The organism is Acidimicrobiales bacterium (assembly GCA_036378675.1).
In the GTDB taxonomy this organism is placed as follows: domain Bacteria; phylum Actinomycetota; class Acidimicrobiia; order Acidimicrobiales; family Palsa-688; genus DASUWA01.
On record DASUWA010000062.1, the window covers coordinates 1 to 56,395 of the forward strand.

The 56,395-nt window shown below is 66.0% G+C and carries 44 protein-coding genes; 12 read left to right on the top strand and 32 right to left on the bottom strand.

Going from position 1 to position 56,395, the window contains the following annotated elements; all coding sequences use genetic code 11:
* A partial coding sequence (gene serA / locus VFZ97_19050; GenBank protein ID HEX6395537.1) for a phosphoglycerate dehydrogenase occupies window positions 1–1,279 on the bottom strand: 1,279 nt, incomplete at its 3' end.
* Between the two features lie 3 nt (window positions 1,280–1,282).
* A complete protein-coding gene (locus tag VFZ97_19055) occupies window positions 1,283–2,476 on the bottom strand; it encodes a pyridoxal phosphate-dependent aminotransferase (protein ID HEX6395538.1) in 1,194 nt (397 codons plus the stop codon).
* 19 nt (window positions 2,477–2,495) lie between these two features.
* Between VFZ97_19055 and serC the strand changes: the two genes are divergently transcribed.
* Both serC and VFZ97_19065 read left to right on the top strand, forming a co-directional pair.
* Window positions 2,496–3,626, top strand: a complete 1,131-nt coding sequence (gene serC, locus VFZ97_19060) for a phosphoserine transaminase (protein HEX6395539.1) — start codon at window positions 2,496–2,498, stop codon at window positions 3,624–3,626.
* Window positions 3,627–3,678: 52 nt separating this feature from the next.
* Window positions 3,679–4,770 carry a hypothetical protein gene (locus VFZ97_19065; GenBank protein ID HEX6395540.1) on the top strand — a complete coding sequence of 364 codons (1,092 nt, stop codon included), beginning with the start codon at window positions 3,679–3,681 and terminating at the stop codon, window positions 4,768–4,770.
* Window positions 4,771–4,791: 21 nt separating this feature from the next.
* Here VFZ97_19065 and ilvC read toward each other — a convergent pair whose 3' ends face one another.
* The 4 genes from ilvC to VFZ97_19085 all read right to left on the bottom strand — a co-directional run bounded on the left by ilvC (window position 4,792) and on the right by VFZ97_19085 (window position 9,664).
* Entirely contained in the window at window positions 4,792–5,820 is a 1,029-nt protein-coding gene (gene ilvC, locus VFZ97_19070) for a ketol-acid reductoisomerase (protein HEX6395541.1), read from the bottom strand.
* A 7-nt stretch (window positions 5,821–5,827) separates the two neighbouring features.
* The gene (gene ilvN / locus VFZ97_19075; protein ID HEX6395542.1) at window positions 5,828–6,358 is read right to left on the bottom strand and encodes an acetolactate synthase small subunit; all 531 of its coding nucleotides are present in this window, start codon (window positions 6,356–6,358) and stop codon (window positions 5,828–5,830) included.
* Complete coding sequence (locus VFZ97_19080) at window positions 6,355–8,178, bottom strand: acetolactate synthase large subunit (GenBank protein ID HEX6395543.1); 1,824 nt, start codon at window positions 8,176–8,178, stop codon at window positions 6,355–6,357. The genes ilvN and VFZ97_19080 overlap by 4 nt, the downstream gene beginning before the upstream one ends.
* A gap of 133 nt (window positions 8,179–8,311) precedes the next feature.
* Entirely contained in the window at window positions 8,312–9,664 is a 1,353-nt protein-coding gene (locus tag VFZ97_19085; GenBank protein ID HEX6395544.1) for a DUF47 family protein, read from the bottom strand.
* Between the two features lie 38 nt (window positions 9,665–9,702).
* On the opposite strand from VFZ97_19085, the gene VFZ97_19090 reads away from it, so the two are divergent.
* A complete protein-coding gene (locus VFZ97_19090) occupies window positions 9,703–11,043 on the top strand; it encodes an alpha/beta hydrolase (protein ID HEX6395545.1) in 1,341 nt (446 codons plus the stop codon).
* 9 nt (window positions 11,044–11,052) lie between these two features.
* Here VFZ97_19090 and ilvD read toward each other — a convergent pair whose 3' ends face one another.
* On the bottom strand, window positions 11,053–12,735 hold the full coding sequence (gene ilvD, locus VFZ97_19095) for a dihydroxy-acid dehydratase (GenBank protein ID HEX6395546.1): 1,683 nt from the start codon (window positions 12,733–12,735) through the stop codon (window positions 11,053–11,055).
* 35 nt (window positions 12,736–12,770) lie between these two features.
* Between ilvD and VFZ97_19100 the strand changes: the two genes are divergently transcribed.
* Window positions 12,771–13,295, top strand: a complete 525-nt coding sequence (locus tag VFZ97_19100) for a DUF4333 domain-containing protein (GenBank protein ID HEX6395547.1) — start codon at window positions 12,771–12,773, stop codon at window positions 13,293–13,295.
* Between the two features lie 32 nt (window positions 13,296–13,327).
* Here VFZ97_19100 and gatB read toward each other — a convergent pair whose 3' ends face one another.
* From gatB to gatC, 3 genes are read right to left on the bottom strand one after another with little or no spacing between them, the layout of a single operon-like run.
* On the bottom strand, window positions 13,328–14,776 hold the full coding sequence (gene gatB / locus VFZ97_19105; protein HEX6395548.1) for an Asp-tRNA(Asn)/Glu-tRNA(Gln) amidotransferase subunit GatB: 1,449 nt from the start codon (window positions 14,774–14,776) through the stop codon (window positions 13,328–13,330).
* Window positions 14,773–16,263 (bottom strand): Asp-tRNA(Asn)/Glu-tRNA(Gln) amidotransferase subunit GatA, encoded by a 1,491-nt coding sequence (gatA, locus tag VFZ97_19110; GenBank protein HEX6395549.1) that lies wholly within the window; start codon window positions 16,261–16,263, stop codon window positions 14,773–14,775. Before gatA ends, gatB begins: the two co-directional genes overlap by 4 nt.
* Complete coding sequence (gatC, locus tag VFZ97_19115; GenBank protein ID HEX6395550.1) at window positions 16,260–16,562, bottom strand: Asp-tRNA(Asn)/Glu-tRNA(Gln) amidotransferase subunit GatC; 303 nt, start codon at window positions 16,560–16,562, stop codon at window positions 16,260–16,262. Before gatC ends, gatA begins: the two co-directional genes overlap by 4 nt.
* Window positions 16,563–16,796: 234 nt before the next feature.
* On the opposite strand from gatC, the gene VFZ97_19120 reads away from it, so the two are divergent.
* Window positions 16,797–17,216 carry an SCP2 sterol-binding domain-containing protein gene (locus VFZ97_19120; protein HEX6395551.1) on the top strand — a complete coding sequence of 140 codons (420 nt, stop codon included), beginning with the start codon at window positions 16,797–16,799 and terminating at the stop codon, window positions 17,214–17,216.
* Here VFZ97_19120 and VFZ97_19125 read toward each other — a convergent pair.
* The gene (locus VFZ97_19125) at window positions 17,206–18,078 is read right to left on the bottom strand and encodes a DUF916 domain-containing protein (protein HEX6395552.1); all 873 of its coding nucleotides are present in this window, start codon (window positions 18,076–18,078) and stop codon (window positions 17,206–17,208) included. The two genes, VFZ97_19120 and VFZ97_19125, sit on opposite strands and share 11 nt — an antisense overlap.
* Before the next feature lie 529 nt (window positions 18,079–18,607).
* Here VFZ97_19125 and VFZ97_19130 point away from each other — a divergent pair.
* The gene (locus VFZ97_19130) at window positions 18,608–19,189 is read left to right on the top strand and encodes a LuxR C-terminal-related transcriptional regulator (protein ID HEX6395553.1); all 582 of its coding nucleotides are present in this window, start codon (window positions 18,608–18,610) and stop codon (window positions 19,187–19,189) included.
* 46 nt (window positions 19,190–19,235) lie between these two features.
* Here the strand turns inward: VFZ97_19130 and VFZ97_19135 are convergent, their stop codons facing one another.
* The 6 genes from VFZ97_19135 to VFZ97_19160 form a co-directional block, all read right to left on the bottom strand.
* A complete protein-coding gene (locus VFZ97_19135) occupies window positions 19,236–20,282 on the bottom strand; it encodes a hypothetical protein (GenBank protein ID HEX6395554.1) in 1,047 nt (348 codons plus the stop codon).
* 12 nt (window positions 20,283–20,294) lie between these two features.
* Window positions 20,295–20,837: a hypothetical protein gene (locus VFZ97_19140; protein ID HEX6395555.1), complete on the bottom strand. Its 543-nt coding sequence runs from the start codon at window positions 20,835–20,837 to the stop codon at window positions 20,295–20,297.
* Between the two features lie 487 nt (window positions 20,838–21,324).
* A complete protein-coding gene (locus tag VFZ97_19145) occupies window positions 21,325–23,280 on the bottom strand; it encodes a PASTA domain-containing protein (GenBank protein HEX6395556.1) in 1,956 nt (651 codons plus the stop codon).
* A 148-nt stretch (window positions 23,281–23,428) separates the two neighbouring features.
* A complete protein-coding gene (ligA, locus tag VFZ97_19150) occupies window positions 23,429–25,468 on the bottom strand; it encodes an NAD-dependent DNA ligase LigA (GenBank protein HEX6395557.1) in 2,040 nt (679 codons plus the stop codon).
* A gap of 36 nt (window positions 25,469–25,504) precedes the next feature.
* Complete coding sequence (mnmA, locus tag VFZ97_19155; protein ID HEX6395558.1) at window positions 25,505–26,560, bottom strand: tRNA 2-thiouridine(34) synthase MnmA; 1,056 nt, start codon at window positions 26,558–26,560, stop codon at window positions 25,505–25,507.
* Window positions 26,561–26,564: 4 nt separating this feature from the next.
* The gene (locus VFZ97_19160) at window positions 26,565–27,692 is read right to left on the bottom strand and encodes a cysteine desulfurase family protein (protein ID HEX6395559.1); all 1,128 of its coding nucleotides are present in this window, start codon (window positions 27,690–27,692) and stop codon (window positions 26,565–26,567) included.
* A gap of 186 nt (window positions 27,693–27,878) precedes the next feature.
* On the opposite strand from VFZ97_19160, the gene VFZ97_19165 reads away from it, so the two are divergent.
* Entirely contained in the window at window positions 27,879–28,865 is a 987-nt protein-coding gene (locus VFZ97_19165; protein HEX6395560.1) for an HIT domain-containing protein, read from the top strand.
* Between the two features lie 43 nt (window positions 28,866–28,908).
* Here VFZ97_19165 and VFZ97_19170 read toward each other — a convergent pair whose 3' ends face one another.
* From VFZ97_19170 to VFZ97_19190, 5 genes are all read right to left on the bottom strand, one after another.
* Window positions 28,909–30,339, bottom strand: a complete 1,431-nt coding sequence (locus tag VFZ97_19170; GenBank protein HEX6395561.1) for an Ig-like domain-containing protein — start codon at window positions 30,337–30,339, stop codon at window positions 28,909–28,911.
* A gap of 71 nt (window positions 30,340–30,410) precedes the next feature.
* Window positions 30,411–32,447, bottom strand: coding sequence for a 1,4-alpha-glucan branching protein GlgB (glgB, locus tag VFZ97_19175; GenBank protein ID HEX6395562.1), 2,037 nt, complete (start codon window positions 32,445–32,447; stop codon window positions 30,411–30,413).
* A 166-nt stretch (window positions 32,448–32,613) separates the two neighbouring features.
* A complete protein-coding gene (locus VFZ97_19180) occupies window positions 32,614–34,002 on the bottom strand; it encodes a phosphotransferase (protein HEX6395563.1) in 1,389 nt (462 codons plus the stop codon).
* Complete coding sequence (gene treS / locus VFZ97_19185) at window positions 34,002–35,717, bottom strand: maltose alpha-D-glucosyltransferase (GenBank protein HEX6395564.1); 1,716 nt, start codon at window positions 35,715–35,717, stop codon at window positions 34,002–34,004. The genes VFZ97_19180 and treS overlap by 1 nt, the downstream gene beginning before the upstream one ends.
* A gap of 43 nt (window positions 35,718–35,760) precedes the next feature.
* The gene (locus tag VFZ97_19190; protein ID HEX6395565.1) at window positions 35,761–37,536 is read right to left on the bottom strand and encodes a maltotransferase domain-containing protein; all 1,776 of its coding nucleotides are present in this window, start codon (window positions 37,534–37,536) and stop codon (window positions 35,761–35,763) included.
* A gap of 77 nt (window positions 37,537–37,613) precedes the next feature.
* Between VFZ97_19190 and glgP the strand changes: the two genes are divergently transcribed.
* Window positions 37,614–40,157 (top strand): alpha-glucan family phosphorylase, encoded by a 2,544-nt coding sequence (gene glgP, locus VFZ97_19195; protein HEX6395566.1) that lies wholly within the window; start codon window positions 37,614–37,616, stop codon window positions 40,155–40,157.
* A 9-nt stretch (window positions 40,158–40,166) separates the two neighbouring features.
* Here the strand turns inward: glgP and meaB are convergent, their stop codons facing one another.
* Window positions 40,167–41,180: a methylmalonyl Co-A mutase-associated GTPase MeaB gene (meaB, locus tag VFZ97_19200; protein ID HEX6395567.1), complete on the bottom strand. Its 1,014-nt coding sequence runs from the start codon at window positions 41,178–41,180 to the stop codon at window positions 40,167–40,169.
* Between the two features lie 107 nt (window positions 41,181–41,287).
* On the opposite strand from meaB, the gene VFZ97_19205 reads away from it, so the two are divergent.
* Window positions 41,288–42,451 carry a M20 family metallopeptidase gene (locus tag VFZ97_19205; protein HEX6395568.1) on the top strand — a complete coding sequence of 388 codons (1,164 nt, stop codon included), beginning with the start codon at window positions 41,288–41,290 and terminating at the stop codon, window positions 42,449–42,451.
* Between the two features lie 170 nt (window positions 42,452–42,621).
* On the opposite strand, the gene VFZ97_19210 is transcribed toward VFZ97_19205, so the two are convergent.
* From VFZ97_19210 to VFZ97_19225, 4 genes are all read right to left on the bottom strand, one after another.
* The gene (locus VFZ97_19210; GenBank protein ID HEX6395569.1) at window positions 42,622–43,209 is read right to left on the bottom strand and encodes an alpha/beta family hydrolase; all 588 of its coding nucleotides are present in this window, start codon (window positions 43,207–43,209) and stop codon (window positions 42,622–42,624) included.
* Complete coding sequence (locus VFZ97_19215; GenBank protein HEX6395570.1) at window positions 43,206–44,537, bottom strand: hypothetical protein; 1,332 nt, start codon at window positions 44,535–44,537, stop codon at window positions 43,206–43,208. The genes VFZ97_19210 and VFZ97_19215 overlap by 4 nt, the downstream gene beginning before the upstream one ends.
* Window positions 44,538–44,549: 12 nt before the next feature.
* Window positions 44,550–46,076, bottom strand: coding sequence for an NAD(P)/FAD-dependent oxidoreductase (locus VFZ97_19220; protein ID HEX6395571.1), 1,527 nt, complete (start codon window positions 46,074–46,076; stop codon window positions 44,550–44,552).
* A gap of 183 nt (window positions 46,077–46,259) precedes the next feature.
* Window positions 46,260–47,882, bottom strand: a complete 1,623-nt coding sequence (locus VFZ97_19225) for a glycosyltransferase family 39 protein (protein HEX6395572.1) — start codon at window positions 47,880–47,882, stop codon at window positions 46,260–46,262.
* 61 nt (window positions 47,883–47,943) lie between these two features.
* Here VFZ97_19225 and glpX point away from each other — a divergent pair, with 61 nt between their 5' ends.
* The gene (gene glpX / locus VFZ97_19230) at window positions 47,944–48,951 is read left to right on the top strand and encodes a class II fructose-bisphosphatase (GenBank protein HEX6395573.1); all 1,008 of its coding nucleotides are present in this window, start codon (window positions 47,944–47,946) and stop codon (window positions 48,949–48,951) included.
* Here glpX and VFZ97_19235 read toward each other — a convergent pair.
* A complete protein-coding gene (locus VFZ97_19235) occupies window positions 48,911–49,864 on the bottom strand; it encodes a 2'-5' RNA ligase family protein (GenBank protein ID HEX6395574.1) in 954 nt (317 codons plus the stop codon). The genes glpX and VFZ97_19235 overlap by 41 nt on opposite strands.
* 70 nt (window positions 49,865–49,934) lie before the next feature.
* Here VFZ97_19235 and glyA point away from each other — a divergent pair, with 70 nt between their 5' ends.
* A complete protein-coding gene (gene glyA, locus VFZ97_19240) occupies window positions 49,935–51,164 on the top strand; it encodes a serine hydroxymethyltransferase (protein HEX6395575.1) in 1,230 nt (409 codons plus the stop codon).
* Between the two features lie 90 nt (window positions 51,165–51,254).
* Window positions 51,255–52,325 carry an MraY family glycosyltransferase gene (locus VFZ97_19245; GenBank protein ID HEX6395576.1) on the top strand — a complete coding sequence of 357 codons (1,071 nt, stop codon included), beginning with the start codon at window positions 51,255–51,257 and terminating at the stop codon, window positions 52,323–52,325.
* A 9-nt stretch (window positions 52,326–52,334) separates the two neighbouring features.
* On the opposite strand, the gene atpC is transcribed toward VFZ97_19245, so the two are convergent.
* The 4 genes from atpC to atpA form a co-directional block, all read right to left on the bottom strand.
* Window positions 52,335–52,772 carry an ATP synthase F1 subunit epsilon gene (gene atpC, locus VFZ97_19250; GenBank protein ID HEX6395577.1) on the bottom strand — a complete coding sequence of 146 codons (438 nt, stop codon included), beginning with the start codon at window positions 52,770–52,772 and terminating at the stop codon, window positions 52,335–52,337.
* 7 nt (window positions 52,773–52,779) lie between these two features.
* Entirely contained in the window at window positions 52,780–54,222 is a 1,443-nt protein-coding gene (gene atpD / locus VFZ97_19255) for a F0F1 ATP synthase subunit beta (GenBank protein ID HEX6395578.1), read from the bottom strand.
* A 17-nt stretch (window positions 54,223–54,239) separates the two neighbouring features.
* Window positions 54,240–55,205, bottom strand: a complete 966-nt coding sequence (locus VFZ97_19260; GenBank protein ID HEX6395579.1) for a F0F1 ATP synthase subunit gamma — start codon at window positions 55,203–55,205, stop codon at window positions 54,240–54,242.
* 19 nt (window positions 55,206–55,224) lie between these two features.
* Window positions 55,225–56,395: F0F1 ATP synthase subunit alpha (gene atpA, locus VFZ97_19265; GenBank protein ID HEX6395580.1), on the bottom strand; the 1,171-nt coding region annotated here is incomplete at its 5' end.

Here is a 56,395-nt window from a genome sequence, read left to right on the forward strand (position 1 = left end):
CCGAAAACATCGTCCCCCCGACCGAATGCTGTCCCCCTCTGACCACGACGACGTTGGAGTAGCCGCCGCTGGCATGGCCCGACGTGACCCGGACCGCCATGCCCCTCTCCTCTGCAATGTGCGGCGCATTGACATACGAGACCGGCTCGTCCGTGGCCGCACCGAAGAGTCCCTTCTGGACGGCGAGTCCGAGCACGCGCGTGTCCTCGTCGGCGAGTGCGCCCTGAAACTCGATCTCCAGCACGCCCGGCAGCTCACGGGACAGGCCGCCGAACAACCGGCCGAGCCTCTCTGCGAGGGGAAGCCAGGGCCTCACCGTCTCGGGAACCTCGGTCGCCGCGATGTTCACGGCGAACGGGACGAACTGTCCGGCGAGAGCGAGCTGCACCTGCTCTGCGATCGTGATCCCCGCCTTGTCCTGAGCCTCACGTGTCGACGCCCCGAGGTGGGGTGTCACCACCACCGGGTCAAGGTCGAACAGCGGGGATGAGGTCACCGGCTCCTGCTCGAACACATCGAGCGCCGCGCCGCCGACAAGCCCGTCGGCTATCGCGGCCGCCAAAGCTTTCTCGTCGATGATCCCGCCGCGGGCGGTGTTCACGATCCGCACTCCCGGCTTGGCAGCCGACAGCAAACTTTCGCCGATCAGCCCGATCGTCTCCGCGGTCTTCGGCAGGTGGACGGTAAGGAAGTCCGCGTCCGCGATCACTTCCTCGAGCCCCATCAGCTCGACCCCCATCTGGCGGGCGCGATCGGCGCTCACGTAGGGGTCGTACGCGATCAGGCGCATCCCGAACGCGGCAGCCCGCGCCGCGACGAGCGCGCCAACCCGGCCGAGGCCGATGACACCGAGAACCTTTCCGTGAAGCTCGACCCCCTCCCACTTCGAACGCTCCCAACGGCCTGCCTTCAACGCTGAGTCGGCTTGCGGCACGTTCCGGGCTTGGGCCAGTAGGAGGGCCATGGTGTGCTCTGCCGCCGACAGCACATTCGACTGCGGAGCGTTGACGACCATCACACCGCGCCGGGTCGCGGCTTCCACGTCGACGTTGTCCACTCCAATACCAGCACGGCCGACGACCACCAGATCCCGTGCGGCTTCCAGCACCCCGGCGGTTACCCGCGTCGCCGATCTGATGATGAGCGCCGACGCGCCGGCGACGGTCGCCTGGAGCTCCTCGGGCGACAGCCCGAGTTGCACGTCGACGTCGTGCCCGGCCGAGCGCAGTAGCGCAAGGCCCGGTTCGGCGATTTCTTCGGTTACGAGGACCCGGGCCACGGATCAGCCGCCGACGAGCTTGGCGATCCGGGTGATCCCTTCCTCGAGCGCCGAGTCGGCCAGCGCGTACGAGAACCTGGCGTAACCCGGCGCCCCGAACGCCTCCCCGGGGACGAACGCAACCTTGGCCTCGTCCAGGACCAGCGCGGCGAGATCGAGCGACGACGAAGCGGTCCTCCCCGCGATCGGACGGTTCAGCAGCCCCTCCACGCTCGGGAACGCGTAGAACGCTCCTTCCGGCTCCGGGCATATGACGCCGGGGATCTCGGACAGCATGCTGACGATGGTGCGCCGGCGCCGGTCATAGGTCTGCCGCATCTCGTTCACGCAGGAAAGATCGCCGTTCAACGCCGCAACCGCCGCTCTTTGTGCAACGTTGCAAACGTTCGACGTGGCATGCGACTGAAGATTGGCGGCGGCGGAGACAACGTCGGAAGGGCCGATCATCCAGCCGACCCTCCAACCCGTCATCGCGTAGGTCTTGGCTACGCCGTTGATCACCACGCAGGTATCGGCGAACTCCGGAACCGCGACCGGCATCGACGTGAACCGCGCGGAGCCGTAGACCAGATGCTCGTATATCTCGTCGGTGACGACCCAAACCCCGTGATCGACCGCCCACCGACCGATCTCCGCCACCTGCTCGGGCGAGTAAACCGCGCCCGTCGGGTTCGACGGAGAAACGAAGAGCAAGACCTTGGTCCGACCGGTGCGTGCCTTCTCCAGCTGCTCGACGGTCACCTTGAAGCCCGCCTCGCCGGTCGTCGGGATCTCGACGGGCACCCCGCCGGCCAGGCGGATGGTCTCCGGGTAGGTCGTCCAGTAGGGCGCAGGCAGGAGCACTTCGTCGCCGGGGTCGAGCAGCGTGGCGAAGGTCTCTTCCACCGCCTGCTTGCCGCCGTTGGTCACCAGAACCTGGGATGGCGCGACCTCGAACCGGGAGTCCCGGGCGGTCTTTGCGGCGATAGCCTCGCGCAGCTCGGGCAGCCCCGAGGCAGGGGTGTACTTGTGGTTCTTCGGGTCCCAGCAGGCAGCTGCCGCAGCCTCGACGATGTGCTCGGGAGTGGGATAGTCGGGCTCCCCAGCACCGAACCCGATGACGTCCTCGCCCGCGGCCTTCAGGGCCTTGGCCTTGGCGTCGATCGCCAGGGTGGCCGACTCGGCGACCGCGGATATGCGCTGTGAGATGCGAGCCATCGCCTGCAATAGTTTCACAGTGGCCAACACGAGTCCGTCCGATATCCGAATTCCCACCGACCTGTTGCCCCGCGACGGACGCTTCGGCTCGGGGCCATCGAAGGTGCGCCCCGAGGCGGTCGCGGCGCTCCAGGAGGGCGGGCGTACGCTGCTCGGCACCAGCCACCGCCAGCCCGCCGTGCGTTCGCTCATTGGGCGGGTCAGAGCGGGCCTGCGGAACCTCTGGGATCTTCCCGACGGCTACGAAGTCGTGCTCGGCAACGGCGGGACGACGACTTTCTGGGATGTCGCCACCTTCGGCCTCATCGACTCGCGGAGCCAGCACCTGAGCTTCGGGGAGTTCAGCTCCAAGTTCGCCCAAGCGGTCAAGGCAGCTCCTCATCTGGGCGAACCCCAGGTGATCTCGAGCCCTCCCGGAACTCATCCCGAGGCGCGAGCCGAAGCCGGCGTCGACCTGTACGCCCTCACCCAGAACGAAACCTCCACCGGCGTGATGATGGAACTGCGGCGCCCTGAGGGAGCCGGCCAGGCCCTCGTGGCCGTCGACGCCACGTCCGGGGCGGCGGGTCTGCGTTTCGACCCCCGGCAGGTGGACGTCTACTACTTCGCCCCGCAGAAGGGCTTCGCTTCCGACGGTGGCCTCTGGATCGCAGTGCTGTCGCCCAACGCCCTCGATCGAGCCGCCCGGATCAAGGAGACCGGCCGCTGGTCGCCAGCGTCGCTCGACATCAACATCGCGATCGAGCAGAGCCGACTCGACCAGACATACAACACCCCGGCGGTCGCCACCCTGATCATGTTCGCCCACCAACTCGAATGGATCCTCGCCGGAGGCGGGATGGACTTCTCCGCCGGGCGGAGCGAAACCTCCGCCCGGAGGCTGTATGGGTGGGCCGAGCAGACCGGGTACACGACCCCCTTCGTCGCCAAGCCCGACGAGCGCAGCAACGTCGTGGCCACGATCGACTTCGACGAGCGCGTGGACGCCGCCACGGTGGCGACGATCCTGCGGGCCAACGGGATCCTCGACACCGAGCCGTACCGCAAACTCGGTCGGAACCAGCTTCGGATAGCCATGTTCCCGGCCATCGACCCCGAGGACGTCGAGGCGCTCACCCGGTGCATCGACTACATCGTCGAGCACCTCTAACTAGTCTCGATAGATCGCCCCGAGCCGGTTCCTTCTAGCGGTCTCGGCCGCCATGACGGCCCTCGGAGGGTGGTGGGTCCCAGCCATCGCGGGCCAGCCGCCGTCCCCGCCCACGACCGCGCCCGCGGGCCCACCGCCGGCCAAAGCCGAGCTTCTCGCCGACCTCGACACCGGGCACGTCCTCGTCACCCAGAACGTGCACGCACTGCTCCCACCGGCCAGCCTCACCAAGATCCTCACCGCGCTGGTAGCGGCCGACTGGCTAACGCCGGAAACACAGATCCCGGTAACCGACCGGGCGGCGAACGTCTCGCCGGACAAGCTCGGCATGAAATCAGGGCAGCAATGGTCCTACGACATCGCGATGCACGCGCTCCTGATCTCATCCTCCAACGACGCGGCGTACGCGCTGGCGGAGAAGGTTTCGGGATCCATCGAAGCGTTCGCCGACACCATGCACCAGGCCGCCTCCCAGATTCGGATGCCGGACGAGCCGGTCCTGCGCGACCCGGCCGGCCTCGACGGCTCCGAGGGAGTCGGCGGCGGAAACCTCATGAGCGCGTGGGACGTCGCCGTCGCTTCTCGCGACTTGGTAGCCAACCCGTATCTCGCGTCGATCGTTGCGTCCAAGACCTACCGGTTCACCGGACCGGACGGCATCGTTTACCAGCTGGCTAGCCACAATCTCGGGTTCCTCAACAGCTACCCAGGCGGCGCCGGGGTGAAGACCGGTTACACCGTCCCCGCCGGGGTCTGCGTTTCGGCGCTGGCCATTCGCGGCGACCGCCACATTCTGGCGGTCGTGATGAACGGGGTATCCCCCGACCGGACCGCCGGGATGCTTCTCGATCAGGGGTTCGCGACCGCTCCGGAGTCGGAACCTGCGACCGACCCGACCCTGCCGCCGGTCATAGAGCCCGAACCGCCGGCAGCTGCCCCCCAAGCCGACGACCCGCCGGACCCCCTGACCCGGGGCGGGACTGCCGCCGACATTCGCTTGGAGCCGAAGTCGTCTGGCATCTCGATCCTCCCGACCGCCGAGGCCGCTGCGGGCGTGATCACGATCTTCGCGGTTGCCGCGACCCTGCTCGCTCGAGGAAGACGGCGCGTGGCAGCGGGCGCACACAGCCAGCGGCGCCAATAACTGTCAATCAGTCCAGCAGGCCTATCCGCCCGAAACGTCCTGAGGTCGCTGTGAACCGGCGGAGATGAACGGCATCATCGCCCGCAAGTCAGCACCGACCTTCTCGATCGGGTGCTGCCGCCCTTCCTCCTGAAGCTGGCGGAAGCGGGGACGTCCGGCCTTGTTCTCGGCGATCCATTCCTCCGCGAACTTCCCGGAACGGATCTCGTCGAGGATCTTCTTCATCTCGTCGCGGACCGCGGAGTTGATCACGCGCGGGCCACGAGTGAGATCGCCGTACTCGGCAGTGTCGGAGATCGAGTAGCGCATGCCGGCGATGCCGTGCTCGTACATCAGGTCGACGATCAGCTTCACCTCGTGCAGGCACTCGAAGTAGGCCGACTCCGGCTGGTAGCCCGCCTCGATCAGCGTCTCGAAACCGGCTTGGACGAGCGAGGTGAGCCCGCCGCAGAGGACGACCTGCTCGCCGAAGAGGTCGGTCTCGGTCTCCTCGGCGAAGGTGGTCTCGAGCACTCCGGCACGGGTCGAACCGATTGCGTGTGCGTACGACAACGCCAGGTCCCTCGCCTTCCCGGTCGCGTCCTGGTCGACGGCGATGAGCGCAGGGATACCGCCCCCGCCCTCGTAGGTCCGGCGGAGCAAGTGGCCCGGGCCCTTCGGTGCAACCATCGCCACATCGACGCCGGCCGGTGCCGGGATCAGCCCGAAGCGCACGTTGAATCCGTGAGCGAAGAGAAGCGCGTCGCCGGCCTTCAAACCGGGCTCGATGTCTGCCTTGTAGATCGCCTGCTGTTCGGTGTCCGGCGCCAACAGCATGATCACATCGGCCTCGCGCGCTGCGTCGGCCACCGAAGTGACGCGCAGCCCGGCGGCCTCGGCCTTCGCCTTGGAAGAGGACCCCTCACGAAGGGCGACCCGGACGTCGACGCCGGAGTCGCGCAAGTTCAACGCGTGGGCGTGACCCTGCGATCCGTAGCCGATTATCGCTACCTTGCGGCCGGCGATGATGCCGGGATCCGCATCCTTCTCGTAGTAAACGGTTGCTGCCATTGGTGGTTCAGCTTGCCTTTCCGGTGAGACGCAGGCGGGGCGACGCCTGACGTTCGAGCTTCGGCAGCGCGACGCGTCCGGTGCGCTGCAGTTCGGTGATTCCGTACGGTCGCATGAGTTCCTCGAGGTCGTCGAGTTTGTCAGGTTCGCCCGCGAGCATCACAGTAAGGGCGTCGGCGCCGACGTCGACGATCTTTCCTTCGAACACTCCGACCAGCTCGATGACGGCACCGCGCTGGTCCGGGCCCGCCGCAACGGTCGCCATAAGCAGCTCACGCTCGACCGAGTCGGAGGGGAGCAGTTCGGTGATCTTGACCACGTTGACGAGCTTGAAGAGCTGCTTGGTGATCTGCTCGACGGACGTTTCCTCGACGTCGATCACGATGTTGATCCTGCTGAAGCGCGCGTCGTCGGACGGCGCCACCGCGAGGGAGATGATGTTGAAACCGCGCCGCGCGAACAGGCCGCTGATCCGGGCGAGCACGCCCGACCTGTTCTCGACCAGCACCGAAAGCGTTTGATGGTTTAGGACGCTCATTGCACCAACTTCTCCCCACCAGGCTTCTGCGACGGATGGACAACCACATCATCGTTCGATGCTCCCGCAGGCACCATCGGGAACACCTTCTCGCGTGAATCGGTCCGGAAGTCGATGACGACCGGGCGGTCGTCGATCGCATTCGCCTTCGCGATGACCGGCTCGACCTCCTCCGCTGCCTCCACCCGGAACGCAGCACAACCCATCGCTTCGGCCCACTTCACATAGTCGGGGAGGTCCGGCGACAGGTAGACCTCGCTGTAGCGCTCCTCGTAGAACATCTCCTGCCACTGGCGGACCATCCCGAGATAAGCGTTGTTGAGTATGGCCACCTTGACGGGGATCCGCTCGCTCGAAGCGGTGACCAGCTCCTGCGCGGTCATCTGGAAGCAGCCGTCGCCGTCAACCGCCCAAACGGTCCGGTCGGGCCTGCCGACCTTCGCGCCGATCGCGGCGGGAACACAGAAACCCATGGTTCCGAGGCCCCCGGAGTTGACCCACGTGTAGGGCTCGTTGAACTGCCAGTACTGGCTCGCCCACATCTGGTGCTGGCCGACCCCGGAGGCGAGGATGGTCCCTTCGGGAGCGAGGTCCCGAAGCACCTCCATCACCTGTTGCGGCTTGAGCGCGTCCCCGTCCACGTGGGGGTCGTAGTGCAGCGGGTACAGCTCCTGCCACCCGGAGATCCGGCTGCGCCACTCGTTGCGGTCCGCCTGCGTGTGGCTCTCCAGCGCCTTCACGATCTCGCCGATGACCTGGCGGCAGTCTCCGACGATCGGCACGTCGGGCCGGCGGATTTTTCCGAGCTCGGCGGGGTCTATGTCGACATGGATGATCTTCGCCTCGGGTGCGAACGTCGCGACCTTTCCGGTCACCCGGTCGTCGAAACGTGTCCCCAACGCGATCAGCAGGTCGGACTTCTGCATTGCGGTTATCGCGGTGTAGTTGCCGTGCATGCCCGGCATGCCGAGGCAGAGCGGGTGATCGTCGGGGAACGCGCCGCGCGCCATCAGAGTGGTCACAACGGGTGTCCCGGTTCGTTCGGCCAGCTCGCGCAGGGCGTCGGCAGCGCGGGACTTCAGGATCCCGCCGCCCGCGTAGATGACCGGTTTGCGAGCCTCGCTGATCAGCCGCGCCGCCTCCTTGATCATCTTGGGGTGCCCCTTCAGGTTCGGCTTGTAACCAGGCAGCGACGAGGAGACCTCGTCGTCGGTCGGCCAGTTCCAAGTCACCTCTGCCTGGAGCACGTCCTTGGGCACGTCGAGAAGAACCGGGCCGGGACGTCCGGTCGTCGCCAGATGGAAGGCCTGGCGGACCATCAACGGGATCTCGTTCGGATCCATGATCAGCTCGTTGTGCTTGGTGACCGACCGGGTGATGCCTACGGTGTCGCACTCCTGGAAACCGTCGGTCCCGATGACCGGCCTGCTCACCTGACCGGTGATCGCGACCATCGGCACGGAGTCCATGTACGCGTCGCAGAGCGGGGTGACCAGGTTGGTTGCGGCCGGACCGCTGGTGACCAAGGCGACGCCCGGCCGCCCGGTCACGTGCGCGTAACCCTCCGCCATGTGGCCGGCGCCCTGCTCGTGGCGGACGAGGATGTGGCGGATCGGGCTGTCGAGGATCGGGTCGTAGGCCGGGAGGATGCACCCGCCAGGCAGCCCGAAGACCACCTCGACGTTCTCCATTTCCAGGCTTTTGATGAGAGCTTGGGCTCCGGTCATCTTCATGGGCGGTCTCTGGCTTTCCCTTCGGACTGCTGGCGGGGGTGCGTGTTGGACGTGTAAGTGTGCGGAAATTGAAACGACCTCCCGGATGGGAGGTCGTCAACGCACGCGCAGGTTGGCGCGTGCGTCAGGTGATGAGTACGAGAACGAGCGCGGTGCTCACGCCGGTCAGTGTGTCACACGCCCGTTCGGTACGCAAACAGGCGGTCTCGGCCTGAGCGTGTCAGGTGTTCTTGACGAGGATCGACTCGACAACGTCGGAAACGTCCTCGATCCGGTTGGCGGCGTTCTCGAGCGATTGGAGAATGTCCTTCCACTTGAGAACTTCGAGTGCCTCGTACTCACCGCTGAACAGCCGGGCCATACCTCGCCGGTAGATGGCGTCGCCTTCGCGCTCGAGGTTCTCGATCCTCTCCAGCCGCCGCCGGGCACCTTCCCGAGACTTGAGGCAACCGATGAGCAAGTCGAGCTCGGTAGCCATGCCCGTCAGCACTTCTGTCATCTCCAGCGCTTCAGGAAGCTGCTGCTTGACCGGGACGAGGTGGACGAGTTCGGCGGCGGAGAACATATCGTCGACGACGTCGTCGATCTCTTCGGTCAGGGCGTGGATATCGGCGCGGTCGTAAGGCGTGACGAAGCTGGCATCAAGCCGGCGGAGAAGGTCGGCGGTGATCTGATCGCCTCGGCGCTCGAAGCTTCGGATCTCCTGGTGGTGCTCGTCTACTTCGTCGAACCCCACGAGCATCTTGCCCAACGTTTCGGAGCAATCGACCACGTTGTTGGTAGCCAATTTGAACAGGTTGAAAAAGCCTGAGTCGGCGGGCGTCAGGCGCATCCGCACCAACCTGGCGAGCGCGCTCCTCGCCCGGCGGAGCCTTCTCGACTGCCGCCCGGTCAAGGTGCTCCGGGTTCGGAGGAACAGGGACTGGCCAGGCAAGAGCCGCTTCGGACCGTTCAGCGCCGAGATGCGCCTGCCGAGGTTGACCGCGTGATCACCGAGACGCTCGTAGAAACGAGCCACCAGGGCAAGCTCGGCGGCGACCGCCGGCTCCGACCCGCCCGCGGACCCTTCCCCCAGAAGGCTGCTGGCCAGCATGTCAAGCTCGTCGTCGGCTTCCTGAATCTGGAAGGTGATGTCGCGGGAGCACTCGGAGTAGGCGCGGCTCGCCAGCTGCCACATCCGCACGCACGCGTCGCACATGAGTTGGATCAGGCCGCGGCTGCGGGGGCTGATGTTGCCTCCTAGCCCCTGCCGGGTGCGCTGGGCTATGTGTTCGGCGAGATCCGCGCTGCGCTCGAGCTCCGGCGCCATCTGAAGGATGGTGATCAGATCCTCGAGTTCCTCGGGACCGATGGTGCTGTCGGCGAGCCGGTCCTTGATCAGCCCGGTGAGCTCCTCCACCCGGTCGTCGATCCGCCGGTCGTCGGCGATGATCCGATCGGCGCGCTCGAGGTCCTGGTCGAGGAGGGCAGTCGTCGCCCAGCTGGTGGTCTCGATCACCGTGGCGAAAAGCACAAGGACGGCCCGGTCTACCCTCTTCCGGAACTCGTCCCGGTCCACGGACTCCCTACCCACATAGGTACGGTACCCCTTTGCAGCGATAAGTTTCCCCGATGCCGCATGACGACGCGCGATCCCGTAATTCGCTCATCCCCTACTCCGCGACGTTTCGTTCGCTTCTCCCGCTTGCGTTCACCGGCAACGCGCTGAAGCCGATCTCGCGCACCGGACGCCTGTCGGCCTGGGCGTTCCCGCCGGGATGGCACGTCTCCGAGTTGCCGCTGGCGACGCTCGCCCTCCAGCTCGCCGGGACGGCTCGGACCCTTCGCGGAGGACGTTGGCGGACCCGCGACGGAGCGCTGAGAATCGTGGCCCAGGCGGCATCGGCCGCCGGGCTCGTTGAGCTCCAGCGCGCGGCCGCCGACTCTGGACGGATCCTCGAGAAGGCCCTGCGGGACGGACTCGGTGCCGACTACCGGGCGCGGGCCGCAACAGCGGGGGTGGCGGCTCCGGAGGGACCGCCCGTGCCGAGGCTCGGTCCCGTTCCGTCATGGATCACCCGGCGGTCGCGGCTCCGCGCGTCAGGTATCTCTTACGGTCCTGCCGGCAAGCGCAACCTGCTCGACGTCTGGGCGCGTCCGGGAGTCCCACCGGACGGTAAGGCGCCGGTGCTCATCCAGGTGCCAGGCGGCGGCTGGGTCAGCGGCGAGACCAAATGGCAGGCCTACCCGCTCATGGACCGGCTCATCGAAGCGGGCTGGGTCTGCGTCCCGATCAACTACCGCCTCAGCCCGAGGGCGACCTTTCCGGACCACATCGTCGACGTGAAGCGGGCGATCGCGTGGGTGAAGGCAAACATCGCCCAGTACGGCGGTGACCCAGACTTCGTCGTGATCACCGGTGGATCCGCCGGGGGGCACCTCTCGTCGTTGGCCGCGATGTCCGCCAACGCGCCGGAGTTCCAGCCTGGTTTCGAGGACGCAGACACTTCGGTGCGGGCCGCGGTGCCCTTCTACGGCGTCTACGACCTCAGCGACTGGGACGGTCGCGGAGGCCCTCCGCAGACGATCAAGTTCATCGAGAGGGTCGTGATGAAGCGCGCGCTCGCCGCCCATCGCGACGAGTGGCTGAAAGCCTCCCCCATCCACTGGGTCAGCGCCGACGCCCCTCCAACCATGATCATCCACGGCACCAACGATTCGCTGGTTCCGGTGGAGGGCGCGCGCCGTATGTCGGAGACCTTGCGGGCCGTGTCGAATCAGCCGGTCGTCTACGCGGAACTTCCGTACGCGCAGCACGCGTTCGAAATTTATGCGTCCCTTCGTACCCGCCACACCGTTCGCGCAGTCGAGCGGTTCCTCGCATACGTTCGCGCGAGCTACGTCAGCAGTTCCTCGGCATCCGTGCGGTCGAACGACAACGGCCCGGTGGTACACCAGGTGGCCGCGAGCTGACCCAAATGATCACGGCTCGGTGATGGCGCCCCTGTCGGCTCCTGTCACCAAGCGGGCGTACTTCGCCAGCACCCCCGACTTGTAGCGGGGCTCGGGCATCTTCACCCCGGCGCGGCGACGACCGAGTTCGGCCTCGTCGACTAGCAGATCGATCGCTCGGGTCGGGACATCGACGACGATGCGGTCGCCGTCGGCGACCAACGCGATCGGGCCTCCGTCCACCGCCTCTGGGGCGACGTGACCGACGCAGAACCCGTGCGTGCCACCGCTGAACCTTCCATCCGTTACCAACGCACAGTCAGCCCCTCTGCCGGCGCCCTTCATCGCTCCGGTGACCGCGAGCATCTCCCGCATTCCCGGCCCGCCCTTGGGGCCTTCGTAGCGGATGACCAGCACCGTGCCCGGCTGGATCTCGCCGGCGAGGATCGCCTCCATCGCCTTGTCCTCGCCGTCGAAGACCCGAGCGGTCCCCTCGAAACGCTCTTGATCTATGCCCGCGACCTTCACGACCGCGCCATTTGGAGCGAGGCTCCCGTTGAGGACTGCTATGCCGCCGTCGGCGTGGATCGGCTCGGATATCGGACGGACCACGATCCCGTCCGGGGCAGGCGGGTCGAGCGCGGCGAGATTCTCGGCGACCGTGCGGCCCGTGACAGTGAGACAGTCCCCGTTGATCAGGCCGGCGTCGAGGAGTTCACGCATGACCATCGGCACTCCTCCGACCCGATCGACATCGACCATGTGGAACCGGCCGTGCGGCTTGGTGTCGGCTATGTGAGGAACTTTTCGGCCGACGCGGTTGAAGTCGTCGAGGGTCAGTTGCACTCTCGCCTCGTTGGCTATGGCGAGCAGGTGAAGGACGGCGTTGGTGGAGCCGCCCAGCGCCATCGTGACCGCGATCGCGTTCTCGAACGCCCCTATGGTCATGATGTCCCGTGGGCGGATGCCCTTCTCGAGAAGGTTGATAACCGCCTTTCCCGTCTCGCGGGCGAAGTCGTCCCTGCGCGGGTCGACCGCCACCGGCGACGCCGAGCCGGGCAGCGCCATCCCGAGCGCCTCGGAGACAGAAGCCATGGTGTTGGCGGTGAACATCCCGGCGCAGCTCCCGATCGTCGGGCAGGCGTTTCGTTCGATCAATGCCAGTTCCTCGTCGCCCAGCTTGCCTGCAGCTCGGGAACCCACCGCCTCGAACACGCTGACGATGTCGAGAGCCTCGCCGTGGGCCCCGCGCCCCGGCATGATCGAGCCGCCGTAGAGGAACACGCTCGGAAGGTTGATCCGGGCGGCGGCCATGAGCATGCCCGGCAGGGACTTGTCGCAACCGGCGAACGTGACCATCCCGTCGAACCTCTCGGCGTGCATCACCGTCTCGACCGAGTCGGCGATCACCTCTCTGCTGACCAGGGAGGCGCGCATCCCTTCGTGGCCCATGGAGATGCCGTCCGAGACCGCGATGGTGACGAACTCGATCGGGTAACCGCCGGCCTCCCGGATGCCCTCTTTCGCCTGCTTGGCCAGGCGGTCGAGCGGCATGTTGCAGGGGGTTACCTCGTTCCACGAGGAAGCCACGCCGACCTGGGGCTTGGACCAGTCCCCGTCGGTCATGCCGATCGCCCTGAGCATGGCCCGGGCCGGTGCCCGCTCGTAGCCCTCGGTGACCTCGCGGCTGCGGGGCTTCATGTCGCTCGCCATTAATCCACCATAGGCCGTGTGTACTATCCGCCGCCGTGGGTTATCGGCGCCGTGTTGCTGTCACGAGCGCCCCTGTCGTTATCGCTGTGGCTTTGGCCTGCGCCGGGTGCGGGCTCGGTCCCGACCACACCTTGAACACCAGGAGCCTGGACTCGCAGATCGCCGCGCAGCTGAAGGCCCGCTACCCGTTTGGCCGGGTCCAGGTCAGCTGTCCCAGCGGGGTGAGAGAGAAGGTCGGGACCGGGTTTTCGTGCTCGGCAGTCGTCGACGCTCAGAACCTCACGCTCGACGGTTCGGTCACCTCGCCGGGCGGTCGCTACAGCATCCAGCCTGCTCAGGCCATCGTGGTCAGCAGCCAGGCCGCGTCAACCTTGCAACAGCAGATCTCCGCACAGCTTCACGAGCCGGCTTCGGTAACCTGCAGCCCGCCGGCCGTCCGGGTCGTGCCCGCCGAAGGCCAGTTCGCCTGCAACGCGACGCTCGGCGGATCGGTGTCCCGGCAGGTGACCGTCACCGTCCTGGACGCCGCCGGCCACACCAGGTTCAGTCTGAACCCGTGAGGGCGTTCAGGCCCTAACCAACGCCCTAGTCCTCAAGTCCCGCGCTTCGAGCGGAGAAGGGCGGATGCCTCTTTCAGATCCGCGTTCCCGCCGGTCGCCGCTTTGATCTTGCCGACGAAGAAGCCGGTGAGCTTGTCGTCGCCACCGACATAGCGCTCCCACTCGTTCGGGTGTTCCGACACGATCCGGTTCACGACCTCTTCGAGGGCGCCGGCGCTCATCGCCTCGAAGCCAAGTCGCTTGGCGATTTCCTCCGGGTCCCCTCCGGACGCGAGCATCTCCTTCAGGACCGCCCGGGACTGCATGGGGTTCAGTGATCCGTCCGATTCCATCGTCACCAGCGATGTGAACGCCTTCGGATCGAGGTTGCCGATCGAATCGATCTCTGCAGCAACTTCGTTCGCCAGCCGGCGAACGGCAATTGCCGCCGTTTCGGCAGACGCGCCGGAGGCGACAACGTTGTCGAGGTACCTGTCGAGGTCCAGGCGAACAACGGTGACGACTGCATCCTGATCCGCCGCGATGCCGGACGCGGATCCAGCCTTCATCCGTCGCTCAGCCGGTAGCTCGGGAAGTGACTCTTCGACCTCGGCCACCCATTCGGCCGAAGGCTCGAGCGGAACGAGGTCCGGTTCCGGGAAGTACCGGTAGTCGTAGGCCTCTTCCTTCGAGCGCATCGACCCGGTGCGGCCCGTGCTCTCGTCCCAATGTCGGGTCTCCTGGATCACAGTGCCGCCGTCGCGTATGACCCCGATCTGGCGCTCGGCTTCGTACTCGATCGCCCTGCCCAACGATCGAAGGGAGTTCATGTTCTTGATCTCGCACCGCGTGCCGAACTGCTCGCTGCCCGCCGGCCGGACCGAAACGTTGGCATCGACTCGCAACGACCCCTCCTCCATTTTTCCGTCGGAGGCTCCTATGGCAACAAGGATCGATCTCAGTTCGTCGACGTAGGTACGCGCGTCTTCGGAGCTGCGAATATCCGGCGCACTCACGATCTCGACCAGTGGGACCCCGGCCCGGTTGTAGTCGACGAGAGAGTGCGCTGCGCCGTGAATCCGGCCTCCTCCTCCTACGTGGGTCGTCTTGCCGGTGTCCTCCTCCATGTGAGCCCGAACGATCCCGATCCTCGTTCCGCCGGGCAGCTCGAGCCAGCCGTCCGTGTTGATCGGAAGGTCGTACTGGCTGATCTGGTAGTCCTTCGGCATGTCGGGATAGAAGTAGTTCTTGCGGTGGAAGATCGAAGGCTGAACGTGGCAGTTCAACGCCCTGCCTACTCGCATCGCGAACTCCACGGCGGTGCGGTTCAGAACCGGTAGAGATCCAGGAAGACCGAGGCACACCGGGCAGATGTTGGTGTTCGGTTCCTGACCGAAGCTGTTGGCGCACCCGCAGAAGAGCTTCGTCCTGGTACGCAGCTCGGCGTGAACTTCGAGGCCGACGACGATCTCCCAGCTGATCTCGGCGGTCGTGCTGGTCATCGGACCGCCTCCTCGGTTATCCCCGGCTCGGCCAGCGGAGGCGCGGCGCCTTCCAGAGCAGCGGCGACCTGGAACATGGTGGTCTCGCCGAGCGCGGGAGCCAGAACCTGCACCCCGATCGGGAGACCGTCGTCGCCGGTGCCGAACGGGACGCTCATCGCGGGATGGCCGGCGAGGTTCGAGGGGATCGTGCAGACGTCATTGAGGTACATGGCAAGCGGGTCGGACGTCTTCGCCCCAAGCGGGAACGCGGTCCCCGGTGCTGTGGGACCGAGCAGGATGTCGAAGTCACGGTACGCGGTCTCGAAGTCCCGGATGATCAGCGTCCGGACCTGCTGCGCCTTTCCGTAGTACGCGTCGTAGTAGCCGGCGGAGAGCGCGTAGGTACCGAGCATGATCCGTCGTTTTACCTCTGCCCCGAAACCGGCCGAGCGTGTTCGCAGGTACATCTCGGTCACGTCGGCGCCGGGACCGCCCTCGACTCTGAGCCCGTAGCGAACGCCGTCGTAGCGGGCAAGGTTGGACGACGCCTCCGCCGGCGCGATCAGGTAGTAAGCGGATAGGCCGTACATGGCGGCTGGGACGCTCACCTCCTCCACCTTCGCGCCCGCGGCCGACAGGGCCTCCGCGGCTTCCCTGGTCCGGGCGACCACGTCGGGCGAGATGCCTTCTGCGCCGGCTAGCTCGCTGACCACCCCGATTCGAAGCCCGTCCACGCCCGTCTTCAGCCGCTCCGATGCCAGCGGCGGGGGTTCACGCAGCGACGTGGAGTCCCTCCGGTCCGGGCCGGAGATGGCGTCGAGGACGGCCGCCGCGTCCTCCACGGTACGTGCGAAAGGTCCGATCTGATCGAGGGAGCTGGCGAACGCGATGAGCCCGTAGCGCGAGACCAACCCGTAGGTGGGCTTGACTCCGACAACACCACAAAGAGCGGCGGGCTGGCGCACAGACCCGCCCGTGTCGGATCCGAGCGCCACCGGAGCGAACCCGGCGGCGACTGCCGCAGCGCTCCCGCCGGAGGATCCTCCTGGCACCCTTTCCAGGTCATGCGGATTGCGCGTCGGTCCGAACGCTGAGTTCTCAGTGGATGAGCCCATGGCGAACTCGTCGAGGTTGGTCTTCCCTATCGCGACGGCGCCTGCGGCAGCGAGGCGTTCGACGACCGTCGCGTCGTAAGGGGGCTTCCAACCCTCGAGGATCCGGGAGGAGCACGTCGTGGGGATGCCGCGGGTGCAGAGGTTGTCCTTGAGGGCGATCGGCACGCCGGCGAGCGGTCCAGGGTCCTTCCCGGCGGCGACCGCCGCGTCTATGGCCGCCGCCTGCCGGCGGGCCTCGTCGGTGAGGACGAGGTTGAACGCGTGCACACCGGACTCGCCCGCGCCGACGCGGGCGAGATGGCGCTCGAGGACTTCGGCGGCGGAGATCTCCCCCTTGCGCACCGCGGCAGCGATATCGACGGCGCTACGGAGGTGTCCGGGACCCGTCACGGTGCCTCGCCGAGGATGCGAGGTACCCGGAACTTGTGGTCCTCCACCGAAGGCGCCTGGGCGAGAACCTCGTCCCGGTCGAGGGCGGGCTCCAGCTCGTCCTCCCTGTACACGTTGCGAATGGGAAGGGGGTGGGCGGTCGGGGGCACCCCTGCGGTGTCGAGCGCTTCCACGTCTCGAGCGTGATCGAGGACGGCCCCAAGCTGGCCGGTGAACTGGTCGAGCTCCTCGTCGGTGAGCGAAAGCCGGGCGAGGCGAGCCACGTGGGCGACGTCCTGCTTCGAGATCGGGGCGGTCATGATGGTCATGCTAGGAGGCCGGACGCGAACCGGATCCCAGATATATGTTCACCTATCCGCTCGCGGCGCTGTCACCACGGCGCACCCGGTTGTCGTCACATCCGTCCGGCGAGGCCCCAACTCCGCTCCGCCGGAGCGCGGGGACCCCACCCCGCGCCCGGCTGTCCGCGCTAGCTTTCCCGAGAACAAATCGGGCGCGACGGTTGGCGCCGGGCGCGTACACGGGGAGAGCAATTGGCGCAGTACGAGTTCCTGAGCGACGAGTGGTTGGCCGAGGCGCGCAAGATTCGGGAGGAGTACCACGGGCGAACCCCTCAGATCCCGGTCGCGGTCCGCATGAACCAGATAATCCAGGACGTCCCATTCGGTGAGGGCGTCATTCACGCTCACGTCGACACCTCCAGCGGCGAACTTCAAATGGAGACCGGGCACGTCGAGTCTCCGGACCTGACCATCACCCTTCCCTACGCGACCGCCCGGGCGATTCTCGTCGACGGGGACGCCCAGGCGGCTATGCAGGCGTTCATGTCCGGCCGGATCAAGGTCGACGGTGACATAACCAAGATGCTGGCGCTTCAGACCGCGGGTATGGCGAGCAACACCGATCCCGCCGCTCTCGAACTTGCCAAGAGGCTGCAGGACATCACCGCTTGACCGTTCGCCGGCGCCAACCCAGCCGAGCCAGGGAAAGCGCTATGCCAGCGGATCCGACAGCGAGTAGCAGCAAAGAGTCGAGAGCGACGATCCAGGCGGGTGGACCGCCCTTTCCGACATGGCCGCCAGACAGCACCGACCCATGTGCGCGGGCGGCCGGAGTGACGGTCGAGGTCGCGATCACCCGCGAGACAACGGACGTCCCGACGGAGATCGTTGCTGCGAGCTGGTAGCAGCCGCTGGCAATCCGGTGTCCGATCGCCCACTGGTAGGCGATCGAAGTGTGCGGGACGAACGTGTCGAGCTGGCGGCGGAGCTCCGATACGGGGGCTGCGGAACCGCAGCGATGCAACGTGGCGGTTACGTAGGGCTTGCTGAGCAGTGACCCGGCGTCGTTGATCGGGATGCGAACGACTTGGCCGGCTTTGCCAAGGGTGACGATTGTGGGCGTGCCCAGATCGAACGAGACGGATCCGGGCCCCGGAACGTGTGCCAGCACCGCCAAGACGACTCGGGTCGCGGCGGGCGTCGAGGGGCTCTGCGCGGCCACCCCTGCGAGGTAGTCGCCAGGCGCTGTTCCAGTCGGGATCATGACCGTGAATCCGATCGGGTGGGACTGTCGCGCGTCGAGGGTGACCGTTCCTGCGTCAAGCTGAACCCATCTGCCGGTGTCGTGCAGGGAGCCGCCGAGCGCGCTGTAGATCACCCCGCCGCCGCTCGCCGTCGCAGCGTCGGCGGGATAGATATCGAACGTGGCGGGGGTGGACGACGGGTTCGTGATGGTCACGGTGCCTCGGACCGCCTGGCCCGCCGAGGTGGTCCACTCGAAGTAGCCATGCGGACCGGGGTCCTGCGGCGACATCTCGGGTGTGGGCGTCTGTTCCGGCTGTGAATCGGCGGCCAGCGCTCTGCCCGACCACAGAGGGCCCGACCACAGAGGGTCCGACCACAGAGGGCCCTGCCACAGGGGGCCCGACCACAGAGGGCCCTGCCACAGGGGGCCCGACCACAGGGGGCCCGACCACAGAGTCGCAGGCGCCAGGGCGAACATCACCGCACAAAACCGGAGGATCCGGGCGAACAGTGGCGTGGCGCGGCACGCAGCCATCCGAGAACGGGGGCGCGTCAGGCACGCCGGCCGTGGATTACGCCGCAGGCTCGATCGAGAAATTGCCCGGGATCCGATCAGGGATCGGAGACTATTTGCTCATCGAGGCAGAGTCCGCCCCGCTGGCACGACTCGGGAACATCTCCGTATACAGGGGGATCAGTGCCAATACCACCCGAAGGGGTCATTTCTCGAAATAGTCCCTCATGCCCCAATGACGTCAAGCCGAAATATCCGATTAGCGGAACGTTGCCGGCGGATCCGGCAGGAAGGGAGCTGGGGGGTGACCCGACCAGTCCAGACAACGAACAATGACCCGGAGACGAGCGGAGGTCTGCCGGACGCAGAAGGGAGCCTCGAGGCCCCATTCGGGCTGTACCGCCTGTCGCCGCGCGAGACCCAGGTCGCAATCCTCACCGCGGAGGGCCATTCGGCGGACGATCTGGCGTCGAGCCTGGGCATCCGGGTTGGGACCGTGCGGAACATTCGGCAGGCGTTGCGGCGAAAGCTCGACGTACCGGCGAGTACTCCTTTGAACGATGCGCTGAGCGGCATGTTCGGGACCATTCCCAAGGACGACAATCCAGCCGCTGCCCTCATGAGCGCGGCCCGGCCGGCGGTCAGTGATAAGGATCGACGTGTACACCTTTCGGTGCGGGAGGCCATCTCGTCAGTGGGCGAGCTGGCCGAGCGCCTGAACGCCAGATCCGTGGCCGTTGCCGCAGCAGCGCAGCACAGCCGCAGGTCGGGCGATCGGCTTCTCTGGGAGTCCGAACAACTCCGGGCGATTGCCGCTGACCTTCACGGTCTCGAGGAGCAAGCAATCGCCCGAGTCCGGGCTCATCTCGCCGCGGTTGCCGGCTGACGGGCTTGGCCAGTAGCGGGCTGCCACCCTTAGCGGGCTGCCACCCTTAGCGGGCTGCCACCGTTAGCCGCCTGCCACTCTGCTCGTCATCCTCGTCATCCTTACGCCGGCGCCAAAGCAGGAACAGCAGCAACAAGACTGCGACGAGGATTATCGCTGAGATCACCGTGAGGATGATGAAGCTCGGCCCTCGGTGGTGACGAACGGGAACGGCTGCGACCGGAGCCGACGAGGCGTCAGCAGCGGTCGGGAAGCTGATCGTCGCCACCGCTTCCCGGGTGACCTGGTCCGAGGTCAGCGTGACCGTGGCGGTCCATGGACCGCTCGGAATGTTCCGGTCGAGTGGGATCGTCACGGGTTCGGTTTGGCCTATCCCGAGGGTGGTCCCGAGCTTGGCGGGGAAGGGTCCCGCGCGCACGCCTCCCGGCCCGTTGGTCAGGTTGAGAGACCCGGAAAGGTCCAGCGCACGACCGCCGATGTTGCGCACGAAGGCCTTGACGTAAGGGGTCCCCGAAGTGTCTCTGGACGCGGTCAGAGAGTTGATGGTGAAGTCGATCGCCGGCGCGGAACCTTCCCCGACTGATAGGTACACACGGATCCCGACCCGGTTTACTTCCGAGATTCCGGCATTCGTCGTCGCCGCGGGTGGTTGCGCCCACACAACGGCATATCTCTCGCCTGCGGAGGCATCGGTCGGCACTCGAATCGTCACGGTTGCCGTCGCCTCTCCGTGGGCAGGCACGACGAGCGTGTTGGGACTGACGTTGATCCAAGTGCTCAGGTCATTGTTCTGTCCCTGTGGCTCGGCGATGAAGTCACCGCCGTTGATGACAGCAGGGCCACCGTAAAGCTCGACGCGCACCGGGGCGTCAGCAGTGTTGGACACCGCCATTCGGCGAGAGATCGTCGCCCCCGGCCCAACGTGGTCGATGATGTAGATCCGAGCCCGCGGGTCGTTGGCAAGAGCGACGGGAGCTTGGGTCAGGCGGACGCCGATGTTTGGTTGCGTACTCCCATTCGTCTGCGCGAACGCGCCAGTGGCCGGCGCAATAGCACCGGCCACTGCCAGAACGTACGCAGCGAGTCTTCGCAAGATTCGGGAAGGCTACGCGACCGAGTGGGTGATGGTGCCGGTATATGTGCCTGCCGACTGAGATGGTGAAAGAGTGAATGTGACCGTCGGATCCCACGACACGGTGTTGCTGCTCGTACCAGCCCATGCGCCGGCCGTGCCCGACGCGGCCATGGTCGCGAGCACCCCGGGCGTGAAGGTACCGATGCCGCTAGTCGAAGTAGCCGTTCCGGAGCTGTAGGCGATGCTCGCGTTGGTGACGGTCTCGTAGGTGGACGCACCGCCGGTCGTGAAGTTGGTGGAGATGACCGAGGCGGTCCATACGTCGGTGAGGTTGCCGCGGCTGTCGCTCACGGTAACGGTGCCGAGTTGATGAGCAAGAGTGAGCGTTCCCGGCGCGACCGTGCCCATGCTTGCTGTGGCCGGCTGAGAGATGCTCAGCGAACCCCCGCCCAGGACGAACGTCGTGGTGGTCCCAGTTGCCGAAGCTCCCGGCGCCAATGCAACCAGTGCGCCGGCGCCGATAGCGAGTGCCGGGATGACCCGGATGAGCCGTGTGCCTCGTTTCGGTCCCATGCTGCCCTTACCCCCTTGGTAACGACTGGGCGTTTCCCCCGTCGAGAGCGATCTGCCCGATTCCGGCAGGATTATCGGGGCGACCCGGAGATCTTCTGAATGGCCCGAAGGGGCGGTTCACTCCGACCGGTCGGACTAGTCATGAGGCCGAAATGGGCTGCGACCTGCGGATACGCGGTGAGCGGTCGCTCAACTGCGGTGTGCGTCAAGGGCGCGCCAAAACCCGTCCAAGCGCGAAAAAAGGTTCGAGGGGGGCGGCGGCACCGGCAACGGCTGGGGATCGCTGCCTCAGCACGCCGCCCTCCTCGAACCTCAACTCACAGTGTAAGGGAACGCTGCCCGAGTGCAACCGTAAGCAGGCCGATTCTCACAAGGAATTTCGGATCGCAACGTCGCACCGCCTGCGCCGAAATCGGCCTAATCCGACATACGCCTCAGGATTTAGCGGCGTGTGGGCCATCTCTACTGGCTTGACTGGCGACGCGTCTCAACCGGTGATGATCGTGACGTTCGAACCGCGTGGTGCGAGCGACCCGCCCTGCGGGTTGGTGCCCTTGACCGTCGCATTCGAACCGGCGTTGTTAACCGTGACGGCGAAACCGGCCGCGTAGAGCGCTTGCGTCGCCTGCGGAACCGTGTCCCCCTGCACGATCGGAACCGCCACGAGATCGGGGCCCTTCGAGACGAGCACGGTCACCTGGCTGCCGACGGGCACGGTTGTCCCGCCGGGAGGCTGGCTTGCGATGACCTGGCCCTTGGGGACGGTGTCGCTGAACTGGTCGCTTTCCACCGCGGCGAGGCCTACCGCTTGGAGCGCCGACTGGGCCGCAGCAAACGACGCGGCCGACGGTCCGGAAAGGGCGGGAACCGCGACGGTGGGTTTCCCGCTGGAGACGACCAGGTCGACCGACTGGCCCGGAAGCAGGGTTCCGCTGTTGGGGTTGCTCGAAATCACGGCACCAGCAGGGATGTTCATGTGGGTCGCGTGGGTAACGGTCCCGACCTTCAACCCGAGCGTCTGCAGGACCGCCGTCGCGTCGGCAAGTGGGAGGCCGCTCAAGTTGGTCGGTACTGCCACCGGCTGGGGTCCCAGAGACAACTGAACCGAGACTGTGGATCCTTCCTTCAGCCGGCCGCGGTCGGGACGCTGCGCCAGCACGGTCCCCGCTGGCGAGCCGGAGTATGACCGCGCCGACACGGCGATCTTGAAATGCAACCGCGTCAGGGTGGCCCTCGCGTCCTGCTCTGTGTGGTTGACGACGTTTGGGACCAGGTGGGTTGGAGTCGCCAGCGTTCCTGTTGCCACCACGGCCCCGGCTGCGGCTCCGCCCATCACGAGCAACAGGAGCAGGAGTAGCGCAGCGATTCGAAGGCGGCGCCCAGTGCCGCGCCGGCGGCCCCCAACGGTCGACTCCTCCGCGTCGAACGGCTTCGGCGGCTCGAATGTGTTGGAGGCAAGCCGAGCGCCCTGCGCGCCTCCCCGGGGTTCGGGTTCGCCCTCCAGGGCAGCAACGTCGAAGAGCTTCGCCCGGCCCGGGTACTCAGTGGGGTCGTCGTCGGTTTCGGTGGCGCCAGTCACGAGCGGGGCCGCGAGCGGCAGTGCCGAGGGCGGGGGAAGGTGAGCCGCCGCCGAGTCGAGTTGGTGAGCCAGGCCAGGAGCGTTGAGGCGCCTCTCGGGGTCTGCGGTGCCAGCTGCCGCGAGGGCTGGGCCGAGCGGCCCGAGCTCTTCGACAACTGGAACGTCCCTTCCCAGTCGGGCCATCAGCGTTCCGATCGTGGTGTCCGTTACGAAGGGAACCTGCCCGGTGGTCGCTTCGATCAACACGAGCGCCAGCGAATAGACGTCCGCGCGGCTGTCGAGCTTCTCTCCTCTAGCCTGTTCCGGCGCTGCGTAACGGGCGGTACCGACCACGGCGCCCGCGGGCTCCGTCCAAGTGGCTTCTGCAAGCGCTCGAGCGAGACCGAAGTCCGCGACGGTGAGCCTGCCCTCGTCATCGAATATGAGGTTGGCGGGCTTTATGTCGCGGTGAACCAGTCCCCGGCGGTGCGCGTAATCGAGAGCCCGCGCGGCATCGGCGCCGACGGCCGCCGCCTGGGCGGGAGTGAGCAAGTGACCCCGGTCGAGCAGCGAGCGGAGGTTGCCGCCTTCGAGGAGCTCCATCACCAGGTACGGGGCTCCGCCGTCCTCGCCCCAGTCGTACACGCGGAGGATGTTGGGGTGGCGAAGCGCGGCGACGACCTGCGCCTCGGCGCGGAATCTCCGCAGGAAGGCCTCGTCGCCGGCGAGAGCCGGATGGAGGATCTTGATGGCGACCCTCCTCCGGAGGCTCACGTCCTCGGCCACATATACGTGCGCGGACGCGCCCGTACCCAGCGGGCGAAGCAGGCGGTAGCGGTCGCCAAGGACGCGCCCCACCGAATCGGCGATGCGAGGCGTCGCCATCGAAAGGAGAGTACTTGTGCGAGTCACCCGGCACGCGGACCGTGACACTGTCCCGTCTGGGGCCCCAGCCCCAGACTCCTCCGAAGCGTGGGGACCCCAACCCCACGCTTGGCCGTAATGACCCCGGCCTCAGCGGAAGACGGTCCGATCAGCCCGGCGGAAGCTCTCCCGTTTCCAGCAGGCGGGCGAAGGCCGCCTCGTCGATGACCGGCACGCCTAGTTCGGTCGCCTTGCTGAGTTTGGCGGCGCCCGGCTCCGACCCGACAACGACGGCCGTCGTCTTCTTCGAGACGCTCCCGGGGCTCTTGCCGCCGCGTGACTTGATCGCTTCCTCGGCCCCCTCCCTCGACCAACCTTCCAAGGTGCCGGTGACGACGATCGACATCCCGGCGAGCACCTGGGGCACAGCCGGGGCCGAGGGACCCTCGAAGTTGAGACCCGCTTCCCGGAGACGCTCGACGACGACCCGGTTCGGCTCCATAGCGAAGAACCGCTGGACGCTGGCACCGATTATGGGGCCGACCCCCTCCACAGCCGCCAGCTCCTCGGCGCTCGCCTCGATGATCCGGTCCATGTTCCGGAAGTGCCTCGCGAGGATCTGGCTACCCGTGGAACCGAGGTGCCTGATGGACAGACCGACGAGAAGGTTGGCCAGCGGGCGTTGCTTGGATGCTTCGATAGCGGCGCGCAGGTTGGCCGTCGAAGTCTCACCCCATCCTTCGAACGATCCGATCCTGTCGAAGTCCAGGCTGTAGATGTCGGCCACGTCGTGCAGCAAGCCCTCGCGAGTGAAGTGCGCGACGGTCCGCTCCCCGAGGTGCTCTATGTCCATCGCACCCCGGGACGCGAAATGCGCTATCCGCTGAACCCGTTGCCCCGGGCAGTCGGTGTTGACGCAGAAGGTATCGCTCTCCCCCTCGAGCCTCAGCAGCTTCTGACCACACACCGGACAGTCGGCGGGGAACCTCCACGCTTTCGCCCCTGCCGGCCTCAGCGGAAGGACCGGGCCCCTCACCTCGGGGATGACGTCGCCGGCCCTGCGCACGACGACCGTGTCGCCTGGGCGAACGTCTTTGATCCGGACCTGGTCCTCATTGTGCAGAGTCGCGAGAGAAACCTTTGCGCCCCCAACGACGACCGGCTCGAGCATCGCGAAGGGAGTGGCCTTCCCCGTGCGGCCGATGGAGACCATGATGTCCTTCAGCTTCGTCGTCTTCTCCTCAGGCGGGAACTTGTAGGCGATCGCCCACCTCGGCGCCTTCGAAGTCGAGCCGAGCTCGCGCCGTTGGCCCAGCCCGTTGACCTTCACGACCGCTCCGTCGATCTCGTAGCTCAGCGTGTGTCGGCGTTCCAGCCAAGCGCTGCAGTAGCGATCGACTCCCTCCAGGCTGTGCTCGAGCTCGATGTGCGGGTTGACAGGAAAACCGACCGACCGCATCCATTCGAGCGTCTGAACGTGCTCGCTGAACTCAGGTCCGCGTTCGACGGTCCCCAGCTGATAGGCCCAGAAACGCAGGTCCCGTGACGCGGTGATCGACGGGTCCTTCTGCCGAAGGGATCCTGCCGCTGCGTTGCGCGGGTTGATGAACGGGCGCGCGCCTGCCTGGGTCTGGCGCGCGTTCAGCTCGTCGAACGCCGGGATCGGCATATAGATCTCGCCGCGCACCTCGACGACATCCGGGTGGCCCGTGCCGATGGTGCGGGGTATTTCGTCGATGGTCATGACGTTCGCCGTCACGTCCTCACCGACTTCGCCGTCACCGCGGGTGGCTGCTCTTACAAGCCTGCCCTGCTCGTACAACAGGCTCATCGCCAGCCCGTCGATCTTCAGCTCGCAGGTGTAGTCCACGTGGCCGGAAATGAAGCGGTCCATCCGCTTTCCCCAGGCGATCAGCTCTTCGTAGCTGGTGGTCTTGTCGAGCGACATCATCGGTGTCAGGTGCCGGACCTCCGAGAACAGCGGTGAGGCTATCCCGCCGACCTTGGCGGTCGGAGAGTCGGGGACGGCAAGTTCGGGGTAGTCCGTCTCGATCTGCGCCAGCTCGGCGACCAGCTCGTCGAACTCGGCGTCGGTGATCTCAGGGTCGTCGTCGACAAAGTACTTGCGGGTGTGGTAGTCGATCTGCTTTCGCAGCTCCTCAGCCTGTGCGGCGATCCCGTCAGGCAAGGATTCGTCGTGCGAGGTCATTGCCCCCGACGATACCGAGCGGTTGTGACCAATAGCTCAGGCGGCGATGCCGCCTCCGACGACTGCATCGCCTCGATACAGGACGATGCTTTGTCCCGGGGCCACCCTGCGTACCGTTTGCTCCAGGTCGATCGTGCCCGCAAGCTCCGGGAGACCTGGCCGCCACACCCCGGCGACCGGGCGGCCGTGCGCGCTCATCTGGACGGCCAGCGGCTCCGATTCGTCCGGCGGGTGGGCCACCCAGCTGATGCCGGACACCGCGAGCGAGTCGACCATGAGATCGTCCAGGTCGCCGACAGTGACCGTCGCAGTGCGCGAGTCCACAGCCACGACATAACGCCGGTTCCCGCCTACCGTGCCCAGATCGCCCAGTCCGCGGCGCTGGCCGACGGTGACCAGTTCCACCGCGGGAAGTTCGCCGACGAGGTTGCCTTCCGTGTCACGAACCGATGCGGGGCGCAGTGTTATCCGGTCACCTAGGAACACCTCACGACCGGCGGTCCTCGATATGAAGCAGACGTCCTGACTGTCGGGCTTCGCCGCCGTCCGCAACCCGAGCGACCGTGCCATCTCCCGGACCTCGGCCTTGGTCATCTCCCCGACAGGGAGCAGAGTCTTCGAGAGCTCCGCCTGACCGAGCATGTGCAGAACGTAGGACTGGTCCTTCGCACTGTCGACGCCACGCCGCAGCTCCCAGGTTCCGTCGGGCCCCGAAGTCACCCGCGCGTGGTGACCCGTCGCGACCGCATCAAAGCCGAGTCGGACGGCCCGCTCGAGAAAACGATCGAACTTCAAGTGCCGGTTGCACTCGATGCAAGGATTCGGGGTTCGTCCGGCGGCGTGATCGGCCACGTACGGCTCGACGACATGGCGATCGAACTCCTCTGAAAAATTGAAGACGTGGTGCGCCAGCCCCAGCTGCTGCGCGACACGTCTCGCGTCGTCGACATCCGCTACCGAGCAGCAGCCAGTGTCGGAATGCCCGCCCCACAGCTTCATCGTCGCCCCGACAACCTCGTAGCCCTGCGCCTTCAAGATCGCGGCTGCGACCGACGAATCGACGCCTCCCGACATTGCAGCGAGGATCCTCACCGTCTCAACTCCCGCTAAGCCGGCGTACCGAATCGATGACCGCGGCGGCGGCCGTTTCGGTGTCATCTGCGGTGGTGGTGAACCCGAGAGTCAATCGGAGGCTGCAGAGAGCCTCGTCTTTGTCCACACCCATCGCCAGGAGCACAGGACTCGGATCAAGCGCCCCGCTCGCGCACGCGGCCCCCGCCGACGCACACACGCCCCTCTCGTCGAGCAGGACGAGCAGCGCCTCGCTCTCGACTCCGGGAAAACGAACGTGAACGTGGCCTGGCACGCGCGCCGCGCCGGCAGCGGTCTCTCGCGCACTCGGAATCGCCCGCAGGATGTTGGTGGAAAGATCGTTTCGAAGATCGGTCACCCTCGCGCAGGTCTCCGACCGCGTCTTCAATGCAGCAACAGCCGCCGCGGCGAAACCGACGATCGCGGCAACGTTCTGCGTACCGCTCCTCATCTCGCGTTCCTGTCCGCCACCGTGGAGGAGAGGGCTGACCACCGCGCCGCGCCGTACTCCAAGCGCGCCTGCACCCTGTGGGCCACCCAGCTTGTGGGAGGACACGGACACGAGATCCGCCTCTGCGGTCACGTCCGGCAGGTCGAGCCACGCTGCCGCCTGCACTGCGTCGGTGTGGAACAGGGCCCTTGGAGCGCGGCGGTGCACCAGCCGGGCGATATCGCCAACCGGCTGGATGACACCGGTCTCGTGGTTGACGGTTTGGACCGAGACCAGAGCGACGTCACCGTCCAACAGCGGGCGCAGACCGGCCGGCTCGACGACCCCGTCGGGACCGACCGGCGCGACGCGGACCTCGCGGCCGGACGCCGCCGCCGCCTGGATAACTGCGGGGTGCTCCACCGCGCTCACGACCACGCACCCCGGCCTGGCGGCTAGCGTCCCGAGGACTGCGAGGTTGTCCGACTCAGTGCCTCCGGACGTGAACACAACGCAACCCGGTTCAGCACCGATCAACTCCGCAACGGAGTCCCGCGCCGAGTCGATCGCCTCTCGCGCGGCGCGCGCCACCTGATGCGAACCGGAAGGGTTGCCGAACCGACTCGTGAGCCACGGGATCATGGCTTCACGGGCATCGGGGCGCAGCGGGCCTCCCGCGGCATGGTCTAGATACACCGGCACGTCGAACCAGCGTACCGACGGTTGTGTTCGCGCCCGGCGCTGCCGTGAACCTGAGCCCTCGGTCCGGTGAATTTTTGCGGAGTTTGTGAGGGATTTGCGACCTAGAAGGGGCTGGGTGAGCAAACATTCACCTAGACCAGCGCTACCGTCGCGAGTGATGTTGCTGTCGAACTACCCTTCGTCACGATGAGCGAGTTGCGGCTCGACCCGATGACGGGACGCTGGGTGGTGATCGCCGGCGAGCGGTCGCAACGGCCATCCGATTTCCTTCCACGGCAACTGGCGGTGGAAGAAGATCGGACTCGCCCCTGCCCGTTCTGCCCCGGCCGGGAGGACAGCACCACCCAGCCGATCGCCAGCTACGGCCCCGACGGAGCGTGGCAGGTCCGGGTCGTGCCAAACCGTTACCCGGCGTTCAGCGGGGCGGAACCGATGGTGGTGAACCACCTCGGCCCGGTTTTCACCCAAGCGCCGGCCAGCGGCAAGCACGAGGTGCTGGTTCTGACTCCCGGCCACGATTCGAGCTGGGCCGATCTTTCGGACGCTCATGCAGCGCTGGTGATGCAGGCACTGCGGGACCGGATGGCCGCTCACGCCAACACCGCAGGCCTGCGTTACAGCCAGGCGGTCGTCAATTCGGGTCGCGAGGCGGGAGCGTCGATCGAGCACCCGCACGGCCAGCTTCTGTCGATGCCGTTCATCCCGGGCGAGGCGGCGAACGAGTTGGCCGGCTTTGCGCGATTCCAAGGCAACTGCCTGCTGTGCGCGACGATCGACGCCGAGGAGCAGGTGGGGCACCGGATCGTCATGGCCGACGACCGGGTGGCGACGATCGCGCCGTTCTGGAGCGGCACGCCTTACGAGATGCTGATCATCCCCCGCCGTCATTGCCGTCACCTCCACGAGGCGGACGAGGGTGATCTCGCCGCGACGGGGCGGTCGGTTCAGCGCGCGCTTTCAGGTCTGCGCAGCCGGCTCGGCGACATCGCCTACAACATCATGTTCCACTCGGCTCCGTTCCGTTTGACCGGGGATTTCCACTGGCACATCCACGTCGTGCCGAAGATCTCCACGCGCGGCGGTTTCGAGATGGGATCCGGCGTGCTGATCAACGTTGTGCCCCCGGAGAGAGCTGCCGAGGATCTGCGCGTCGAGGTGACCACTCCGGTCTAACAACGCCGGCGCAACAGCCACACGTGGCCGCTGTTGATGCCGACTAGTGCGCGGTTGAGGAGACCGTCGATGAGGTCGTGGAGGAGTTCGGCTGTGTGCCGTACGTCGTGGTGCCCACCGACGACGACGTCGTCGGCGACGTCGCGGCAGGCGTCGTAGTGGAGGTGCTCGGGGGCGTCGGGTTGCTCGATTGAACGGTGCCGGGAGTCCACTGGCTCCAGTCGGTCGTCCAGTCCATCACCCCGTGATCCCCTCCGACGGGCGGGCGGGGGCTTCCGAGAACTTGGACCACATCGCCGACCCGGCTGAAGTTGTAGAAAGCCTGCGAGTCGTTGGGTCCCAGGTTGATGCATCCGTGCGACACGTTCGTACGGCCCTGCGAGCCGACGGACCACGGCGCGTCGTGCACGTACTCGCCGCTGTCGGAGATGTGCACATCCTGATATACGAACTCGTCATAGCCCGCCGGGGAGTTGACCGGAATCCCTACAGACGAAGAGACCATGTGAACCACGGGTTCCTTGTCCATGACGATGTGGACACCGCCCATCGTCGGGTATTGATCGCGTCCTCCGCTGACCGGATAGCTCGCGATCGTCGCGCCGTTGCTGTACACGGTCATCCGGTCGGTGCTCAGGTTGGCAACCGAGATGTGAGCGTCGCCGATGACGAAGTTGGCCGTCACCCGTCCGGTCCCCCATCTCCCGTCGCCGGCGTTCCAGCCGTCCAGGTCGGACGAGACACTTACCTGCTCGCCGGTTGGCCAGTAGTTCTGCGGCCGGAAGTGGAGCTCGTACGGGCTGAACCAGTGCCACCCACCGGCAACCGGATTGGACTCGGTGATGGTGAAGTGCGACAGGACCGACTGCCTGGCCCCGGCGCCGTTGATCGCGTGGTTGAAGTGCACGATGACCGGCTCTCCGACCCCGACGGTCATCCCGCCGTAGGGGAAGAGCGTGAGGGTCACTTTGGCCACCGGAGTCACCGTTGAAAAAGTGGTCGTGCGTTGCGCGGTGACCCCTCCCGGACCCTCCACTGTCGCGGTCACCGAATAGGTGGTCCCCGGCTGCAGGCCGTCAGAGGAGGACCACTTGGTGTGATCCAGGGTGAGATTGCCGACGAGTGTCGAAGGGCCCGCAGTGACCGTCACCGAACTCAGGGCTCCGGCGCTCGACGACACGGACACCGGTGAATCCGGCTGTACCGACGTCGCGCCGTCGGTCGGCGAGAAAACCAGGGCCGCGACGAGCCGGGCGACCTCTGCGTTTCGTGCGGCGGTTTCGACTGCCTGCTTGTGCGCGGCGGCTCTTGCCTTGGCGGCAGCCACTTCGGCAGCCGAGGGCTGGGAGACCGTGACCGCGATCGCGGCACCGGTGCCGCCGGCGACGAGCGCGAGAGCCGCGGCGGCGACAATCTGCCAGCGGGCCCACCAGGCGGGGCCGCTCGAGTGTTTTCCGCGTGTAACGACCCGCACCGTCAAAAGAATACGGGCCAATGACCGATAAGACACGTCGTTCTACGGCTTGACGCCGGAAAAAAAGAGGTTCAGGGGGCTCCGAGCCACACCACTGCAAGGGGAGGCAAGGTCACCGAAGCGGAGCAGGGCTGACCGTGCCAGGGGATCCGCTCTGCTTGCACCCCGCCGAAGTTGCCGTCCCCGGATCCGCCCCACTCCTGAGCGTCGGTATTGACCAACTCCGTCCACCTTCCCTCGGCGGGCAGGCCGATCCTGTAGCCGTGCCGGGGGACGGGGGTGAGGTTCGCGATGCACGCCAGTTCGCCCCCCGGCCGGCCGTCCCTCCGTCGACGCAGGAACGACAGGACGCTCTGGTCGGCGTCGTTCGCGTCGATCCAGGCGAACCCCGCCGACGTGACGTCCTCCTCCCACAGGGCGGGCTGCTCCCGGTACACCCGGTTCAGGTCTCGGACCATGTCCTGCAGCTTGCGGTGGTCGGCCCACTCCGCGGGGATCCACCAGTCGATCTCCTGCTCGGCGTTCCACTCACGCTCCTGCGCGAACTCGCCGCCCATGAAGAGGAGCTGCTTGCCCGGGTGAGCCCACATCCATGCGTACAGCGTCCGGAGGTTGGCGAGCTGCTGCCAGCGGTCGCCGGGCATCTTGTTGAGCAACGATCCTTTGCCGTGCACCACCTCGTCGTGCGAGAGCGGAAGGATGAAGTTCTCGGTCCACGCGTACAGAAGACCGAAGGTCAGTTCGCCGTGGTGGTAGCGGCGGTGAACCGGATCGTGGTGGAAGTAGTCGAGGGTGTCGTGCATCCAGCCCATGTTCCACTTGAATCCGAATCCGAGGCCTCCCAGGTAAGTGGGGCGGGAGACACTTGGCCACGCTGTCGACTCCTCGGCGATCATGGTCGCACCGGAATCCTGTCCGAACACGGTCTCGTTGAGCTCCTTGATGAAGGACACCGCGTCGAGGTTCTCGCGGCCGCCGAACTGATTTGGGACCCATTCCCCGGCTTTGCGCGAGTAGTCGAGGTAGAGCAACGAAGCCACGGCGTCGACCCTCAGGCCGTCGATATGGAACTCCTGAACCCAATACAGGGCGTTGGCGATGAGGAAGTTGCGTACCTCGTTGCGCCCGAAGTTGAACACGAGGGTGCCCCAGTCGGGATGCTCGCCCTGACGCGGATCTGCGTGCTCGTAAAGGGCGGTCCCGTCGAACCTCGCCAGCGCGAACGCGTCCTTGGGGAAGTGAGCCGGTACCCAGTCGAGGATCACCCCGATGCCGCGTTGGTGAAGCGCGTCGATCAAGGCCCGGAAATCGTCTGGGGTACCGAAACGCGACGTCGGGGCGTAGTAACCGGAGACCTGGTATCCCCATGACCCGCTGAACGGATGCTCGGCGACCGGCAGGAATTCCACGTGAGTGAAACCCATGTCGTCCAAGTAGTCGGGAAGCTGCTCCGCGAGCTCACGGTAGGTGAGAGGCCGGCGAGGCCCCTCTCCGGTGTCGGTGTGCCTCCACGACCCCAGATGGAGCTCGTAGACAGACATCGGCTGCCTCAGCAGGTCGCCGTTCGCCCGGGACGTCAACCAGCCAGAGTCGCCCCAGTCGAAATCGCTCAGGTCGACCACCACACTCGCGGTGGCCGGGGGGACCTCCATCTCGAACGCCATCGGGTCGGTTTTCAGGATCAGCTCGCCAGTGCTGCTGATGATCTCGTACTTGTAGCGGGCACCCGCGCTCACCCCAGGCACGAACAGCTCCCACACGCCGGACGAGCCGAGTGATCTCATCGGGTGAACCCTGCCGTCCCAGAAATTCCAGTCTCCGACGACCCGAACCGCCTTCGCATTCGGGGCCCACACGGCGAAGGAGACTCCCGCCATCCCGTCGTGCACCCGGAGATGGGAACCAAGCACCTCCCACAACCGGTGGTGCCGACCTTCGCCGAACAGGTGCAGATCCAGCTCGCCAAGCGTGGGCCACGCCGCGTAAGGATCGCAGTAACGGTACGTGATGGTGCGATCTCCGTCGGCGTAGTCCGCTTCGAACTCGTACTCCTTGACGTCGGTGTCGATGGATCCCTCGAATACACCGCCGTCGTGGATCCGCGTCATCTCGAACGCTTTCCTGCTCCCGTTCGACCCAACTTCGACACGCATCGCAACGGCCCCCGGCCGAAAGGCCCGGACCGTCGACCCGTGTCGTCCCAGGATGCGGTGGGGGTCCGAGTGCAACCCCTGCGCTACGAGATCCAGCTCTGAAACCTGTTTGGTGGCACCTCTAGCCAACGTCGTCACCCTCGTGGAGCAGGCGGTCTAATGCGTCAAGGGGTATGGATACCCAATCTGGGCGGTGAGCTCTCTCGTAATCGAGCTCATACAGCGCTTTATCCAGCTCGTAGGCGAGAAGAACGGCCGCCGACGACTCCGGCGGGGGCATCAGGGCCTCCACCCCCTTGGTGTCCCGGTAGCCGTCCAGGAAGGCCTGGCGGTTGTGGGCATCCCAGGCCAGGGCGAGGCCGTCCAGGCTCTCCACCTCCGTTTGAGCCCGTTCCGCCAGCGCATGACGTGTGGCGTAATGGAATGAGCGGAGCATCCCGGTGATGTCCTTGGCCGGCGATGCGTACCCGACCCGCGCGGAAAGATCTCGCCCCGGCTCGCCCTCGAAGTCGAGCACGTACCACCCGGTATCGGTGCGCATCACCTGCCCGAGGTGGTAGTCGCCGTGGACCCGCACGAACCGACCGGGATCCTTTAGCTGAGCCAGCCGGCCCAGCAGAGGTTCGGCCGCGGCGAGAAGATCCCGATCCGCCGCCTCGCTTGCGGAGCGAAGCCGTCCGGGAAGGGTGTCGACCAACGATCGCCAAAGCGCCTGGGATTCCTCGGTCGTGGCGAACCCGAATCCCTCGACCAGCGCGCGGTGCATCTCCGCGGTCATCCTGCCCAAGCGGGCTGCCTCCGCGGCGAAGTCGCCGCCGGCGTCGGCGGGGCCGAGGATGGCCGAGTTGTACAGGTCTCTGAGAGACGTGAGAGCCAGGGCCCAGCCGTCGGTGCCGCCGGCGAGAAACTCCTGGCCGAAGGCGAGGTCGTAGCCGTGATCTCTCCAGATGACCAGTGGGGCCGCAACGTGGTCGAAACCAGCCTCGGCGAGGACCGCCGTCACCTCGACATCGGGGTTCCTGCCGGGATGGAGCTTTCGGAACAGCTTGAGGATGATCTTGTCGTCGTACACCAGCGACGTGTTCGACTGTTCGGCGCTGATCGGACGGGCGAACGCGGCCTCCTGGGATCCCCCGCTCGCGATTTCAAGAAGCACTTTGGCGAGGTCCGAGTCGAGGGTCGCGTCATAGAAGTACGACTGCTCGATCGCCCCGAGCATCGCCTCTTCGCGACCGTGCAGGAAATCCGCTCGTTCGCCGGCGGGGCGCTCTCCGATGACCAGCTGGTAGCGGTCGTCGCCAGCAACCGCGATGGCGTGCCAGAGCGCGCGGAGCCCTTCGTCGTCGCCCCACAGACGGCCGGCCCACTCGAGGTCGACCTTCTCGAGGGCCGGACCCGAATGGCCCGCATACCAGCGCTGAGCTTCCAGGTGTGCGGGAACCAGCTCCATCAATCCATCTGGCAATCCATCTGGCAACCCAGCCGCCGATCCAGCCGGAAGTTCGCCCATCACACACCTCCCGCCGCATCGACGAGCTCGAACCAATAGAAACCGTATGGGGCCAGGGTCACGAAGTAGGGCAGCTCGCCGATCTTGGGGAACGGCACGCGTCCTAGCAGCTCGATCGGAACCTTGCCATCGAAGCGCTGCAGCGGAAGTTCCGCCGGCTGCGCGAAACGGGAGAGGTTGCAGACGCACAGGACGATGTCGTCCCCCGCGTCGTCCGCCTCGAGTGTGGGGATCTCTTCGTCTTCCGCTGGTTCCCTCGGACCGGTGCGCAGATACGCGAGCACTGAAGGGTTGTCGACGGAAAGCACCTCGAACGTTCCCGAGCCGAAGACGGGGTGCTGCTTGCGTACCTCGAGCATCCGCTTCATCCAGTGCAGCATCGAGCTCGGGTCGCGAAGGTGGGCTTCCACGTTGACGGCCTGGAATCCGTACACCGGATCCATGAGCGGCGGGAGGTACAGCTGCGCGAAGTCCGAATGGCTGAACCCCGCGTTCCGGTCGGGCGACCACTGCATGGGAGTGCGAACGCTGTCGCGGTCGCCGAGATAGATGTTGTCGCCCATTCCGATCTCGTCCCCGTAGTAAAGAACGGGCGAGCCGGGAAAGCTGAAGAGTAGAGAGTGGAGCAACTCGGCGACGCGGCGGTCGTTGTCGACCAGAGGAGCAAGGCGCCTGCCTATGCCGATGTTCCTCTTCATGCGCGGGTCCTTGGCGTACTCCGCCCACATGTAGTCGCGCTCTTCGTCGGTGACCATCTCGAGGGTCAGCTCGTCGTGGTTGCGGAGGAATATGCCCCACTGGCAACCCGGCGGTATCTCCGGTGTCCTGGCGAGAATTTCGGTGATGGGGTATCGCTGCTCGCGGCGAACTGCCATGAACATTCGCGGCATGAGAGGGAAGTGGAAGCACATGTGGCACTCGTCGCTGCTGCCGAAGTACTCCACCACGTCTTCGGGCCATTGGTTGGCTTCGGCAAGGAGAACCCTCCCCGGGAACAGGGAGTCGACTTCCTTGCGCAACCGCCGCAGGTACTCGTGAGTCTCCGGCAGGTTCTCGCAGTTGGTTCCTTCACGTTCGAACAAATAAGGCACCGCGTCGAGCCTGAACCCGTCGAGTCCGATATCGAGCCAGTAGCGAACCACGTCGAGCATGGCCTCGGCCACCTCGGGGTTGTCGTAGTTGAGGTCGGGTTGGTGCGAAAAGAACCGGTGCCAGTAGTACTGGCCTCGCTGGGCGTCGAAGGTCCAGTTCGATTTTTCCGTGTCGACGAAGATGACGCGGGCATCGCGATACTCGTCGTCCTCGTCGCGCCACACATACCAGTCGGCCTTCGGATTGGTCCGGTCCTCGCGCGACTCCAGGAACCAGGGGTGCTGGTCCGATGTGTGGTTCATCACCAGGTCGGCTATTACCCGGATCCCCCGCTTGTGCGCTTCCTCGACCAGTTCGACCGCGTCGGCAAGGTCGCCGTATTCGGGAAGTACCGTCCAGAAATCGCTGATGTCATAACCCCCGTCGCGCAGTGGCGATTGGTAGAACGGGAGAAGCCAGAGGCAGTCAACGCCGAGCCATTTCAGGTAGTCGAGCTTTGCCGTGATACCGGAGAGATCCCCTGTCCCGTCGTCGTTCTGGTCGTAGAAGCCGCGCACGAGGATTTCGTAGAAGACCGCGTACTGGTACCACCTCGGTTCCGGTGCGGCGAACGGGCTGATCATCGCGGAAGGGTCATCGCGGGAGGGCCGTGTAGCTCGAGACCATTCAGATGGCGGTCGCGGTCCCGGGAGCCTCCACCGCGGAGGTTATGTCGAAAATGTGCGCCACCCGGTACGTCGGGTCGAGCCGAATGTATGGGTTGCTCCCGCGCCACTCGTAGGACTCGCCCGACAACTCGTCGACGACCGTGTACGGAACACCGAACGGAACGCCGAGAGACCAGATGTCGACGAGCGCTACCTGGGCGAAGTGCGGATCGAGGTTGACGACGGTAAGGACAATGTCATCTCCGTCGTCCGACACTTTCGAGTAGGCGATGATCTGGGGGTTCGTCGTGTCGTGGAACTCGATCGAGCGCAGTCTCTGTAACGCGGGGTGACGCCTCCGGACCCGGTTGACCAGGCGCATCAAGGGTTCGAGGCTCCACGGCTGATCGAACTCGCGGACCTTGATCTCGTACTTCTCCGAGTGAAGGTACTCCTCGTTCGTGTCCGAAGCAGGCTCGTTCTCGTAGAGCTCGTACCCGCTGTAGACGCCGTATGACGGGCTCATCGTCGCGGCAAGAATGAACCTGAGAGCGAAGGCTGCTGGCGGACCGTTGCGGAGGGGTCCGGACAGGATGTCTGGGGTGTTGGGCCAGAAGTTGGGCCTCATGAAGTCGGCCTTCGGCCCGTGAGCAAGCTCCTCGAGGTACGCGCGGAGCCCGTCGGGGCCGTGCTGCTCGGTCCTCCAGGTGAAGTAGGTATAGCTCTGGCTGAAACCCACTTCGGCCAGCTTGGCCATCACCTTCGGTCGGGTGAACGCCTCGGCCAAGAACACCACCTGCGGATTTGCCTGCTGCACCTCGGCGATCAACCATCTCCAGAATGCGACGGGCTTGGTGTGAGGATTGTCGACCCGGAAGATGTTCACCCCCTGGGCGATCCAGTAGTCAACGATCCCCTTGCAGGCCTCCCACATGGCGACCCTGTCCTTCTCCTTCGGAGGCCAGAAGTTGAGGGGGAAGATGTCCTGGTACACCTTCGGCGGGTTCTCGGCACAGGCGATCGTGCCGTCGGCGCGATGGTGGAACCATTCGGGGTGCTGGGTGACCCACGGATGGTCTGGTGAGCACTGGAGGGCGTAGTCGAGAGCGACCTCCATTCCGTTTTCCTCGGCCACCGCGACAAGCCGGTGGAATTCGTGAAGGGTTCCCAGATCGGGGTCGATCGCGGTGTGACCACCCTCCTCGGAACCGATCGCCCACGGGCTTCCCGGATCGTCCGGCCCGGCTGCGAGAGTGTTGTTGGGACCTTTGCGAGCCGTGTGCCCGATCGGGTGGATGGGGGGCAGGTACAGGACGTCGAAACCCATCGCGGCGAGATCGGGGACCCGCTTGGCGGCGCCGTCGAATCCGCCGTACGAGCGGGGAAAGAGCTCGTACCAAGCTCCGACCAGCGCGCGCTCGCGGTCCACCCACAGCTGGTGCGGTTCGGACCGGGTGAGATCGGCGGCCTTCTCGGCGTCCACCGGACCGTCCTTCTGCGACCAGCCCTCGACCACGATCCAATGCGGGCCGATCCCCTCGGGTACGACGTACCCCTCCCACTCGTCGTTCCCGAGCGGAGTCATCTCAGTGATCACGACGGGTTTCTCTGCGGTGTGAGTGCCTTTCTTGTTGGACGGCGCCTCGTTCAACAGGATTGCCCTGGCCGCGATCGGGTCATGACCGTCCTTGAACACCACCGCGGTGATCCTGACCTTCTCGCCGACCACCGCCTTAGCGGGGAAGCCGGTCGGGGTCCTCGGACGGATGTCATCCACGACAAGTCGGCCAATCACGGGTATCACGCTACGTTGCTCGACGACCACACGATGGCGTTACCCACCTGGCCGGGGTTTCGGTACCGTTGCCCGCCATGAGGGCCCTGCGAAGCTTCACGGTGAGGTCCCGGCTCCCCGAAGCGCTCATCCCGCTTCAAGACCTCGCCTACAACCTGCGCTGGTCGTGGGAGGACCGCACCAGGGACCTGTTCCGCTGGGTAGATCCGCAGGTCTGGGAATCGACCTTCCACGATCCCGTCCGGCTGCTCAGCCTCGTAGGCAGGCACCGCCTCGAGCAGCTGGCGTCCGACCCGGGTTTCATGGGACTGCTCGGCGAGATGCACGCCGACCTTCAGAGGTACCTCGAGGCCCCCCGCTGGTTCCAGAACCGGCAAGCCAGCCCGCTCCGGGGGGTCGCGTACTTCTCGCCCGAGTTCGGCATCGCCGAAGCCCTCCCCCAGTACTCAGGGGGCCTCGGCGTCCTGGCTGGGGACCACCTGAAGGCGACGAGCAGCCTGGGGATCCCCCTCACGGGGATCGGCCTCATGTACCGGCTCGGGTACTTCCGCCAGCACCTGAACGCCGACGGGTGGCAGGAAGAGCGCTACCCGGTTCTCGACCCCCACGGCATGGCCCTCGAACTCGTCGATGGGGTCAGGATCCAGGTCGACCTCGCCGGCGCGGAACTCGACGCCCAGGTGTGGCTGGCCCAGGTTGGCCGGGTTCGCTTGTACCTGCTCGACGCCGACGTCGACTCGAACGACGACGAGCTCCGCGCGGTGACCGACCGGCTGTACGGCGGCGGGTCCGAACATCGCGTCCGGCAGGAGATCCTGCTGGGCGTGGGAGGGGTTCGCGCGCTCGAAGCTCTCGGCGTCGAGACCCAGGTGTTCCACACGAACGAGGGGCACGCCGGGTTCTTGGGTCTCGAAAGGATCCGGAAGCTGATCACAGAACAGGGTCTGAGCTGGAACGAGGCGATCGAGGCGGTGAGGGCAGGCACCGTGTTCACGACCCACACGCCCGTGCCGGCCGGCATCGACCGGTTCCCGAGAGAGTTGATCGAGCAGTACTTCTCCGCGTGGGCGAAGGAGTGCGGGGTCACTATCGACACCCTTATGTCGCTCGGGCACTTCCCGGACGAGCCGGCCGATGCGCCTTTCAACATGGCTGTCATGGGGCTGCGGCTCGCGGGCCGTTCCAACGGCGTGGCCAAGCTTCACGGCAAGACCAGCAGGGAGATGTTCCAACCTCTCTGGCCGCTCGTTCCGGTCGAGGAGACTCCGATCGGCTCCATCACCAACGGCGTTCACGGGCGTACCTGGGTGTCGTCTCAGATGGGCGACCTGTACTCCAAGTACGTGTCGCCGGCGTGGGACGAGGCTGGACCCGAGGAGTGGGACCGGATCGACGAGGCCCGCGATGACGAGCTGTGGCGCGTCCGTGAACAGGGTCGTGAGGCGCTGGTCAGCTTCGTGCGCGATCGGCTTCGTTCATCGTTGTACGACCGGGGCGTTTCGGTCACCGACGCCGAGTGGGTCGACGAGGTGCTCGACCCTCGCTACCTGATCGTCGGTTTCTCCCGGCGGTTCGCGACGTACAAGCGGGCAACTCTGCTGCTGTCTCAACCCGAGCGGCTGCGAGCACTGCTGCTGAACGAGCACAGGCCGCTGCAACTCGTGTTCGCGGGCAAGGCTCATCCGGCTGATGACCTTGGCAAGGAGATGATCGCCCAGATAGTGCGGTTCTCCCGTGACCCGGCGGTCCGACACCGCATCACGTTTATAGAGGACTATGACATCTCCGTCGCGCGGCTCATGTACCAGGGAAGCGACGTTTGGCTCAACACGCCTCGCCGCCCGATGGAAGCCAGCGGGACCAGCGGCGAAAAGGCCGCACTGAACGGTGCGCTCAACTGCTCGATCCTCGACGGGTGGTGGGACGAGATGTTCGACGGGACGAACGGTTGGGCGATCTCGTCGGCCGAGGGCATCGCCGATCTCGCGCACCGCGACGAAATCGAGGCGAACAGCCTCTTCGAAGTTCTCGAACGACAGATCGTGCCGCTTTTCTACGACCGCGCCGGAGCCCGGTTCCCGCGCGGATGGATAACCCGCATGAAGGCGTCGATCCGCTCGCTCGGCCCCAAGGTCATGGCCTCGAGAATGATCCGCGACTACCTACAGGAGATGTACGAGCCGACCGCGCGACAGAGCGACGTTCTAGCTGCGAGCAGCTTCTCTCGGGCCAGGGAGCTTTCGGCCTGGAAGCAGAAGGTGCTGGCCGCCTGGCCGAACGTCAAGGTCGTGGACGTCGATGCGGACGTCGCCGCCGCACCGGTCGACCTCGGCGGCGAGCGTGACGTGACGGTCGAGGTGATCCTCGGGAATCTCACAACCGATGACGTCGCGGTTGAGCTCCTTCACGGGCCCGTCGCCCCTGGGGACGAGCTCTCGTCTGTTGAGGTGGTGAGGCTGTCCCTCGAGAGCCCGGTTTCGGGCGCCTCCACTGGAACGCTTCGGTACAAGGGAAGTTTCCGCTGCGACACCGCCGGCCGTCACGGCTACACGGTCAGGATCGTTCCGTCACATCCGGACCTCGGCTCGGCGCTCGAACTGGGATGTGTCGCCTGGGCGTAGCTGACGTGCTTACTCGGTGGTGGTCAGGAGCTCGTCGGCCGCCGTGTAAGGATCGATCGTGCGGTCCAGCAAACGGTCGCGCACGGACCTGAAGGTGTCGCCGGACTCTACGGCTCGGAGCTTCTGCTCGAGCTTCGAGAGCAGCACGCGCCGGAACTCGCCGAGGATCCGATCTTTTCGACGGCGTTCCAGTTCGCCGCTTGCGATCAGGTAATCGCGGTGTTCGGCCAGACGCGCCCACAGCTCCTCGATTCCTGCGCCGGTTGACGCGTCGGTAAGAACGACCGGCGGACGCCACTCTCCCATGGTTCCGTCCATATCGAGCATCGTCTCGAGGTCCCGTCGGGTCTCGGCGGCGCCCGGACGATCGGCCTTGTTCACGACGAAGACGTCGGCCACCTCTAGAAGTCCCGCCTTGCTCGCCTGGATCGCGTCGCCCCAACCGGGGTTCACCGCAACGATCGTGGTGTCCGCCTCGCCGGCGATCTCTACTTCGACCTGGCCGACGCCCACCGTCTCGACCAACACGATCGGCATGCCGACGGCTACGAGCAGGCGGATCGCCTCCGGGGCCGCGAGGGCCAGACCGCCTAGGTGGCCCCTCGACGCCATCGAGCGGATGAACACGCCATCGTCGAGCGCGTGCCCCTGCATCCGGATCCTGTCCCCGAGGATCGCGCCGCCCGAAAACGGCGACGAGGGGTCCACCGCGAGTACGCCAACCTTTTTCCCAGAATCCCTGACCGAGGAGATCAACCGATCGGTGATCGTGGACTTCCCCGCCCCCGGAGCGCCCGTGATCCCGAGCACGTGCTCGTCGCCGCCCGTCTCAGGGAACGCCAAGCGCCCGATCACGCGTGCGGGCTCTCCGCCACGCTCGATCATGGAAAGGAGCCGCCCCACGGCCACCCGGTCCCCTGCCCGGGCCGAGGTCAGCAACGAGGCCGGGTCGCGCGACTCACGGCTGCGGGCCGGGCCGGCGCTATCGCTGCCCGGGCCGGAAAGTTTGCTCTTGGGCTCCATGCCGGGCACCAGTATGTCGGGCGGCGTGCTCGCAACCCCATCGGTAGGCCGATCGGTAGGCCCATCGGTAGGCCGTATCGGTAGGCCCCATCGGTAGGCTCAGCGAAGTGCGAGAACACGTCGATGCCGAGAGGGTCGTCTCCCTTACGAGCGAGCTGGTTTCGGTCGACACTCGAAACCCCCCCGGGAACGAGGCACCCATCGAGGAGACGGTCGTCAAAGCACTGTCCCACCGGCACCCGACCTGGACGCGGATCGAGCCCGAGCCGGGCCGAGTTTCGCTCATCGCGGAGGTGCCCCATCCTGAAGGGCGTCGCACCGACCGACCCGTACTGATCGTGAACGGCCATCTCGACGTGGTGCCCGTCAACGCGGCGGCATGGTCGCACGACCCGTTCGATCCTGTTCTGCAAGACGGCAAGCTCTTCGGTCGCGGTACCGCAGACATGAAGGGCGGGATCGCGGCGGCGATCTGCGCGCTCGACACCTTGGAGAAAGCGGGCGTGTCGCGGGCGTGCGAAGTGTTGTTCCATTTCGTTGCCGACGAAGAACGGGGCGGAAGGGTCGGCACCCAGGCGTTGCTCGAACAGGGGTTCATACGTGGCGACGCCTGCCTCATCCCTGAGCCGACCGACCTCCAGATCTGCGTCGCGGAGCGAGGCCTGCTCCAGGCGTACATCAAGGTCGAGGGCCGGCCGGGACATGGGAGCCGCCCACGCGAGGGCGTCTCTGCGATCGAGAACGCCGCCAAGCTTGTCCTGGCCCTGCACGCGGCGGACTTCGGTGATCCCGAGCACCCGCTGCTCGGACGCCCGACCGCGAACATCGGCACGATCGCCGGCGGCACCACCTTCAACACCGTCGCAGAGACCTGCACGATCGGAATCGACCGGCGCCTCCTTCCCGGCGCCACCCTTGCGAGCACGGAAGATGGCATCCGCAAGCTGATCGACGCCGCAGCCGTCGCGGACCTTCGTTACGAGTTCGAGGTCGACATGTTCGGGGAGGCCAGCGAGATGTCGCCGGACGATCCGTTTGCAACCCTCGTCGGCGAGGCCGTGGCCAAAGCAACCGGCTCGGTTCCGCAAACGATCGGAATGACCTTCACGACCGACGCCCGGTTCGTCCGCAACCAGGCCGGGACACCTGCTGTCGTGTGCGGACCCGGGTCGGTGTCGCAGGCCCACGGCAACGACGAGTACGTGACGGTCGAGTCTCTCGTCTCCGCGACCGCGGCGTACGCAGAGCTGTACGCGATGTTCGGCCGTTAGACCGTCCACCAGCCGACCCCCCGTCGAGCCGCGTCCCGTCCACCCGTCGTCCCGGTTTGTTTGCGATTGTGCACCTATTAGGTGCCAAATCGCGGGAAAAGGCACCTGAAGCGCGCTAACCACTCGGTCAGCGCTGAAATGGCCCCCCGCTACCCGCTACCCGCTACCCGCTACCCGAGGAGGCCGGTCTCGCTCAGCCAGTCGACGACGATCGCGGCCACGGCTTCATCGACCCCTCGCAACCCGTGGTCCTTCCCGTCGATCCATCGATGGGTCACCGGGCCGGCTATGGCCTTCGTGGCCGTCTCCAACTCACTCGGGGACCCGAACTGGTCACGGGTCCCAGAAACGAACAGGCAGGGCACGTTGAGGGACGGGAAATGCTCGTCCCGGACGCGGTCCGGCCTGCCCGGAGGGTGGAGCGGGTAGCTGATCAGGACCAGCCCGACGGCGTCCAGGCCGCCCGCCACGGCCATGGAGCACACTCGCCCACCCATCGACCTCCCGCCCAGAACAAGCCTTTGAGCCCGTTCGGCGAGCATCGCGGCCTCCTCCGCCACGGCCGCCAGAAGGACCGGCGGACGGTCGGGCGCTTTCTTTCCGGCCTTCCTGTAGGGGAAGTCCATCCTGACCACCTCTGCGCCGGCGCTGGAGACTCGTTCGTCGATGGCCACGAGCGCGGACTGATCCCGACCAGCGCCGGCGCCCGGGGCGAGGAGAAGCCCGAGCCGGGCCTTACGGCGCCTGGCTGCTGTCACACGATCGAACGGAGGAGGTCGTGCAACGTCGCCGCCTCGGCGGCGATCGCGTCGTCGTCTCCGTCCGACTCGAGCGCGGCGGTGAGCGCGTGGATGCTCTTGATCACCCGCAGCCAGAACACCTCGTTCATCCCAACGGGGGTCGGGCCGTCGACCTCACCCGCCCAGTCGAGAGCGTCGGCCCGTCTCTGCGGGTCCTCGGGGTCGGAAGCGAGACGCCCCGCGGCGTTGAAGAGCTCCTCGATGGCGTGGTACCGGACTTCGTCCGAATCGTCGTCCTCGTCCTCGGGCTCGAGCCCTCCAACGAGCGAGAACAACGCCTCGGCCTCCGCTTCGCGCGACGAATCGAGGACCAGGTCACGGTCTTCCCACTCGTAGACGATGCCGTTGTCATCGAGGAGGAGACTCAGATGGGCGCGCTGTTCGGGGAGCCATTCGGTGAGCTCGTACACGGTCCCCACCGCAAGGCGTGCGGATCGAGCACCGTCCGCCACTCCGCCAACGGGGCCTATAGCGCTTGTCTGGATCGGGTTCGGAGCGACCGACGCAGCGTGCTCACCCGGCCCGGACTCAACCGATCCCGGCTCAACTGGACCGGACTCGATCGGCGCAGGCTCAACCGGCCCAGGCTCGATCGGCGCGGGCCCGGTCGGCGCAGCGGGCTTTTCCGGCAGGGGCACCGACTCGAGAAGCTTGCTGAGAACACCCGCCTGCAGCCTGATCTCCTCTTCGAGCGCCTCGTCCGCGCCGAGGGCGGTTAGAAGCCTCCGGGTGACCCGTCCGATCGCCGCCCACGTCTCTGGGTCGACGCCGTAGAAGTCGTCACCGATGAAGACCGCCGCCGATGCTTCGGCCACGTCGGCGTCGGCTTGCATGTCGGTCGGGTCCCCCCGCAGGCGCTTCGCAGCGTCGGCGAGCAGCGCCACCGAGGCGGCCGTGTCGAAGTCAGGAGTTCCGGACCGCGGCTCCCAGCCGTCCTCGCCGAGCGCCTCAGCACCTCCATAGTCGTCGTCATCGTCTTCATCGCCGTGCGAGGAAGTGGCCATTAGCTCGGCGACGAGATCGTCAACGCGCTCCTCGTCCTCGGCGGTAACGACGAGCTCGTCCTCCTCGAACCGGTGAGGGATAGTCAGCGCGTTGAGGTACTCGATGAGCCTTCCACGGTCACGATTACCCCAGGCCCCGAGGCGGTAGCCGACCTCTTCGTCCTCGTCTCCCGCTTCGAGCTCGGGCAGCTCCGACGCAACCAGTTTCTGGCGGCACGAGTGGCAACGCCCACGGCCGTGGACTTCGTACCCGCAGTTCGGGCAATACCAGATCCGAGCCACGTAGGGATTGTGTCAGGCGGCGGGGGTTCGTTTGGGGAGGATCGGGGCGTCCCGCCCGGTCTGTTCGCGGCCGGTGGGCGCGACAGCAGGTTTGGAGGCCACCGAACTGGCGTTGATCTCGTGGTATTCCTCCTCGACGTTCACGGACCACACGTCGTGGTCGGCGCCGAGCAGGTTCTCCACGGTCAGCATCGCCGTGTACATCGAGTGGTCCTGGTTGTTGTAGCGGTGCATCCCGTTGCGACCGACCAGGTACACGTTCGCAGCGTTGGATTGGAGCCAGTCGCGGATGGTTTGGACGTTGTCCTTGTAGTCGACGTCGTAGTACGGGTAGGCCTTGGGCATCCGAACCACGTACCCGCCTTCGACGTCGCTGGGGTTGACCAGACCGAGGCGACCAAGCTCGGTTTTGCCGCGTTCGATCAGCACCTCGTCGGGAGCGTTCCAGTCCTTGTCGCCTTCTTCGACGGTGTATTCCAGGCCCAAAACGTTGCGGCCGTCTTTGACCAGATACGGCGACCACGACCCGAAGTTCTGGATCCGCATGGTCTTGACCTGGGTGTCGTGAATGTAAATCCAGTTGTCGTCCCAAGGCACACTCGCCGCGGGAACCACCAACGCGACAGTGAGAAAGTCCCGGTAATACAACTCCGACGCGGCGCGGCGCACGCGATCCGGTGCGGGTGGATCCATCGACTCGACAAGCTGAGAGATCGGCATCGAGGAGATCACCGCCGACGCCGGATACTCGGTGCGCGCCCCGTCGGTCTCGCCGACCACGCCAACCGCCTGACCGTTCCGATGGCGAATCGAACGCACTCTGGTATCCATCAACACCTTCGTCCCTGCCGCCTCCACCAAGTCCCGGCAGCGCTCCCACATCATCCCCGGACCCAACTTGGGATACTGGAACTCCTCGATCAGCGAGGTGACATCCTTCTGGTTGCGCCTGGGCAACACCGCGTTCACGATCGCCGTGAGCAACGACAGATTCTTTACTCGCTGCGCAGCCCAATCCGCCGGCATCTCCGACGGCGAATGGCCCCACACCTTCTCGGTGTAGGTCTTGAAGAAATGCCGGTACAGCCGCCACCCGAAACGAGCCGCCAGCCAGCCCTCGTACATGTGCTGGTCCTTCGGTCGCCGCACCCGTGCCCACACGTACGACGCCACACACAAAAACGCCTCCACCAGCCCCAAGTTGCGAAGCGCGTTCGACGCCCTCAACGGGTAGTCGTAAAACTTCCCCTTGTAATAGATCCGGCTCTTGCGCGGGCGAAGCATGAACTCCTGATCCGGCAAGATCTCATGCCAAAGATCCTCAACCGGGGCCACCTTGGTGAAGAACCGATGGCCGCCGATATCGAAACGCCAGCCATCGCGCTCCACCGTCCGGCTGATACCCCCCACAACACTGTCGGCTTCCAGCACCGTGCAACGCCGCCCCGCTTTCGACAACTGATACGCCGCAGTAAGCCCAGCAGGCCCCGCGCCGATCACAACCACCTCGTCTGCGAGGCCCTGCACAGACTCACTCAACCGCGAAATCCTCCAATCACCACAACACTCAGCACGACACTCACCACGACACTCACCGGCACACGCAGGTCACAGGGGGCACCGGCGGAGACCCGCAAGGACCAGGCCTCTCGAAAACGCCTAACCGTCAGTATCCCACCCGTACCCCGACGGCTTCCAGCCGCGGCCACCCCACTCACCCCGTCATATCGAGTAACGGATCAGGTTCTCGTACTCGTAGTACACGCTCCCGTTCTGCCTGACGACGGTCGGTCCGGGCGCGCGGAGAAGGTCGAACCAGCTCTTCAGATATCCACAGTCGCCGCCCAGGCCGGGATAGCCGTCCCTCCACACCAGCCACAGCGTGTGGTCGGCGCCGAGCCGTGACAGCGCTTCCTGAGCGAACGTCTCCACGTCCGTTCGAGAGATCACTTTGCGGTAGTCCACCCAATCGACTCGCTGCGGCCCGAGAGCCCTCGGGAAGGTGATCTGAATCACGCCAGGCACGGTAAGTAGGCGGTCGACCGCCGGTCCGAGTTGGTCGGGGCAGTAGACCACGACGTCTCCGGTCTGTGCCTGCGCATTGAGCACGGCCGCGACGTGGCTCGCTTGGGTCCGGTGCTGCCTGTTTTCGCCGTACCCGGTGAGGAGGCCGGCAAGACACAGCACGGCGATGCACCCAACACGGAAGCGGCGCCCCGGGATGACAGCTATCCCGGCCGCGACGACCAACAAAAACAGCGGGAGGACGACGGCCGTGTACCTCGCCACGAACGCGGCATGGGCCACCGCGCCCAGGATCACCGCGATCGTCAGAGTTCCGAGCGCCATGAGCACCAGCGGGGCCATGCCGGGCCGCGGGCGGAGCTCGATGACCACCGCCGGTCCCGACTGAACCTCCCTCACGACCCCGTCGGAATCGGTCACCGAAACCCTCGTACCGGGGACCGCTGTACGGCCGAAGACCCCCACGAGGAACAGGGCGAACGTGGCGAACATCAGGAGCATGCCCCACGACCCGGGTCCCGAGTAGTCGCCAAAGAGCCCTAGTAGGTCTCCGGGGCTCGCCGCGCTCGTCCACGGAGTTCCGGTGTGCATCGCCTGGTAAGCGAATACCGGCGCCCACGGGAGCCAGGCGAGAGCCCCGAAGCCGATGGCCCGCAAGGCCAGTCGACCAGCCCCGAAGGGGCTTCGGCGTGCCCTCCAGACCAGCCAAGCCGCCGTCACCAGGACGAGGTACAAGCCCCAGTAGTGGGTGTACAGGAGCGCCTCGGTCACCATACCGAGCGCGATCAGCCGGCCACGGCTGGGCTGTTCGAGCGCTCTCTGGAGGGCGAGATACCCGAGTACGGACAGCAGGATCATCATCGAGTACATCCGGGCGGCAGTGGCGTAGTTGATCGCGAACGGCGAGGTGACGCCAAGGAAAAAGGTCACCCAGGCGACGGTGCGGCCCCCTAACCGCCGGCCGGCAACCCAGAACAGCGGAAGGCTCGCCACTGAGACGAATCCCGAAAACGCCCGCACCGCGAAATCGCTGGTTCCGAAAGGCTGCATCCAGAAATGCAGCAGCACGTAGTAAAGCGGAGGCGCGCCGTCGTGGCTGAGCGCTCTGGGGATGTCCGACAGCGGGAGACTGGCGATGTTGACGCTTATGGTCTCGTCCAGCCACATCGGGCTCGGTGCCCAAAATCGCAGCACCACGCCGGCGAGGACCGCCAGCGACCCGGCGGCGATCAGCCCCCGGTGCACCCTCGATTCGGTGCCAAAGAGGGTTTCCCGAAACCCGCCGACCAAGGTGGAGGTGGCAACCCCAGTGGCGGTCACGGACCTACACGCTACTGATCCCAGCCTCGCGCCGACATGTCGGGCCGCTACATTCGGTCCCGTGGGTGTAAGCGACGACCGCCGGCCGCAGGCACCGGACCGAAACCTCGCCATGGATCTCGTGAGGGTGACCGAGGCGGCCGCTATGGCTGCTGCCCGCTGGATGGGCCGGGGGGACAAAGACGGCGCAGACGCGGCCGCAGTAGACGCGATGCGGATAGTCCTCGGTGGAGTACCGATGGACGGCGTGGTGGTGATCGGGGAAGGCGAGAAGGACGAAGCGCCGATGCTCTACAACGGGGAGCGAATCGGCGACGGAACGCCGCCTGAGGCGGACATCGCAGTCGACCCGATCGACGGCACGACCCCCACCGCGCTCGGCCGGGGGGGCGCCCTGTCGGTGATCGCAGTCAGCGATCGGGGGACGATGTTCAATCCAGGGCCGTGCGTTTACATGGAGAAGTTGGCCGTCGGGCCGGAGGCCGCCGGAAAGGTGAGTCTGGAGCAGTCGCCGACTGACAACATCCGCGCCGTGGCCGAGGCAAAAGGCGAATCGGTTCGCGACGTTACGGCGATCATTCTCGATCGCCCGCGCCACAAGGAGTTGATCGAAGAGGTCCGTTCGACGGGCGCACGGATCCGCCTGATCACCGATGGCGACGTCGCCGGCGCGATTGCAACCGCGTGGCCCGATTCAGGGGCTGACATCCTGTTCGGCGTTGGAGGAACTCCGGAAGGCGTGATCGCTGCCGCATCATTGAAATGCATGGGCGGCGAGCTCCAGGGACGGCTCTGGACCCGCGACGACGCCGAGCGACAGTCCGCGATCGACGCGGGTTACGACATCGATCGGGTGCTGTACCTCGATGACCTGTGTCGCGGAGACAACTGCTTCTTCGCCGCCACCGGCATAACCGATGGCGAGTTGCTGCGTGGAGTCCGGTACGACTCTCGAGGAGCCACAACGGAGTCTCTTGTGATGCGGTCCAAGTCGGGGACGGTTCGCCGGATCGTCGCCAATCACCGAATCAGGAAGCTCGCCCAGTACGCGTCCGTTGAGTTCGAGTAGCCGGCCTGATCCAAGCGCTGCGCGATTCGTAGAACCCCGCGGGACCTATAGCAGTCACGAACGGATCGTCCCATCCGGCTTCGGCCGCGGCGGACTCGAGTTGGGCCAGGAGATGCCCCCCGGTTCCTTCGCGTCGCCCGTCTGGCACCACGAACACCGCCGCATGAGCACCCGCGGGGCTTCGCCACAACGCGCCAGTCCCGAGCATCTCGTTGCCGCGATGAGCGGTCAAGACGATCGGCTGGGGCACCGATGAATCAAGCGCCTCTGCGATCTGAGTCCAGGAGCTCTTCGCTTCCTCGTCCGCCTCGATCGCTTGGAGTGCTAACGGGTCTGGTACCCGCCCCTGCGTGATGCGAACGGCAAGCCCGCCAGTTCCGACAACAGCCGGGGGACCCAAGCGTGCGTCGGCGAGCGCCTTCCAAACCCTGCCGCGTGTTTCTTCGAGGATCACCACCCGATCGAAGTCCGCTACCGCGGCGTAGCGGTCAAGACTCTGAACCGCTGACGCGATCCGGTTTTCCTCGATGCCATCGGCCAGCGTGACATGAGGCACCCACGGCCACGAGAGCGGCCTTTCCAGCGGCGAGCGGAACACAGCGTCACGCAGCTGACGCAAGCGCTCAATTTCACCGCCTACTTCAAGGAACAGGACCGGGTTGTCCGGAAGGAATGTGGCAGGAGGTCCGAGGGTGATCCGCAGCAGGCCGGCCTGGACCGCGGCAGCCGAGCGAAGGACCTCGAGCCCGGCGGCCAGGTCGGCCGATCGCACGTTCACGGGAGGGATCAGGGTCAGATGCGGAGACACTCGCTGGAGCCAGGGGTCGCCAAGCGCCCTTCGCAGGCCCTGCACCTCGTCTCTGACCGGCGGGTCCAGGACGAGCGCTACTCCGAGGCGCCGGCGGGAGGGCATACCGCAGAGGTTCGCGCAGCCACCGCCTTACCTGCCCGCCCGCGGGGCGACGCTGTCTTAGACTCGTCGTGTGACCGAGGACCGCGAGCTGTTCGACATCGTCCGGAGGGAGGAGGAGCGGCAGAATACGACACTGCAGCTCATAGCCTCTGAGAACTTCACCTCGCGCGCGGTTATGGCAGCTACGGGTTCGGTGCTGACCAACAAGTACTCCGAGGGTTATCCGGGCAAGCGCTACTACGGCGGCAACTACGTCATCGACGAGGCGGAGGACCTGGCCCGCCGTCGCGCGTGCGAACTGTTCGGCGCCGAGCACGCCAACGTGCAGCCGCACTCGGGGGCGAACGCCAACCTCGCCGCCTATCTGGCGGTACTCGACACCGGGGACACGGTTCTCGGGATGAGGCTCGACCAGGGCGGGCACCTCACCCACGGGTCGCCGGTCAACGTGAGCGGCCGGCTGTACAACTTCGTCTCGTACGGGGTGACGGAGAGCGATGAGCGCCTCGACCTCGACCAACTGGCTGAGCTGGCGGAACAGCACCAGCCGAGGATGATCGTCGCCGGCGCAACCGCCTACCCGCGGATCATCGACCCGGCTCCTATCAAGAAGATCGCTGACAGTGTCGGAGCCCTGTTCTTGTTCGACGCTGCACACGTCGCCGGTCTCATCGCCGGCGGGGTTCATCCGAACCCGGTCGGTATCGCCGACATCGTGACGTTCACGACGCACAAGACGTTGAGGGGACCGCGCGGCGGAGCGATCCTGTGCAACTCCAACCTGGCTCAGGCGATCGACAAGGCAGTGTTCCCGGGCCTACAGGGGGGACCCCTGGAGCACGTGATCGCGGCGAAGGCCGTTGCGTTCAGAGAAGCGGCGCAACCCGAGTTCAAGGAGTACGCGGCTCAGATAATCCGCAACGCCCGGGCTCTCGCAGAAGGCTTGGCGTCAGAGGGCTTCCGGATCGTCTCCGGAGGGACCGACAACCATTTGATGCTCGTCGACCTCCGCAGCTTCGACCCGGATTTGACCGGCAAAGTTGCCCAAGAGGCTCTCGACAAGGCAGGCATCACCCTCAACAAGAACACCGTCCCCGGCGATCCGCGCACACCGTTCGTGACATCGGGGCTTCGCATCGGCACGCCGGCGGTGACAACCGCCGGGATGCGCGAACCGGAGATGGCCGAGATCGCGGCATTGATCAGCCGGGTGCTGCGCACGCCGGACGACTCGACCGAATTGACGGCGGTGCGCGACGAAGTAGCCGTGCTTTGCTCTAAGTTCACTCCATATCCGTAGATAAGCGTTCTGTAGCGCGTCACCCCTAGCCACCAGGAGTTTTACATCACCGGCTACCGGGACTACCTCATTGTCGGCGCTGTCGCGGCGGTGGTCACTTTCGCCGCAACCTTCGTTGTACGACGGCTGGCGGTGCGTTTCGCGATCATCGTTCTTCCCGACGAGCGCCGCGTGCACGAGCGGCCCACCCCGACCGTCGGTGGCGCCGCGATGTACCTCGGGCTGCTCGTCTCGATCGTCGTGGCGTCGCAGATCCCCGGGCTCAGTCCTCTGTTCAGGGGAAGCTCGGATCCGATCGGGCTGGTTCTCGCCGCATCAGTGATTTTCACGGTCGGGATGGTCGATGACCTCCGGGAGATGTCTCCTCCGGCGAAGCTGTCAGGGCAGATCGTCGCTGGAACGGTTCTCTACCTCTTCGGTATCAGCATGCTGTACTTCCGGGTACCGTTCGCCAGCACCACGCTGGTGCTGTCGGCCGACCTGATACCGGTGATGACGGTCCTGTGGGTGGTCGGGATGGCCAACGCGGTCAACCTGGTCGACGGGTTGGACGGGCTGGCCGCCGGGATCGTCGGTATCGCCGCCGCGGCGTTCTTCGTGTACTCCCACCAGCTGGTTCACACCGGGACCATCGCACCGGAGACATCGGGGCAACTGCTGTCGGTGATCGTCATAGGCGTCTGTCTCGGGTTCCTGCCCCACAACTTCCATCCCGCGAAGATCTTCATGGGCGACGCCGGGGCGATGCTCCTCGGGTTGCTGATGGCCGCTTCGACGATGTCTGTGGTCGGCCAGACCGACCAGGACTTCAGCGGCCGCACGTACTTCTTTTTCGCACCGGTGCTGATCCCATTCTTCATCCTGGGGATTCCGATCCTCGACACCGCCTTCGCCATCTTTCGCCGTGCGGGCCGCAGGACCAATCCGGCGGTTGCGGACAAGAACCATCTGCATCACAGGCTCATGCGGCTGGGTCACGGTCAAACCAGGTCGGTTCTGATCCTCTGGACGTGGACCGCCTTGCTGTCGGGCCTCGTGCTCTACCCGTCCTTCGTGAATGGTGCCCTCAGCATCGTGCCGATCGGCGCGATTGCTTTGGGCGTGGCGCTCTACACGCTGTTCGGTGTGAGAGGCCGCGGAGCGGCCACCCAAGTCCGATAAAGGGCTTGGCTAGTGAACCGGTTCTCCGGTAGCGGTCTCGAGCCTCGCCTGCGCCCAGCGCAGCGCAGCGTCGGCCTCTGAGTCGCCGTCGTCGCCGGCTGACGACAGCCTCTGCTCCGCCTCGGCCCGGTCGCGCTCGGCGCCGGCGCGGTCGATCTCGGACGCCAGCTCTGCCACGTCGGCGAGCATGATCACCTGGTTGTCCTTCACCTCGACGAACCCTCCCGAAACCGCGAGACGGATGTCGGGCTCACCGGAGCCCTCCTCGCTTCCCTCAGCCGCGGGGCCGACGATCCGGACCAGCCCGGCGTCGAGCGCACCGATGTACGGCATGTGGTTGGCCAGAAAGGCGATCTCCCCGTCGACCGAGCGGCACACGATCATCTCGGCGTACCCGGAGTAGAGAGTCCGGCTGGGGGTGACCAACTCGAACTTGGTGGTCGCCACGCCGCGATCAGCCTTCCTGCTGGAGGGTGCGGGCCTTCTCCAGAACGCTGTCCACGCCGCCGACGTTCAGGAACGCCTGCTCGGGTACCTCGTCGAGGTCGCCGTTGACCAGAGCCTCGAACGACTCGACGGTTTCCGAGACGGGGACGTAAACCCCTGAGAGGCCCGTGAACGGCTCGGCAACGAAGAAGGGCTGCGAGAGGAACCGCTGGATCTTGCGGGCCCGGGCCACGGTCACCCGGTCGTCTTCGGAGAGCTCATCGAGACCGAGGATGGCGATGATGTCCTGGAGCTCGCGGAAACGCTGGAGGATCTCCTGCACGCGCCGGGCGACGTTGTAATGACGCTCGCCGACAACTTCGGGAGCGAGGATCGTTGACGTGGAAGCGAGAGGGTCGACTGCCGGATAGATGCCGAGTGCGGCGATCTGGCGGGAAAGCTCGGTAGTGGCGTCCAGGTGGGTGAACGTGGTGAACGGCGCCGGGTCGGTGTAGTCGTCGGCGGGAACATACACCGCCTGCAGCGAGGTAATTGAGCGACCTCGAGTCGACGTGATCCGCTCCTGCAGCTCTCCCATCTCGTCGGCGAGGGTCGGTTGGTAACCCACTGCCGACGGCATCCGCCCGAGCAGCGTCGATACTTCGGAACCGGCCTGCACAAAGCGGAAGATGTTGTCGATGAACAAGAGGACGTCCTGGTTCTTCACGTCGCGGAAGTACTCGGCCATGGTCAGCGCGGAGAGGCCAACCCGCAGACGTACGCCAGGAGGCTCGTCCATCTGCCCGTAGACCAGAGCGGTCTTGGAGATGACCCCCGATTCGGTCATCTCGAGCCACAGGTCGTTGCCCTCGCGGGTGCGCTCTCCAACGCCGGCGAACACCGACACACCGCCGTGCTGGTCGGCGACCCGGCGGATCATCTCCTGGATCAGGACGGTCTTGCCCACGCCGGCGCCGCCGAACAGGCCGATCTTGCCGCCCTGCACGTAGGGCTCGAGCAAGTCGACGACCTTGATCCCCGTCTCGAACATCTGGGACTTCGGCTCGAGAGCGTCGAACGGCGGTGCCGGGCGGTGTATCTCCCAACGGTCGTCGGGCTCGCCTATCTCCGAGACATCGAGCGGGTGGCCGATCACGTTGAAAACGTGGCCCAGCACCGCGTCCCCGACCGGAACCGTAATTCCCTTGCCGGTGTTGACGACCGCGGTCCCGCGGCGCAGGCCGTCGGTCGGCCGCAGGCAGATGCACCGCACCCGGCCCTCGCCGATCTGCTGCGCGACCTCTGCGGTGATCAGCTCGCGGTGTCCCTCTATCTCGATCTCCAACTCCACGGCCTGATTGATCTCGGGCAGAGCGCCCGGAGGGAATTCAACGTCAACGACCGGGCCTGCGATCGCAACGACCCTGCCCTCGGTACTCTCGATCTTCGCGTCCTCGGCGACGGTGCTCATGCTGCTGCTCCTGGGTGTCAGGCCGACTCGGCGGCGGTTTCAAAGATGTCGTGCGCGGCGCTACCACCCGGATCTGAGCGGGATTGGCGAAGTGCCTCTGCGCCACCGACAATCTCCATGATCTCGGTGGTGATGGAATCCTGGCGGGCCCGGTTCATGACCCGGCGAAGGTTTTTGATCAGCTCGTCGGCATTGTCGGTGGCGGCCTTCATCGCTCGTTGGCGCGACGCCTGCTCGGACGCCGCCGATTCGAGCAGCGCTGCGAGGACCTCGGCGACCAGCCAACTGGGCAACAACCGGTCGAGAATCTCTCCGGGCTCCGGCTCGAACTCGTAGTCGGTCTTGTGACCCGGCACCTCCCGGTGATCAGCCGTGGCGACTGTTTCAACATCGGATCTGACCAGCGGAACGAGCTGCCTGACCGTGGCCACCTGCGAGCCGAGCGAGACGAAACGGGTGTACACCAGCTCGATCTGGTCCAACTCGCCGGCTTCGAACGGCTGCATCACCGCTGTGACCGCGCGGCGCGCGTCGGCGTAGGTGGGCCTTTCCGACACGCCCGTGATCGAGGTGATGATGGGGAAGTTGCGGCGCCGGAAGTGGTTGTCCCCCTTCTTCCCGAACGGAACGAGCTGCACCTCCCTTCCGGCCGCCCGATGCTCGCGCACCATTCGCTCAACTGTCCGGATTATCTGGACGTTGTAGCCACCCGCGAGACCCCTGTCGGCGGTGACGAGAACGATCGCCACCCGTTGAACCGCCTCCACCTCCCGGAAGAGCGGATGGGTAGCGGCGTCCGGCGTGTCGGCGAGGTGCTCGACCACCTCTCGCATCTTGCTGACGTAGGGACGGGCAGCTGCGATGGCCTGCTGGGCGCGCACGATACGTGAAGCTGCGATGAGCTCCATTGCGCGCGTGATCTTCTGCGTCGATGCGACGCTTCGGATCCTTCGCCTGAGTACCCGTTCCTGGCCGCCGGCCATGTCTTTTTTCCGGCTCCTTCTAGCTCGCGCCCGGCTCGGACGGGGCGAACACCTTCTTGAAGGCGTTGATCGCTTCGTCGATCTTCTCGGTCGCGGGCAACTGCTTGCTCGTCCTGATCTCCTGGAGGAGCTCCTCATGGCTCGACTTGATATACGAGATGAGCTCCGCCTCGAAACGGCGGACATCGCTCACCGCGAGGTCGTCCACGAAACCGTTGGTCGCCGCATAGATCGCTAGAACCTGCTCCTCGACCGGCACCGGCTGGTTCTGCGGCTGCTTCAGAACCTCGGTTACGCGGTAGCCCCTGTCGAGCTGGGCCTGCGACACCTTGTCCAGGTCGGAGCCGAACGCGGCGAATGCCTCGAGGTCCCGGAACTGCGCCAGGTCCGTCTTGAGGGTTCCCGCTACGGAGCGCATCGCCCTGATCTGGGCGTTGCCACCCACGCGCGACACCGAGATGCCCACGTTGATAGCGGGCCGGACCCCTGAGTAGAAGAGGTCGGACTCGAGGTACACCTGACCGTCGGTGATCGAGATCACGTTGGTCGGGATGTACGCGGAGACGTCGCCGGCCTTCGTCTCGATGATCGGCAGAGCGGTCAGGGAGCCGCCGCCCTTCGCGTCGGAGAGCTTCGCCGACCGCTCCAGCAGCCGGCTGTGCAGGTAGAACACGTCGCCCGGGTAAGCCTCACGCCCCGGCGGCCGCCGCAAGAGCAGCGACAGCTGGCGGTACGCCTCGGCCTGCTTGGAAAGGTCGTCATAGACAACCAGCGCGTGCTCACCGTTCTCCATCCAATGCTGCCCGATTGCAGATCCCGAGTACGGAGCGAGGTACTTGAACGGCGCCGGCTCTGACGCAGGAGCGCTGACCACGACCGTGTAGTCGAGCGCACCGTTCTCTCGGAGCGTGTTGACGGTTTGAGCGACCGTGGAGCCCTTCTGGCCGACCGCGACGTAGATGCACTTCACGCCCTGGCCGCGCTGGTTGATGATCGTATCGATGGCAACGCTGGTCTTGCCGGTCTTGCGGTCACCAATGATCAGCTCGCGCTGACCCCGGCCGATGGGCGTCATGGCATCGACGGCCTTGACGCCGGTCTGGAGCGGCACGTCCACGGGCTGGCGGCCAGCCACGCCCGGGGCAACTGACTCGACCGGGCGATAGGTGTCGGTCATCACCGCGCCCTTG

What these genes read in the sequence shown, in the direction of transcription:
- gatC (HEX6395550.1), bottom strand. Translation starts at nt 16,562, where the DNA reads ATGACCGCCCCGATCTCGAAGCAGGACGTCGCCCACGTGGCTCGCCTC.
- ligA (HEX6395557.1), bottom strand. Translation starts at nt 25,468, where the DNA reads ATGACCTCGCACGACGAATCCTTGCCTGACGGGATCGCCGCACAGGCT.
- VFZ97_19140 (HEX6395555.1), bottom strand. Translation starts at nt 20,837, where the DNA reads ATGGGACCGAAACGAGGCACACGGCTCATCCGGGTCATCCCGGCACTC.
- VFZ97_19145 (HEX6395556.1), bottom strand. Translation starts at nt 23,280, where the DNA reads ATGGCGACGCCTCGCATCGCCGATTCGGTGGGGCGCGTCCTTGGCGAC.
- VFZ97_19065 (HEX6395540.1), top strand. Translation starts at nt 3,679, where the DNA reads ATGACGGCCCTCGGAGGGTGGTGGGTCCCAGCCATCGCGGGCCAGCCG.
- VFZ97_19125 (HEX6395552.1), bottom strand. Translation starts at nt 18,078, where the DNA reads ATGTCGCCGCAGGACCCCGGTCCGCATGGCTACTTCGAGTGGACCACC.
- VFZ97_19180 (HEX6395563.1), bottom strand. Translation starts at nt 34,002, where the DNA reads ATGGGCGAACTTCCGGCTGGATCGGCGGCTGGGTTGCCAGATGGATTG.
- gatB (HEX6395548.1), bottom strand. Translation starts at nt 14,776, where the DNA reads ATGACCAGCACGACCGCCGAGATCAGCTGGGAGATCGTCGTCGGCCTC.
- ilvD (HEX6395546.1), bottom strand. Translation starts at nt 12,735, where the DNA reads ATGGCGAGCGACATGAAGCCCCGCAGCCGCGAGGTCACCGAGGGCTAC.
- atpD (HEX6395578.1), bottom strand. Translation starts at nt 54,222, where the DNA reads ATGAGCACCGTCGCCGAGGACGCGAAGATCGAGAGTACCGAGGGCAGG.
- VFZ97_19165 (HEX6395560.1), top strand. Translation starts at nt 27,879, where the DNA reads ATGAGCGAGTTGCGGCTCGACCCGATGACGGGACGCTGGGTGGTGATC.
- ilvN (HEX6395542.1), bottom strand. Translation starts at nt 6,358, where the DNA reads ATGAGCGTCCTAAACCATCAAACGCTTTCGGTGCTGGTCGAGAACAGG.
- meaB (HEX6395567.1), bottom strand. Translation starts at nt 41,180, where the DNA reads ATGGAGCCCAAGAGCAAACTTTCCGGCCCGGGCAGCGATAGCGCCGGC.
- VFZ97_19055 (HEX6395538.1), bottom strand. Translation starts at nt 2,476, where the DNA reads ATGGCTCGCATCTCACAGCGCATATCCGCGGTCGCCGAGTCGGCCACC.
- glgP (HEX6395566.1), top strand. Translation starts at nt 37,614, where the DNA reads ATGAGGGCCCTGCGAAGCTTCACGGTGAGGTCCCGGCTCCCCGAAGCG.
- VFZ97_19090 (HEX6395545.1), top strand. Translation starts at nt 9,703, where the DNA reads ATGCCGCATGACGACGCGCGATCCCGTAATTCGCTCATCCCCTACTCC.
- ilvC (HEX6395541.1), bottom strand. Translation starts at nt 5,820, where the DNA reads ATGGCAGCAACCGTTTACTACGAGAAGGATGCGGATCCCGGCATCATC.
- treS (HEX6395564.1), bottom strand. Translation starts at nt 35,717, where the DNA reads ATGATCAGCCCGTTCGCCGCACCGGAACCGAGGTGGTACCAGTACGCG.
- VFZ97_19235 (HEX6395574.1), bottom strand. Translation starts at nt 49,864, where the DNA reads ATGCCCTCCCGCCGGCGCCTCGGAGTAGCGCTCGTCCTGGACCCGCCG.
- glgB (HEX6395562.1), bottom strand. Translation starts at nt 32,447, where the DNA reads ATGACGCGGATCCACGACGGCGGTGTATTCGAGGGATCCATCGACACC.
- VFZ97_19260 (HEX6395579.1), bottom strand. Translation starts at nt 55,205, where the DNA reads ATGGCCGGCGGCCAGGAACGGGTACTCAGGCGAAGGATCCGAAGCGTC.